Genomic DNA, 57671 nt, shown 5'->3' with positions numbered 1-57671 from the left:
TTATGGTATTACGAAGTGGGCTTCGATATATTCAATGAACTTGGGGCCGGCAGCCATTACGATCATAATAAAGACACCACCTTCCGCCGTAAAAATTATATCGGCATCGCCAGCAAGCGTTACGGAACCTTGACCTTCGGCCAGCAAAACAGCGTTTTATACAGCGTCATCGGCGCCAAAACCGACGTCTGGGATAATGATATGCACGGTCAAGCGTCGAACAACGGCGTCAACGGCAATTATGATGGCTCCTATCGCGGTAAAAAGCTGCTCAAATATGTCAAGGACGCAGGACCGGTCACCCTGAGCGCCAGCTGGGACGCGCCGGTGGATGATTATTATGTCGAAAGCGACAATGTCCGTTACCAGCGCCAAACCGGAGGCGCCGGCGGCATCGATTACCATGTCGCCAAGGATTTGACGTTGAGCGCTGCCTACAGCTATACCCGGGCCAATATCGTTAGCCGCGTTCCGGTGGGGAGCGGCGCAAATACGGCCGGTTATAATCAGGAAGTGACGGCTATCGGGGCGCAATGGAAACCGGGTAACTGGACTCTGGCGGCCACGGCCGGCTATTACCATGATTTTATCCCGCGGCATACGGCAAGAGTGCCGGCGGCCTATTTTGAAGGGCAGGCGCGGGGTTGGGAGTACATGGCGGCTTATCGGTGGCCGGTGGCCAGCCGGGTCATTACCGCCATCAAACCATACCTGGCCGGCGACGGCATGCGCTGGGATCATTTCCAGACCAATCACACCGACCTGGGGATTGCCGCGGAACTGCCCCATGGTTTCCAAATCGATTACGAACGCACCTTCAGCAATACCTCCGATAACCAGCCGGACGAAAACTGGGTCCGTCTCTGGTATCGGTTTTGATAAAACAGTCTCAATTCATCGTGATAAATACTTATGCATTCAGAGGCCGCTTTCCCAGTTGCTTCACTATATGAAGCAATTTTAGCCGTGATTTTATGACTACTCTCACGCAACGCAGACGTGCGGTGGCTTCCCGGCCCCGCCTGCCTACACTGCTGGTTATTCAAACAACTCGGCTATCCGGGCCTTCCAGTGTTCCTCTGGGTACCGTCGTCATGCGACGTTTCGATCAGGAGATAAAATGACAAATTCCATCACTCACCGGACGGCGCCTTACCCGGCTGAGTCAGTAAAAACAAAAAGACAGCGGACGTTTAAAATCATGATGTCGGCGGGCATCGGCCACTTTATCGAATGGTTCGATTTTGGCCTTTACGGCACCCTCGCGGCCATCATCGGCAGCAACTTCTTTGCCAGCAGCGACCCAACGGTGGCGCTGCTGAAATCCTTCGCCGTGTTCGGTTCCGGTTTTTTGATGCGCCCGCTGGGGGGATTTTTCTTTGGCTCCATGGGGGACCGGCTGGGACGCCGCAAGGTCTTGGTGACGGTGATTGTCATCACGTCCTTTTCCACCTTTGCCATGGGCATTCTTCCCACGTATCCGAACGTCGGGCTACTCGCACCCGTGCTGCTGGTATTGATCCGGCTGGTGCAGGGATTCGCCGCGGGCGGCGAGAGTTCCGGCGTTATTACCTATCTTGCGGAAAGCGCGCAACCCCATCGCCGGGCCAGCCTGACCTGCTGGAGCGAAAACTTCAGTTTTATGGCGTTTGTCTGCGGTTCCGGACTGGTACTGGCCCTGACCCACCTGCTGGGGGAGCCGGCGATGAACGACTGGGGCTGGCGTATTCCTTTCCTGCTGGCCGCGCCGTTGGGGCTTGGCGGCCTCTATATGCGCCGCAATATGGAAGACTCCGCTGAATTCAATCTGCTGCAAAAAGCGGGAAAACTGGAACACTCACCGCTGCGCACCACGCTTACCACCTCCACCCGCGCACTGCTGTTCTGTGTGGGTTTCGTGGTGGTAAAGGCGGTGAGCAGCTGGGTATTGCAATCTTTTATGCCCAGCTACCTCTCCACCTATTTGCATTATTCCCATACCGATTCCTATCTGATCACCACCCTCGGCCTGCTCAGCGTCGCTATCGTAATGCCGCTGGCGGGCTATCTTTCCGACCGGTGGGGGCGCCGGCCGCTGATGCTTTTCGGGTGCGGCGGTTTTATTTTGCTGACCTACCCGGCGATGATGGTGATGGAACAGGGTTCGGTTGCCGTCTCCGTTGCCGCCATGAGCATGCTGGGCATGCTGGTGGCCCTGTTTAACGGCGGCTGCGGCGCGGCCATGGCGGAGCTTTTCCCTACCTCTTTGCGCTACGGCGGCATCGCCATCGCCTACAACATGACGGTGGCGGTCTTTGGCGGCGTTACGCCTCTTATCTCGGGGAGCCTGATTGCCGCCACCGGCAACCCGTTGTCGCCTGCGTTTTACGTCATGCTGACCGCGCTTATCTCTTTTGTCGCCGTGTGGTTGGCCAAAGAGACCGCGGGCAAAAAACTGGATTAACCCGAAAAACCGGAGTGGATATGAAGATCGTCGACGTACAGTGTTTCCCGTTAAAAATCAAACCGAAGGAGATTTATCTCGGCGGAGATCCGGATGAAGGCGCCGAGGATTATTACTATCGTCCTGAATACCGCTGCGTCTATTCACGCAAAATGGAAACCTGCCTGGTGAAGATAACCTGCGATGACGGCCATGTGGGGTGGGGCGAAGCGCTGGCCCCGGTAGTGCCGCAGGTCGCCGCGCAGTTGATAACGCACCTGTTCAAACCGCTGCTGCTCGGCGCCAGTCCGTTTAGCGGCAATGTGCTGAACGCGCGGATGTACAACTCGATGCGCGACCGCGGGCATACCGCCGGCTACCACATTGATGCGCTGGCGGCGGTGGATATCGCGCTGTGGGATCTTAAGGGGCATATTCTGGGGCAGCCTGTGCACCAGTTGCTGGGGGGCGCCTTTCGCGAGCGGGTTCCCTGTTATGTTTCCGGTCTGCCGCGCCCCACCGTCGAAGCCCGCTGCGAGCTGGCGCGGGAATGGCAGGGTAAAAACTTTAACGCGGTAAAACTGGCGCTCGGCTACGGCGTCGCCGAGGACCTGGATAATGTCCGCGCCATCCGGGAAGCGCTGGGGCCGCAGGCCGCCATTTTTATCGACGCGCACTGGAACTACAGCGTTCACGAGGCGGCAAGGCTGGCGGAAGGCCTCAAAGCCTATGACGTCGGTTTTCTTGAAGCGCCGCTGCTGCCGGAGGACGTGGCGGGCCACCGGGAGCTGCGCCGGAAAAGCGCGGTGCCGGTGGCGCTTGGCGAAACGGAACGTACCCGCTATCAGTTCCGTCCCTATCTCGAGCAGCGCGCTGTGGACATTCTGCAGCCGGATGTCGGGCGCACCGGCATTACCGAACTGATGCGCATCGCCTCCCTTGCCGAAACCTGGAACCTGCTGGTGGCGCCGCATCTGAGCGTCGGCCTGGGTCCCTGCATCGCCGCCTCCATTCACGCGGCGGCCGCGCTGCCCAACCTCTTTATGCTTGAGTTCCAGCCGCCGGTATTTGAGGTGGCCAACAGCCTGCTGCGCCAACCGCTGGTCTGTGCCGCCGGCCATTATGCGCTTCCCTCGGGGCCGGGCCTGGGTATTGAAATCAATGAAGAAAGCGTACGTGAAAATCACTGGAGTGACGCATGTTAAAAGGTAATGTTCCTATTTTGGCAACCGCTTTTGATAACCAGGGGGCTGTCGATCTTCCCGCCATCGGTAATCTTGTGCGGTTTTTACTTGAGCAGGGGATCGACGGTCTGGCGTTATTCGGCAATGCCTCGGAAGGCTACGCGCTGACGTGGCAGGAGAAAGAAGCGATTTTCATGAGCGTGAAGGCTATCACCGGCTCACTGCCGCTGGTGGTCGCCACCGGCGGCGCGGCGTCGCCGGTGGCAATAGAAGAGATTAAACGGGTGCAGGGGTGGGGGGCGGATGTGACGATGATCAATCCGCCGTCGGTGGTCAAACCCGGTCCGGAAGAGATCTACCGCTTCTATTGCGACATCTGTCAACAGTGCGATATCGACATCATGATTCAGGACGCGCCGCAAATGACCGGCGTCAGCTTTCCGGTTCCCACGCTGGTGCGGCTGTGTGAGGATTTTCCGCAAATTCGCTACATCAAAGTCGAGCAGCCCCCCACCACGCTGAAAATCAGCCAGCTTAAGGCGGCGATCGGGGACAGGGTCGGGCTTTTCGGCGGTCTCAATGCCGGCTTTTTATATGAGGAGCTCGCGCGGGGCGTTGTCGGCACCATGCCCGCCTGTGAATTTCCCGAGGTGATAAATGCCATTTTGCTGGCCTGGGAACATGACAAAGAGGCGGCGCGAGCGCTGTTTTACCGCTATTTACCCTTCCTGCGCTATGGCGTTCAACCAGGATTAGGCGTGGCGGTTCATAAAGAGATATTGCATCGCTCCGGGCTTTTTGCCACCGCTATCGTGCGCTCCCCGGCCAAGAGGCTCGATGAAATCACGCGTCTGGAGCTTCAGGAGATTACCGACCATCTGCCGCTGGCGATTCTGGCGCGGGCGCAATGAACTACATTGCCGTCGACTGGGGAACCAGTAATTTTCGCGCCATGCGCGTCAAACAGGGCAGGGTGGTGCGCACCGTGCAGTCTGAAAAAGGCGTCGCCCGCTGCCCGCGCGCGCAACTGGGGGAGGTGTTGCGCACAGAGTTAGCGCGGCTGGGGGATGATTATAACGAGCACTTGCCGGTGATCCTGTGCGGCATGATCGGCAGCAATATCGGCATCAAAGACGCCGGTTATCTCCCGCTGCCGGTCAGCTTTCACGATCTCTTCGGCCGTGGGGTGCCGCTGGAACAGGTGTTGCCCAATCCCGCTACCGTGCGCCCGGGCATCTGCAGCCGGGAGGAACATGAAATCTGCCGCGGCGAGGAGATGCAGCTGGCGGGCGCCTTAACGGTTAGCGAAGCGCGGGTGTTTGCCGCCGTGGGCACCCACAGCAAATGGATAACCGTTGATCCGGAACAGAAAAAAATCGTCGGCCTGCGCACGCTGATGACCGGTGAACTGTACCACCTGGTGCTGAATCATTCGGTGGTGGGCAAAGGACTCGGCGAGCAGGCGTTTTCTGATGACATTTTCCAGCAGGGGGTGGAAACCGCCATCACCATTGCACAGGGGGACACCACGCTGCTCAGCGAACTGTTCCGTTGCCGGGGACGCTATATCCTTGGGGAATTCGACGCCGCCTTTGCCGCGGCCTGGCTTTCCGGCCTGCTGGTGGGGCATGAAGTCTTGACCGGCCACCCGCGGGACGAAAGCGTTTGCTTTATCGGCTCCGCTCTCCTGCTGGAGCGCTACCGGCGGGCGTGCCGAATACTTCATCTTCCCTGCACCACCCTCGCGGCTGAAGAGGCGATTATTTACGGATTGAACGAGGTATTCGACGATGCTGTTTAATGGAAAAGTTATCGCCATTTTGCGGGGCATAAGCCCGTCTGACGCTATCGATCATGTCACCGGCCTGCTGGATAACGGCATCACCGATGTGGAAATCCCGGCCAATTCGCCGGACTGGGCGCAAAGTATCCGGGATATCAAACGGCACTTCGGGCTTCAGGTGAATCTGGGTGCGGGCACCATCGTCACCGCCGCGCTGGTGGAGGCCTGCGCGCAGGCCGGCGCTGATTATGTCCTCACGCCAAACCTTGACGAAAAAGTTGTCCTGGCCTGCGGGCGGCACGGACTGAAAACCTGTATAGGCGTTTACACCAGTACCGAGATTTTTGCCGCCGGCGCGCTTGGCGTCAATGCGCTGAAAATATTTCCGGCGGCGGCGCTGCCGGCGAATTGGCCGCAGCTTATCAAGGGGCCGCTTTCCCACGCCATACCGTTTTGCGCGGTGGGGGGCATTGATGAGAATAATATGGCGGACTATCTGCGTTATTACGATAGCGTGGGTATCGGATCGGCGCTTTACCGGCCCGGCCAGCCGCCGTCACTGACCCGCCGGCGCGCCGCGGCGCTGATGGGATGACATTCGGCGCTCCGCGCCTGAAATGTCAAACCGGCGGCGCTTATCCGCCGCTGATTTTATGCGCCGCCGAAACCAGGAACTTTTTCAGCGTTTCCAATTCCAGCCGTTCGCCGCTCAGGTTTGACAGCGCTATCGCCGCCTGCATTCCCGGAATGGCGCAGGCCATACGGTACTCCTGCGGCGGATAGCGCTTCACGATGACCTGATGGCGCCGGGCGCTGTCGATATCCTCTTTGATCAGATGAAAATCGTGTATGCCAATCAGGCTGACGATTTCTTCATCGCTGCGTCCGGCAAGAAGTTTAATGCCGATAATCGAATCGGTAACCGGGACCGAATCATAATTCCCTATGGCCCGGGCCACGCTTTTCCCCTGTCGGGTATGGATCAAATAGACGACATCCCTGCCGCTCAACACGCCGATGACAATGGAAACCGGTTTGTTGCCCACTTCCTCGAGTATTTCGAGGACGGCTTTGTAAAAGGCGGAATTATGAATGGCATGGGCGGAAAAACGGTGCACGCCAAGGCCTAGGGAGTACTTTCGCTTTTCATTGCGATGTACCATCTCCAGCGCCAGCAGCGTTTGCATGATGCGGGTAACTTTTGCCGAATCAAGCGATAATTGGCGGCCAATCTCACGGATACCTGTGGGTTCACTCACGGTGGCCAGCAGGTTCATACAGCGAAACGCATCATATACCGAATGTAGTAGCATCTTACTCCCCGTCCGGGAACAGCCATGTGGCCCACACCGTTATTCTATAGCGGGAAGCGGTTGATTTCTCCCTATAAAGCGATTTGCAAGTCCCGTCGACGCCGGCGATCCGCATCACGACCGCCAGAACCCGGCTAGATGGACCATTCGGTCCTCGTCATCCCACCGGGCATAGCTGTTGCCGCTCCCGTTGCGGGAACATGACTTCGCCTTCGTGCGGACATCCACGCCCTTCACCCTTGCAGCAGTTCCGTGACGACGAAGCGCCACTGGCTTGAGCGAAGAAAGACGTGCGAAGTGGGCAGCCTGATCAGTGCGCAAGGAATGTGCGCAGTTGGGCGTGCATCCAGGGGTAGAATTCCTCTGCTTTTGTGTTCAGCCTGGATTTCAGGTCGCGCGTCAAATCGTCGGCCAGCACCTCAAGCGCGCCCGTGGTGACGCCTTCATAGGCCTGGCTAACAACGCTGGCCGGGCTGCTTTTCGGGACATCGTAGCCGGCGGCCATCGGCGTGTCGATCATGCCGACCATGAGGCCCACGACCTGGGTTCCTTGTCCTTCCAGCTCAAACCTGAGCGCGTTGGTCGCCGACCAGAAAGCAGCCTTCGACGCCGCATAGGCAGTCGGCATGCTGATCCAGGCCGCAGAAGAGAGAATGTTCAGCAACGTTCCGCCGCCATTGGCGGCGAGGATGGGAGCAAACGCGTTCGCGACGCGCAACGAACCGAAGAAGTTGGTTTCGAATATACGGCGGAGCTCGTCTTCCGGGCCGGAAATGGAATCGGATAACGGCGCGATGGCCGCGTTGTTGATCAGCAGATCGACGTCGGGGGCCATCGCGACAGCGCGGATGACCGCTTCGGCGCTGGTAATATCGAGGGGCAGCGGCTGCACATTGGCATCATTCCAACTTTTGGGCGTACGTGCCGCGGCATAGACCTTCCTGGCCCCGCGCTTGAGGGCCTGCGTCACGAACTCATGGCCAAGGCCGCCATTAGCGCCGGTCACGAGCACGGTCCGTCCGCTCAGAGACAATTCTAACTTGTCAGACAATGTGGTCATGTGTTCTACTCCGGAATTATGTGGGGATTGCCCCCCTATATACGGGGAGTGTCCCCACTTTGTCAAGGCGGGATTTAATGGCTACTCAACAACGGCCGATGCGCGCCGATGCCCGGCGGAACCGCGACGCAATCTTGGCGGCGGCGCGGGAAATCTTCGAAACGGAAGGCGTGCTCGCCTCCCTCGACGCCATCGCTCTTCGCGCTGGGGTTGGGAACGCGACGCTCTATCGAAATTTTCCCACCAGGGAAGATCTTCTTGCGGCGGTTATGGAGGCAAGCATTGACAGTGCCCGGGCGCAAGCACAAGCGCTCGGCCGCGAGCGTTCGCCCCGCGATGCGCTCGCTGAATGGCTGGTGTGGCTGACGTGGCGGCTGCGGATCTGGCATGACCTGCCTCAATGTATCGCTACCGCTCGCGGTTCATCGGACGCGTCGATGAATCCGGCCATTTCCTCCCTCGTGGATCAAACAAATAACCTGCTTGGCCGGGCACGGGAAGCCGGTGCCGCCATTGATGCGGTTAATGGCAGCGAGGTTTTTGAATTGGTGACGGCATTATCCTGGGCGGTAGACAGATTCGGCGACGATGAGCCCGCCGCGCGCAGGCGCGTGGAGATCGCGACAGCAGGGCTTTTCAAACCGCTCTCGAAAAGTCGCTCTTCAGTTTCTTATCCGGACTAACTGAGATATTTCAACGTTGCCGCGGGCGCCAGCCGGAGAATATCGCAAAGATCCGGTTATTTCTGATAGTCATCGCGCACGTTGATAACCCTGCGAAGATGCGCCACATCCTACAATACGTGATAAAGAATTTCACGTTCTCTCATATTTCACTATCTAGGGAGGCCCTATGCTCGATCATATCTTTTTATCGGTGAGCGACACAGACCGATCCGTTGCGTTTTACACGGCGGCGCTGGCGCCGCTCGGTATCACAGCCCGCGTGGACTATGACGGGAGAGACGGGCCGCCGGGACATCCTGACCTCAAGGGGTTTGGCGCCAACGGCCGAATTTTTTTCTGGCTGCGGCAGGGCGCGGCGGCGAGCGGCGCTGTACACGTTGGTTTCGTTGCCGATAGTACAGCCATGGTTGACGAGGCCTATGCCGCAGCGATAAAAGCGGGGGCCTCTGACAACGGCGTGCCTGGCGCGCGTCTTTATTATGATCCGCGCTATTATGCCGCCGGTGTTATCGACCCCGACGGCTATACCCTGGAATTCGTCTATAAAAGCTGGCAGCACAACCCATCATGAAAACATTACTTATGCGCCGATAAGTATCACTCTTGCCTGATGGCGGGTATAGACATGCTTAGCATGATAAATCCGTCATCCACACGGCGATATCCTTCCATTGAGGAATGTCAGCGTTCGCGCCATTAGCTAAATAAGCACAAAGTGACGAGGATTTGCTGGATGAAATTGCCATTATTAGACTGATTACAGCATTCACTATAGGGGGAGTTCCGCACACTTATAGTCGAGTGCGGTTAAAAAAGCGCCGGATGCTATTTGCTGACGCTGCGGTAGCTTCCGATGGTCATGGTGAAGTCCTCAAACAAGGAGTAAATCTTATATGCCAGAAAGTAAGCCAACATCGCGGCCTATGTTGCGGCGCTCGCTTATCAAAATCGGTAAACACCTTTTACGCTGGAATGGACGTTTTCAGACCCGTCATTCGCTTATCTCCACTACCCCGCACATCAGTAATAAAGAATTTGATTGGACGGCACGTCTCGAGAATGCCTGGCCCGAAATCCGGGCTGAGCTTGATCATCTGCTTGAGCATCCTGAAGACATACCCTCCTTCCACCAAATCTCCCCGGACCAGAAGCGAATCTCCAAGGGAGATAACTGGAAAACCTTTGGCATGTATGTATTTGGAAAGCGCATCGAGCAGAATTGCCGGCTATGTCCACGGACGGCGGAGGTGATCAGCACTATCCCAGGTATGTATACGGCGATGTTCTCTATACTAAAGCCCCATTATCACATTGTCCCGCACAAAGGCCCGACGCGTGCCGTGGTCCGTGCTCACCTGGGTGTTAAGGTGCCAAAAAATTGGCAAAATGTGTGGATCAGAGTGCACGACCAGGTTCTGCATTGGCAAGAGGGAAAAGTCCTGCTGTTTGATGACTCCTATGAGCATGAGGTGCTTAATGATACCGATGAAATGCGCGCGGTATTATTTTTAGATGTCATCCGGCCAATGGATCGGATTGGAACACTTTTTAACCGTGTCCTTTTTGCTTTGATGAAGGCAAGCCCTTATGTGAAACAACCCATCAAGAATTTGTCAGCATGGAACCGTAAAGATCATTCAGGGCTTACGTAAAGACGGGTCGGCGCCTTTCGCGCCGGCAAAAAGTCAGAGTCGGCTTTTTCCTCTTGTTGGAAAGAGGCGGAATTCACCTTGAACTGCAAATGTAGTGCCCGCTTCAGCGCACCCGCCTGCCAGCGCGCGGGCGCGCTTTTATTGATTGAAAGCCGATTAATTGAATACCATGCCGCCATCAATGATCAGCGCTTGGCCGGTCATATAGTCGGAGTCGGGCCCCGCCAGATAGGATACGCAGGCCGCCACGTCTTCCGGCTCGGATATCCGGCCCAGCGTGACCGTTTTTGCCCACTGCTGCAGACCCCATTCAAGCGACTGCTTGTTTTCATCAGCGACTTTTTTGGCAATATTTTCCATCATCGGAGTACGCACAATACCCGGACAATAGGCATTGACGGTCACGCCGAGTTTAGCCAGATCACGGGCGGCCGTTTGGGTAATGCCCCGGACGGCGAACTTGGTGGCGCCATAGACCGCCAGGTCAGGGTTGCCCACCTGTCCGGCCTGGGATGAGGCATTGATTATCTTGCCGACGATGTCGCCGGTTTTGGCGGGTTTTCTGGCTTTGAAGTGTTTAAGCGCGGCCTGGATACCCCAGTACACGCCGCCCACATTAACGTCAAAAACCTTATGGTAGATTTCCGGCGTAATATCTTCAAGGGGAGTGGTCGGGCCTAAACCGGCATTGTTGATCATGACATCAAGCCGGCCGAACTTTGCCACCACCTGGTCGACGGCGGATATGACCTCTTCTCGCTTTGACACATCCACCGACACGGCCAAGGCTTTGCCGCCGGCCGCCTCAATCAACGCCACCGTCTCCTTCGCTGTAACGGTGTTAAAGTCCAGGCTGCCGATAGCAAAGCCATCCTTAGCCAAGCGCAGCGCAATGGCCCTGCCAATACCCTGACCGGCCCCGGTCACAACCGCGACTTTCTTGTTCGCATCAACCACTCTATGCTCCTTGATTTTTGATTTGCAGGTGAAGCCGTTTTGCCAACGGTTCCAGATTATTCTCTGTTAGTCATAGCAGAAAAAGCGACCTTTGATGGGGATAAGTCATTATCAGACACATAACAGTTGGGCTTATTGCACTTAATTACAGGCGGAAAAACCGTTGCTCGATACAGGTAAGCGCTTTTACAGACCCGGCGTGCACCCAAGACCCACGAATTTCACCGAACTGGCCGGATACTGCGGACTTTTAGCCTAAGCATTGCTTCAGAGCGGGGAGGGTGATCAAAGAATTGACTGTACGCACTGCGCTACTTTGCGGGCTTGGACTTTTCAGCGTTGGCAACATAGCGACCACGATAGCGCCTTCACTATGGGTGTTATTGACGGCACGGCTGATTGCCGGTGTTGGCGCCGGCGTGTTTTCACCCCTGGCATCATCCAGCGCCGCTAATCTCGTTGATGCCAGCCGGCGCGGCCGGGCTTTATCTATGGTGCTGGCTGGATTGAGCATGGGTACCGCCTTGGGCGTCCCTCTTGGCTTATTGATTGCAGACCGGTTCGGTTGGCGTTGGACCATTGGATTTATCGTGGTGTTGGGGCTTATCTCCGCCATTGGCGTATCAATCCATTGCGCCAGATTCCCGACGCCCCGCTCAATTGCCTGGCATGAACGCGTTATGGCCTTACGGACACCTTTCACCCTTTCCACGCTGGCCGTTACACTATGGACTGGTATCGCTTCCCTGGGTCTTTATACCTATATGGCCAAAGTCACAATGGCCAATGGATTAAGCTTGTCCCTAAATACCCTCATTTGGATGTGGGGACTGGGAGGAATGACCGGCGCCCTCCTTAATTGGACGGCTTCTTGATATTTGCTTGCCACCCATAAAAGCGACGCTGATTTTATTAGTCGCGCTGGGCATTGGATTTTGTCTATTCGGGTTTATGCCTTTGCCAATGGTCATGTTGGGCGCTTTCTCGTGGGGATTGGCCGGCTGGGCCAGCATCGCTCCTCAACAGCATGCCCTGGTAACGCATTCCCCCAAACATGCCGTTGCGCTAATCGCCTGGAATTCATCGGCTAACTATCTGGGCGGAGCCATCGGTGCCGCGGCAGGATCGGTTGCATTAATGGCGCATCTACCCGCGCATTGGCTGCCTATTGGCGCGTTATTGGCGGTAGTCATAGCGATAACCGTCCATATAGGTAAGACACTGAAACTCGAAAAGGACGCTAAGGGTTTTACCGAAAGAAATAATTAACGCTCAAGCTCGGATGCAAGCACGGCATCAAGCAGGCCGGGAAACTTCAAATCCAGCAGATCGCGGCGAAGGCTTATCCAGCAGTTGCGCCCCTCCGGGCGTGTCGTGGTGACACCTGCCTCACGTAGGATACGGGTGTGGTGCGTAATCGTCGATTTTGGTATACCCGGACCAAGTTCCAAACTATTAACCATACCCCGGATCGCCAAGATGTGGACCATGGCAAGCCTAACAGGATCGCTCAAAGCAAATAGCACGCGGGGCAGACTTACATCTTTTGGTTCAGGGTGAATGTATGAGCGAACCATGAGTACTCAACTTTTCTTAAAAGGTTAATATTAGTTCAAGTTTATTCGAACAATCAATAGAATTTAACGTGACAGACACGAGAGCCTCCCCGCGCCTTATCCGGCTGACAGCAAATGTGTATCGGATCATAGAGGCAAAAACTAATTAATGGAATAAAGCCTTTATTCTTTACAAAATTTAAATTTATCTTAAGATAATTATTATAGGATTATTTCTGCCCCCTGGGTAATGTTCTCGCAGCTAATAGATAAAAACCATAATTTTTTATAATCAATGAGATTATTAAAATGTCTAAATACTTAAGCAAGGTTTTATGTTTATTGATGCTGATAGCCTCCGCCGAGACTCATGAAAGTGAAATAAACTTATATTCCGCCAACACCGGTTCGTTTGTTTATCATCTGACGGGTAACTATGGTCAATATAATGAGTTTTTTGACAATAAATTCATTTCTGTTGAACGTAAATTCTCTGAAGATTCAAAATACAGTGTGCTACTTGGGACATTAAACAATAGTTTCGGCGACCGCTGTATCGCAATAGGCGTGAGAAGGGACTGGATAACAGGCGACTCAGGCTGGTCTTTTAAAGGGATATATGGTTACACGGGTGAATTCTTTTTTGACGCGTTCAGTCACTGTGGTGATCACGGTTCGTATAATGATTTCAGGAAAGCGACCGGAATAGGATGGTCACCCTATATTTATCATGCAATTCAATACAACTTTACAGATTTTTTCGCGATTGAAAGCGGGATAATACTTCCTTCAGTTTTTGTCGTGAGCGTGCACTGGAGCTTCAGATAAATTTTACCAGCACAGGATATTATCATGTCGGATGTACTTCGTTTAGCTCTTATCGGAGATTACCGTGCCGATGCCTAGCTCATCCAGCCATTCTTCCCGCCATTAGGCTTGCCGCCGCTCACCTTAACGTTAAAGTAAAATGTAATGGAACACCACTCCTGAACTAGGCGTACTTGCCGATATCAAACAGCACGAAGAGGTGGTATTCACGCCGGGTTCCTGTATTGCCAAGGCCTAAAATCGGCTGAACGCGGATGAAGCCTTCGGCGTAAATCCTGACTTCTGACGTTCATTAGTCGAATCCACCGGGTAGGCTGGCCGATGAAGAAGATTGTCGCAACAGGTATCGTAAATTTTACGTGCCGAAAGCTCAGTGGAAATGGTTAATGAGATTTGAACCAATAAAATAGCAAATTTGGTTATTATTTTCATGTCTTAAAAGATTTTTAAATTTCAAATAAGCAGATGACGGCTATAAGAAATCAAAAAAGATAATGGCTGCTTATATTTCCCAAAAAACCAAATAAGTCAATATTAAGTATCAACAATACTTTTTTATGTTAATTCAATATAAGGATATAAATGATGACATCGAAGTTTGGAAAGACCTCTGAGGTGAAAGCGGGAAATCAAGAAAAAGACGCTTTATTTTCCGAAAACAGAAGGAACCTTCTAAAAGAAATTACTGGTATAGCGGCAATAGGGGTGTTGGCATCGGCACCCATTCCCGTATCGGCCAGTGAGGCGAATAGCCGCGCCCCCTTGCCTGCCCGTCAGCCGGGAGTTCATGATTACGATGTGATCATTGCTAATGGCTTGGTTATTTTAGAACAGGGTGAAACGCTTACTGATGTCGCTATAAAAAACGGCAAAATAGCCGCAATCGGCTCGTCATTAAGAGGAGCTCAACAGGTGATTGATGCAACGGGTCTGGTGGTAAGCCCGGGAATGGTGGATGCGCACGTCCATATCAATGAACCGGGGGGCGGCATCCGCAACGACTGGGAAGGGTATGTCACCGGAACCAGGGCATGCGCCAAAGGCGGCGTCACCACCATCATAGAGATGCCGTTGAATCAATTGCCCGCCACAGTAGATAAAAAAACGCTGGAAATCAAATATGCCGCGGGTGAAGGAAAATTAGTCATTGATGTAGCGTCCCATGGTGGCTTGGTTCCTTATAATGTAGAAAACAATGGAATCAAAGAGCAGAGCGACGGTGGGGTTGTTGGATACAAATGCTTTATGGCAACGTGCGGCGATCCTTCCATTAAAGGTGATTTTCTTAACGTTGATGATTATTCCCTTTATGAAGGCATGCGACAAATAGCCAAAACAGGCAAGGTTTTGATGATTCATGCTGAGAACGCCGCTATAACAGACCGTTTAGAGCAAATAGCCTATAAAAAAGGTCACGTATCGTTAAAATCCTATGTAGCCACTCGTCCGGTTTTTGCTGAAGTTGAAGCCATCCGACGCGCGGTTTTATTTGCGAAGATAACCGGCTGCCCAATAAATTTTTGCCATGTATCGAGCCCCGAAGCTGTGGAAGAGGTGATAAAAGCGCGCGGGGAAGGGGTTAACATTACCTGTGAAACCTGTAATCAGTATTTGTATTTTGTCACGGATGAGTTGGATGAGATAGGCCCGTTGGCAAAATGCTCACCGCCCATTCGCGATAAAATAGCGCAGGATGGCTTATGGCGGCATGTGCTGGCCGGCAATATAAACTTTATTACGTCTGATCATTCACCTTGTCCGGCAAAACTGAAAAACAAAAAGAATGCGTTTGACGCCTGGGGCGGCATTGCCGGAGTACAAAATGACGTTGATATTTTTTTTGATGAAAGCGTACAGAAACGGGGTATGCCGTTGAAACAGTTTGCCAGACTCATCGCATCAAATCCTGCCGACCGCTTTGCTTTGCATACAAAAGGCAGAATTGCGATTGGCAAAGATGCCGACTTTACCTTTATCAAGCCGAACTCGCCCTATACCCTTAGAGCTGAGGATTTGGAATACAAAAATAAAATCAGCGCTTATGTCGGCCGGAAAATCGGCGCCCGGATTGTCCGGACCGTTTTACGGGGCGAAACGGTTTACAGCCAGGAAGACGGCCTAACCGGCTCCTTTCCTGGCCGATATATCAAAGTGTGACCAGGGGAAGCCCGGATATCAGGTTAAGGCTGCAAAAGGATCGCTGCCGGGTGCGATTGTCCAATACTTCAACATAAATGATGGAATCGACCCAGGCCGGAGCCTGCGTCTTTTCCATCTTTAATGGGCGATGGGGAGACGATAAAAAAGCCGGGGGCAGTGGATTAACCAAACAAGCGTACGGCCAGGCGCTACCACCTTTGCTGACCGATTATTGATGCTGCAACAGGGGCTTGGTTAACGCTTTGTTAAGAAAAGGGTTGTTTTATAGAATTTGAAGGGGATCACATTACACCATTTATTCATTGGTAATTGTCTTGAGGTATAATTATTGTTTGAAGGTAAATTAATTATTTGTACTTTTAGCCTTGATATTAGCGGCTGGGAAGCTTTTGCTTGATTATAAATAGACATAATAAAAATTAATAAATAAATTCATATATACTAAATAAAATCTAATGGAATTAAGTTAGGTAAATAACAGTTGCCATTCAGTAGACTGAATCGATGGGTATTGTCATTTGAAATATGTTTATAAGGGCGATTTCGGCCCATGAGTTTTCTCGCTTTATTAGCATAATAGCCAATTTAATTAGAAACCGTAATCTGTAGCGAACCTAATAATCTTCGCGGCGCTATTTTTTTACGTTTTCTCGCCGGATAGACGTTTTACGGACGCAGGGGTCGATGCAATGTTTACGAGGTGCTAATAATGGAATTAAATCGCTCAGGTTTTACCGACCAATTCAAAATAAAAGACTTCTCATTAAGCAACCCACAGCTGATTGAGGATCCATACCCGTACTACGACAAGATTCGTCGGGAAGAACCCATACACTACTCGACGATGTATGGCGGATCCTGGCTGCTATTCAGCTACGCTGACGTCAAGGCTCTGTTAACGGATCCCAGACTGACCAATGATCGGTCCGCATTGCCGTTATTGGCGTTGCCCGAAGAAGAACGGTCACAGTTTGCCGACATGATTCCGGTTCTCAGCAAGTGGTTGGCATTCTTTGATGGACATGACCATGTAGAGCGCCGGCAACGATTGGACTGGTCGTGTCCAACGCTGCTCAGCAAAAGTTCCTTGTCCGGCCTCATCCACACTGTTGCCGAGGATCTCATGGACGCCTGGCAGGAGAAAGACTGCGTTGATCTGATAGCCGATTTTGCCCGTCCGTTACCCGCAATGGTGATCACGCGGCTGCTTGGCGGGGCTGACGGAGATCATGAGCAACTGGCGAGTTGGTCCGATGACATAGCGTACCTGTTTGGCGCAAGCGATCTGACTGTAGATGATGTACAACGCGGCCAGAAAAGCGTCCACGCATTCGGGCGATATTTGCGCGGGCTTGCCGGCGACGCGATAAAGTCCCGCCGTGACGATTTGATACTTAACCGTTTAATGAGCGATAACGGCAAGGGATTCCAGTTCGATATGGAATCAGCCACCGCGCAGTGTATGCTGCTGATGTTCGCGGGGCTGGAGCCCACGAGGTATCTGATCGGCAATGCCGTCTGGGCGCTGCATCAGCATCCGGCCCAACGACACGCGCTGGCGGCGGATCTGGAGCAGTTGCCGCTGGCGATAGAGGAGTTCCTCCGATACGGTACGCCCGTGCAGTACATTGGTCGCAGGGCGGCCACGACATTCACCTACAGGGATTACCGAATCGAGGAGGGGCAACTGGTGCTGCCCTATGTCGGTTCCGCGAACCGGGATCCGATGGTTTTTGATCATCCCGAAACCCTTGATTTACGCCGCACACCCAACCGGCATCTTTCCTTTGGCATCGGTCCGCATGCCTGTATCGGCGCGACGCTGGTGCGCCAACAGACTCAAATTGCGCTTTCCCTCCTGCTCACGCGCTACCCTTCCTTCGACGTGAGCCGGCAAACCGAACCCGTCTGGAATACGAATCTGGGATTCCATGGCCCCACTTCGCTGATGATCAACACAGGAAAAAGAGGATAAGCCTATGAACTGGAAGCGCAGCAACGTCGCCGGATTTGCCGGCGCCAACCTGGCCACCATCGACTTCGGCGGTCAGGGAGGAGGGATTCTCCTTATCCACGGAATGATGGGCAGGGCAACGACCTGGTCAACAACGGCAGGGTGGCTGACCGAACATGGAAAAGTGATCGGATACGATGCCCGCGGCCACGGCTTAAGCGACGCGCCCGAAGGGCCCTACGACCGCAACGCCCATGTCGAGGACGCCGCCGCAGTGATTAATGCGTATGGCCTCGCTCCCGCCGTGGTCATCGGCCATTCGATGGGCGCGCTCACCGCGTGGCAGCTCGCAGGCAAGCATCCTGAACTGGTCCGTTCCGTGGTTATCGGCGACATGGCCGCCGTGGTGCCCGACGTTCAGGTACGCTGGCAGACATGGCTGGACGAGTGGCCGGTCCCATTCGACAGTATTGCGGCTATCCGCGACTATTTCGGCGGGGACTATTTTGGTAAATACATGATTGGCGCGCATTCCGAACGAGTACACCCGGCTGAAGGAGACTATTTTGTCGAGGTGTTCGCTGAGCGGCGGGATGGTTATTGGCCTCTTGCGGGTACGCGCAATGTACTTGCCTGCCGCGAACACTGGAACAACCGCGATCATACCCCTGAACTGAGCCAGGTTCACTGCCCGGCGCTTGTGGTCGCCGGGGAGCACAGTTATTTCCCCGCCGAGGCTTCACGCCGCATGGCAGATGTGCTTCCGGCAGGTGAATTCGTATTGGTGTCGGACGCAGGACATGTGCTGCACTTCGACAACCCCCAGGCTTGGCGCGCCGCAGTCGAGCCGTTCGTCCGCAAGACCATCGGACAACGGCCATGAAGTCACAATCATGGCAGGACGCCCTAGGGGAGTTGCATGCCGCCGTCGGAAGTCTTCTCGTCGGCGAGCACATTCCCTACCAGCAACTGTGGTCCCGTGCGCCAGACGTCACCATGATGGGCGCCTACGGCGGCCTCTACACGGGCTACGAAGCGGTCTGCGCGGCGATAATCCGCGCAGCCGCCAACTACCGGGGATGGCAGCCTGACTATCAGGAGGAGCCCATCGCAGCCATCAACGACGGGATGCTCGGATACGTCATTTTGCGGGAATGCGTAACCAACATGAAAGATTCGACGGTAAGATGCCGGCGCGTCACGGTTCTGTATCGCCGGGAGCAAGACCAATGGCGGATTTTCCACCATCACTCGGACCCTTTGCACCAGGTTGTGTAGTCAGCGCTGCGCGCCCCACATCCTGAACGGATGCCATCCGGCTAAAGGGTGTTCATCTCAGAAAAGGTCATCCAATGAAATTATCAGGCTAAATTGCTGTTGTCACGGGGCGTCCAAAGGTATCGGCGCGGGTATCGCCAGAGCCTTAGGCAATGCGGGCGCTACCGTTATCGTAAACTATGCGTCAAGCAAGGATGACGCCGACGAGGTTGTTCCCCTAATTCAATCGAAGGGCGGTATTTCAGATGATTGAAGATCTCACAAAGGAAGCATTTCACCGGCGGCAGTCCTTCATGACGGATGACATTTTAATCACTGCAGCGACCTCCTGGGGATGGGGCCAGGCGGCATAAAGCCCCTCTTGATAGTTTGCTTAAAATCAATGATAAATAAGCGTGTTGTACTGTATCATCCAACGGAAGTGGCATCCATCTATAGATGTCCAAACCTGATGTGTAAACATTGGCAGCTTCTCAAGTATGCCATAATAAAGATATCTCTATATCAGTGAATATGCAGGTGATTATGGTTTTTTCTTTTATTAAAAAAACGGTTGCGTTAGCCTCAGCAGACAGAATCGCACAAGCCGCGTCCTCACAGGAAGCATTCGATAATGGAAAAGGTACGGCGTTCTCAGTACCAGAAATTATTGAGTTATATTTTCATAAATACGGTAGTACACAGAAAAAGTTCGATTACCACTCCTCGCCGAAACTTTATATTGGCTACGTCAAGATTCCAGGTAAAGACGAATTTTTGTCGGTGATTTTAATACAACCGAAAGGCTCAATAGCCGTAAGTTTTCATCCAGATGCTCTTTATTCCAATGATTTATTCGGGCTGATGGCCAAAAAAGCATTTGCCGATAAAATTGCCGCCGGTTTAATCCAATCGCTTAATCAACCGGGGCCTGGGTTTGAGGAAAAAACCACCTCTCCCCAACCTTCACAGAGATTACCTCTACCATCAACGAAGCAGCAAGCCGTGGATGCAATACCCGTGCAACAAAGGTCCTTTGTTTTAAAAGCGGCGGAAAGCGAGTTTAATCGGCGTGCCACAGGCCTTTTTGACGCTGCAAAAAGTGATGTGGCTAACGAAGATGATGCGATATTAGCTATGGCAGACATTGCGATGCTTCGCGGCCCTATTGCTGTAGCTTCATTGAATGGCGGCTGTACGTTAGAAACGTACGAAAATGCACTGGATAAATTATCACAAATTGAAAAAAAATGGGAACGCTGGTCATTGAAGCTGTAACGTCGGATATGCGTAGTACTTTGAAGACATCAATGTTTTCAGCTCATTGCCAACACTTTTTTATCCCCAGTTTAACGGTCGATTCGCCACAGCGCCTGGCGCAACAATTTTCGGTTTACCACGCAGATAGAGTTCATAATAAAAGCTGTGCATTCCTGTAGCGAAGACACTGGCGCAAAGCGTCTCTAGACACGGTATTGCACACACTTGCGGCCACCGGCTTCTGACATTTTTGGCCGGCCGCGCAAGGCAGTGTCCGACGTTTTCCCCAGGAACAACGCCCGGTATGGGCAAATGATACCCGTGCGATTTAAGCGCGGACAGCCTGCCGGCAGGCTGAGTAAATTAAACGTTATAATAAATTTTAGTGGGTTGCGTTTATGCTGCCCATAAAATATCGGTTTCTTTTCGAGGTTATTTTGTGTTAAGAAAGTCAGGTAACTAACTTTTGCAAAAACTCATGTACGTTAACCACTTAGTCTGCAGATAATCGAAAAGACCAAGGTTAATGAGTTTTTATTACTGATCTGACAACTAAAGGTTGTTGGTTGATTATAAGGGAAAAAAATGCCAATGATATTCGGTGAGTTATCTGGTGCTCCATCATGGGTGCCTGCTCTATTGCTCGTCACTCTCTCATTCGCACTGGGCTTCCTGGCCCGATTTATACTTCTCAGGTTCATCCGCTACTGGCAGAGCCGTGACAGAAAGCTATTTAAATCACTTGAAAAGCATCTTCGTGGTTCAATGTTTCTTTTCATTCCCTTACTGTTAATAAATGTAGGGGTTAATTATATTAGCATTCAGCCGGACTCCCTTGTTTTCATTACAACAACCGTTAATATATTCATTATATTGTCATTTTGCTCCGTTTTGATTCGATTGACGAATGTTGCGCAGGATATGCTTTTTATACGCTATGACATTAATCTTTCGAATAATCTTCGTGCCCGTAAAATTCGCACTCAGATAATATATGTAAAAAAGGTCGCTATCGTACTACTGGTGTCATTCTGTCTTTCTCTGATTCTACTCAGTTTCCCTGGAGTCCGAAAATTCGGCACTACCATCCTGGCCGGTGCTGGGGTTGCCGGAATAATAATTGGGTTTGCCCTTCAGAAGTCGCTTGTCAACCTGTTTGCCGGCATTCAGATAGCCTTCACGCAACCTATAAAAATTGATGATGCGGTAGTCGTTGAAAATGAATGGGGCTGGATTGAGGAGATAAACCTGACTTATGTTGTTGTGCGTATCTGGGACCTGCGCCGACTGGTCCTGCCCATTACATACTTTACAGAAAATGCCTTCCAGAACTGGACGCGTAATAATGCACAAATATTAGGCTCTGTTTTTCTTTACCTTGATTATTCCATGCCATTAGATCCTCTCCGTAAGCATTTTGAAAAAGTACTCAGTGAAACAAAGCTTTGGGATCAACAGACTCAGGTGCTCCAGGTTACCGATACTAATGACAAAACCATGACCGTCAGATTATTGATGACTGCGCAGAATTCCCCCATTGCCTGGGATTTACGCTGCCACGTGCGGGAAAAAATGATTGAGTTTATTCAGCAAAATTATCCGCAGAGCCTTCCTCACGTGAGGGCTACACTGACCGATTCCGGTGTTTGATCGTTCGAGAGGTCAGTGGTTAATCGCTCTCATTTTTTTCTGGGGTTATACAGTGGAACGTACAGATACCGCCCTTTTACTGAAAACCATTTAATGGCGTTTAAACACCCCAGAACATGAGATTGATAGCATTTTTAATTTCATCGGCGAAAGAGCCATTCTGTGCGATAAATCTGGCGACTTCCTCCATCCCTTCGCGGGTTCTCTTTCTTACATTCCCCAGCCTTTATGCGACGAGCTGCCTTGCCTATATTTATCGAGTCGATTCCTGCAGCGAGGGTAGACGGTATAGAGAGCACCCATGCCGGCAGCAAACAGCCCTGCAGTAATACCCAGCGCAAGACCTTTGGCATTGGTAGTGGTCGCTTGCTGGGGATGAACTGGAAGCGTGCATGGCATGTCGCTCCCCTTGCTTTGTTGAATCAATCCAGCTTAGGGGCAGCAGGGAAGTCCACTGGAATTTTCGTGGTGGAGTGCAAATAATTGCTCACGGTTTTGTCGCCAATAATGACGATGGCATCCACCAGGTTTTCCTTAGTCCAGCCTGCGGCAAAGAATGCTTCAACCAAAGCTTGATCAACGTGGCCACGGCTTTGCGTGATGCGTTTGGCCAAGCGGGCTAGCGCATCAAGCTTGGGGTCGAAACCGGCGTGGCCATGACGGATTTCGATGATTTGCTCATCGGTTAAGCCATTCATTTTTCCTAGCATGGTGTGGGCGGCCAGGCAATATTCACATTCGTTCACTTGGCTGACGACCAGGTTGATGACCTCGCGAGCCTTGCCGGAGACGCTGCTCTTCGCGTTTTGCAATGCCAGATAGGTGGCGAGCGCCGTCTTAGAGTGGGCAAACGTGGCGAAGAGGTTGGGGACCATGCCAAGGCTTTTTTTGAGATTGTCAAAAATAGCCTGGTTGGTTGCGTTGACTTCTTCGCGGGTGGGTACGTTGATGGTGGTCATGGCGTTCTCCTGTCGATGATTGAAAGCGGGTGTGAAAGTTTGATTGTGTTTACTGCGCGGTGTAGCCGCCATCCACTGCGATGGATTGTCCGGTGATGTAGGGCGCCTTGGCGGAAGCGATGAAAACAATCGTCTCGGCTACCTCATCCGCCGTCGCCGCGCGTTTGGCTGGAATGCTTCCGAGAAATCCGGTCTTGGCGGTTTCGTTGCGTCCGACAAAACGGTCGAGCATGTCGGTTGCCACCGGCCCCGGCGCTACTGCGTTGACGCGCACGCCGAAGGCTGCGCCTTCCAACGCCGAGCTCTTGGTTAACCCCTCGACGGCAAATTTGCTGGCGGCGTAGACGGAGGCGCCGGCCATGCCGACCTGGCCCGCTATTGAGGACAGATTGACGATGGAGCCATGTCCTTGGGCCTGCATTGCGCGCATTTCATGCTTAATCGACAATAGCGTGCCCAGCACGTTCGTCGAAAACGTGGCGAGGAAATTGTCCACGCTTTGTTCGGTGATCGGGCCCTGCATGCCTTCGGTACCCGCGTTGTTGACGGCAATGTCGATCTTGCCGAACAGGCTGACCGTCTTTTCGACAAGGTCTCTGACTTCCGTCTCGTTGGCGACATCCGCTTTGACGAATTCAGCCTTGCCGCCAAGCAAGCGAAGTTCAATGGCCAGCGCTGCGCCAACCTCCTCGCGCCGTCCGCTGACGACCACATCGGCGCCGAGCCTGGCGAAAGCGAAGGCGGTTGCCCGGCCGATGCCGGTAAGAGCGCCGGTGATAAGGACTGTGGTTTGGTTCATGTGTATTCCTGGTTGGATGAAGGATGGCTCTACTTTGACTGATTCCCTTTGGTTGATATAGACTGGTTTTGGTCATATAAATTAGTAGAAAATGGAATAAATGGAGCGGGTGTGGACAAGCTTTCTGCAATGGGCACTTTTGTGAGAGTGGTCGAATCCGGCAGTTTTTCCGCCGTGGCGAACGAATTGCGGGCTACCCAAAGCGCCGTGAGCAAGCAGGTGGCCGCCCTGGAGAAGGCATTGGGGGCCAAACTGCTTGTCAGGACGACGCGGTCCCTTGCCCTCACCGAAGAGGGCGAGCGCTATTTCGAGCAGGCCCGAAGGTTGGTCGCCGAAATTGCGGAGGCGGAAGCGGGCCTGATCAAAGGAGAAGGGCAACTACGCGGCTGGATTCGGGTGGCGGCCTCGGTGGGTTTTGGCCGTTTAAAGCTGATGCCGTTGGTGAAGTCGTTCATGGCGGCGCATCCCGATGTCAAAATCGATCTGCGGCTGAATGATGGTTTTATCGACTTGGTTGAGCAGGGGATTGATGTTTCGGTTCGGATCGGCGACTTGCCAGACAGCGGGCTGATTGCCCGGCGCATCGGCACCTCCCATCGTATGCTGCTTGCGCATCGCGACTACCTGCGAACCCTTCCCAAAGGCGTTCGGGTTCCGGTCAATCCGGAAGACCTGCAAGCGCACGAATGCATTGTTTACACAGGAATGTCCAACAGCGATTTGTGGACATTTACAGCGGGAGCAGGCGCGTTGGAGACGAAAGGGACCATCAAGAGTATTCATGTCGAGGGGCATATCCAGACCAACAGCAGCGAGGTACTCCGATTTGCCGTGACCACAGGGATGGGTATTGGCTTTTCGCCCACCTGGCTGTTCGACGCAGAGCTGGCTTGTGGAGAAATCGTGCGGCTCATGCCGGACTGGGAGTCGCCCCAATCGCCAATTCATGCTGTGAGCCCGCCCGAACGCAAGCATTCGGCCAAGGTCAGGGCATTTGTCGAGCATCTATCCGCGGCGCTGACTTGAGCTGTATCTCATTGAAAACACCTCTGGACAGATAATGACCGGAGGTGTTTTGCATGAAAAATAGAAAAAGCGTGAACGTTATTGACCCATTGCGTCTTTTTTCATCGTATCTTTCTTCATGTGATCTTTAGACATACCGTTTTGTGACATTTTATCTTGAGACATTTTATCTTTTGACATGCAGTCCTTGCCCATGCCGTCCTTTTTCATACAGTCTTTGGCGGTGTGGCCCATGCTGTCTTTTTTCATCATGGTATCAGCGGCATAGGTGGTGCTTGCGGCACCCATCATCAGCGCGGCCGACATCATCATTACGGTTAGCTTTTTCATCGTATTTCCTTTTCCGGGTTTTATTGAGATAAAACGGCATATCGCCTTGTGTATAAAGCGTATTCGTCGGCGGTAATCAGCTGCCGCCAAACCAGTTGTAGCCCTGAGCTTCCTTAGCGGCCACGCAGCATGGCAATCAGGGTTCTCGGCACCAGCGCCACCATCACCAAATGCAGCGCCACAAATCCCACCAGAGCAGCCATCGCCACAAAGTGCACATAGCGCGCGGCGTCATAACCGCCGAGCAACTCCCTCAACCGCGGGAATTGCACCGACTTCCATACCACCAGGCCTGAAATGGCCAGCAGAATGCCGGCGAAATGCCATTGGAGCGCGCCGCCCAGCCAGCCGCCGAGGGTGAACCGTCACCGGTTTGGGATCCTGTTTACTACCCATAGATAAATTGGGCTGCAGCATCATGATTTTTCCTGCCTTCCGCCGGGTGATGTGGCGAGTATTGAGCGGATTTGTTCCCCAAGACCTCACGCAAAGTTAAATAAAATGTGATAACTCCGGATGAGTTGCTTGTGTAGACTCAGACGGTATGGAGAAGCCACGCGTGAAGATGAACACATGGACAAAACGAAAAAGATCCTGATCGTCGAAGATGACGGCGATATCGCTGACTTACTCAGTCTGCATCTGCGTGATGAAGGTTATGACATTACCCACGCCGGCGACGGCAATCTGGGCGCAACGCTGCTGGAAAAAGGCGGCTGGGACGCATTAATCCTCGACCTGATGCTGCCGGGCGTCGATGGTTTGGAGATCTGCCGCCGCGCCCGCAATATGACGCGCTATACGCCGATCGTTATTATCAGCGCGCGCTCCAGCGAAGTGCACCGGGTGCTCGGCCTGGAGCTGGGCGCCGATGACTATCTGGCGAAACCTTTCTCGGTGCTGGAACTGGTGGCGCGGGTCAAGGCGCTTTTCCGCCGCCAGGAAGCCATGAGCCGCAATGTGAAACTGGATGCCGGCACCTTGAGTTTTTCCGGTCTGACAATTGATCCGATTGCCCGTGAAGTGCTGCTCAATCAGCAGCCCGTTGAGCTGACGCCGCGGGAGTTTGACCTGTTGTACTTCTTTGCTAAAAATCCCGGCAAAGTGTTTTCGCGCCTCAGCCTGTTAAATCAGGTGTGGGGCTATGAGCACGAAGGGTATGAACATACGGTGAACACCCATATCAATCGGCTGCGCATCAAGATAGAAGCTAATCCGGCTGAGCCGGAGCGGATCCTGACGGTGTGGGGCAAGGGGTATAAATTCGCGTCCTTCGCTGAAGGCATGCAAGGGTAAATCATGAAAAATCTCACGCTGGCGCAACGATTGACACTGGTATTCATGCTGTTGCTGATCGCCTGCTGCTCGCTTTCCGGTTATATGCAGGTGCGTTCCAGTAATCAGTACGGCCAATCGGTTATTCAGCGGCTGTCGGCCAATCTGGCCACGCAGATTGCGGCCAATAATCCGCTGCTCAGCCAGGAGGGGTTGAATCCGCAAGCGGTGCACCGGTTATTTGATCAACTGATGGCGGTCAACCCGAGCGTTGAAGTCTATTTGCTGGATAAAGACGGCAATATCATCGGCAACGCGGCCCCGGCAGGAAAACTGCAACGGCAGAAGATTGACTTGGCTCCCATTAACGCCCTGCTGCACGGCGCGAGGATGCCGGTTTATGGCGATAATCCGCGCGAGCCGCAAAACCGCCAGGTCTTTAGCGCCGCGCCGTTGCAGGTGAACGGCGTGACCAAAGGTTATGTGTATATCGTACTGCTCGGCGACGCATATACCGCGCTGAGCAGCGATGCCCAATACCAATCGGCGATTTATATGGCGCTGCGCTCCATGGGATTGGTGGCGCTATTTGGTCTGCTGGCTGGCGCGCTGGCATTCCGCTGGGTGACGCGCCCGGTGCGCAAACTGACGGCGCAAATAGCCTTGCTGGACAATGGCGGGATGGCGGCCATTCAAACGCTGGCGAAAAACGGTGCGCCATCCGGTGCTCCGCGCGATGAAGTGACGCAATTACAGCAGGCTTTTGTCGCGCTGGCAAAGCGTATTGACCGGCAATGGCAAAGCCTGATGGTGCAGGATCAACAGCGGCGCGAATTTATCGCGAATATTTCCCATGACCTGCGCACGCCGCTGACGTCGCTGCATGGCTATCTGGAAACGCTGTCGGTGAAATCGGACCATCTGAGCGATGAGGACAGGCAGCGCTATCTGAACATTGCGCTGACGCAGAGTAAAAAGGTCGGACGGCTGGCCCAGGAGCTGTTCGAACTGGCCCGGCTGGAATATGGCGTGGTAAAACCGCAAAAAGAGTCGTTTTCCCTGTGCGAACTGGTGCAGGACGTCTTTCAAAAATTCGAACTGGCCACCGAGACGCGCGGACAAAAGCTGCAGGCCGACATCACGCCCGGCATCCCGCTGGTTAACGCGGATTTGGGGATGATTGAAAGAGTGCTGACCAATCTCCTGGATAATGCCATACGCCATACGCCGGAAGGCGGCACCATCGGGATCAGATTGTGGAAAAACGAAGGGCAGGTGATGGTGCGTCTTAAAGACAGCGGCCCGGGAATCGCTCCGGAGCTTAAAGAGAATCTGTTTGTCCGTCCGTCGATCCTCAGCGCCGATAAACACCGGGCCGGCGGGCTCGGCCTTATGATCGTCCGCCGTATTCTGCAACTGCACGGCAGCGATATCACGCTCATTGAAGAGCCTGAACGCGGGGCGTGTTTCCAGTTCTCGGTGCCGGTGTAAACGCCGGATGATAAGCAGCAACCGTAGGGGCGGATTTACTTTTCGCCGGGAGCGGCCGCTGTGAGGTCGCGCGTGGTCGTAATTTCATCATCGGCAACCTTATCAACCGACATTGCCATCGCGGCCTCCTGCCGTTGTAATGTACGGGCAAGCAGGGCTGAATATAAGGGTTTCCCGCCCAAAAGCTGTGCAACTATCGTGGCGCCCAAACAGGTAATAATCATCGGCAAAATGAGCTGATAGTTATCCGTCATTTCCAACACCAATACGATCCCGGTAAGGGGTGCCCGCACCGACGCGGCGAAGAGCGCCCCCATGCCGGCTATGGCAAAGGTTCCGACCTCGAGGCCATAATAGGGGAACCAATGGAGGCTTGCCATACCGAATACGGTACCCAATACGGTTCCCAAGGCCAGCATGGGCGCAAAAATCCCCCCGGGAGCCCCTGAGCCGAAACAGAGTAGGGTAGTCACCATTCGGACAATAAAAATCAATACCAACATACCCAGGGTATAGTTTCCTGCCGCGACGATAGGTATCAGCGCAAAACCACCGCCGATAGCGGCCTGCTGAACGAGTAGAAGGAGCCCGCATCCTCCCCCCAGAATGCCGCCGATGAGCAGGAATTTGCGTAAGTTGCCGCCATGTAATCGGGCGAACAGGTCCTGGCTGCGAAACACCATTATATTGAATGACATTCCAACCAGACCAAATACCATCCCCTGAAGCAGATACAACCAAAGCGTATCCATGGGCGCAGAGGCCAATCTGCCAATATCGATTACTGAATGCTCGCCATTAAAGAAGCGAAACACCATAGTCGACATGATGACGCCAATAAAGACGGCTTTAATTGAAATCAGGTTATAGCGGAACTGCGGACGCATTTCTTCAATAATAAACAGGATACCCGCCAGCGGGGCATTAAACGCCGCTGAAAGCCCCGCCGCCGCCCCCGTTGCCAGAAGGGTATGCCGTGCTTCGGCGCCGCGCAGGTGAAAGATATCCACTATCATGCGTCCGACATTCCCCCCCATTTGTACCGTGGGTCCTTCTCGCCCCAACACCATCCCGGCGCCCAGCGTCCCCATACCGCCGATAAATTTTACCGGGATCACCCGCCACCAACGTACCGGCCGCAGTTCCTCCAGCGCGCCTTCGATCTCCGGTATGCCCGAACCGCTGGCTTCCGGCGCAAAACGCCGAACAAGATAATAGCCCAGCATCGCCAGCAAGGCGGAGATAATAAAGGACAGGGGCCAGACAAGGATCCAGCTATCGGCGACATGCGCCAACGCGGATAGACGCCGTTGCTGCACCCAATCCACTGCTTTCTCAAAAGCCACACCTATCAGGCCGGCAATAATACCTACCAGCGCTGCCAAGATTAGGATTATCACCGGCGTTTTATCACGCTGTATAAATTGGCGAATGACGTCCCTGCGTCGCTGTAAGGTAAGTACTGTGGGCGATTTTGGCTGCAGCGGCTTCATAGGCTTTTATCATCAAAATTTAAAAATAAAGCGCATAGTTTAACGCATTTATCCGGATATAGTGCCATCAAATGGATACAAGATGTTAGACTGATGAGAGTATGGTCAAAATGATATATTTTAGTTGAAGAAGTGTTATAAACAAGATTTAATCAGTACGGAATGAGTATTCCGCTTAATAGGTCAGACGCTGTGCCGATAAGACGTCAAGTTCAGTCCTATTCGCAGTTGCATCAGCGCTATGATGGCCTAATTAAATTTGTAGTAAAAATAATATTTTCATAGGTGAAATTAACTTTCAGCAAAATAAACTATGTTGGGTTTACCTTAAACCAGCAATAAGATAAAGTTTATCCTCTATTTTATAATGTGTCTGTTGGTTTTCTATTTATCAACGAGGCTCAGATCGCCTTTTCGCAGGGAATGATTTCTCGCAATAAAGCTGAATTTTTGGCTATGGCGATTATTGCCGGCACAAACTTGCTTTCGATTGCCATACTATAAACATCCTAAGATTAAAGCCCTACATTTTTTGAGATCGTTGGCGGACTTCGGGCCATCCAATACTCTTCCTGTAATGGCTTGCCCGCTTATACAGATAAACAGTAAATTGCATGATCACCAATTCCTGTTTTCATCGGCGAAAGGGCCATCCCGCCTTGTTTCCCTTGGCAAAACCTCTTGCGGCACATCATGGATAACGGTATCGTTAAGCCGCACCTGCAAAATCAGGTGCTGGGATTGGAACCTCTGGTGGTGGGAATAGTTTGTTGCTCACTGGAGGCTGCCTTATGGCTACACCCCTCACCCAGACACATCCGTTACTTTCCATCCCCTTCAGCGCCGCCACGGATTTCACCGAACTGGCCGGAAACTGCGAGCTTTGTGCCGAGACATTGCTTGAGAGCGACGATCCGGCGCTGCGGATGGCGAAACGGTCATCATCGCCAAAGCGGGTATACCCTATGTTCAATTGGTGCCCATTTTGCAAAGGGACAGAAATCCTGGTGGCTATGAAAATAGAATCACAATGGATGACAGTTTCAATGATGCTGACGCAGATATTCAACGGATGTTTGAGGTCGGTGAATGAAGCGATTGCTTTACGTCAGCGACGCGCTGCAGGTCGTGACCTGGTATCAATATTGGGATGACGCCAAATGTCCTGCAAGCGTCCAGGTCAACTCCAGGTAAAATGCTATAAGGAAAAGATGATAAAAATAGCTTAATTAAAAAATAGTCAATCTTATCATTTTATACTAATAAAATATTTCTTCTGATGTAAATTATTTTATATATTACCTAAAAATAAAGTTTACTTTATTAATTATCATTTTTCTTGGTTAAGTTTATATTGAAATTTTGTGATGAGTTGTATCTGTAACTCGGGTGGCCCTCGGGTTATATTTAATATAAATTCATGATTTTATCTCCATCATTTCTAGCATTCTTAAATATCAAGAAGGATCCACGATGAATTTTTCAGTAGAGCCGATCGGTATACAGCCTGGGTCTTCTCATCACAGTATAAAAAATACTCGCAGTCTACATCACCATCTGACATACGCATCATCAACACATAATACATTACCACAGTATAAGGAGCCATTAAATGGACATGATCTCTACACTCTCGCAGCAGAGTATAACAAAGAAAAAAGCCAACGCATTAAATATCATTTAAATAATAAACCCAACCTTAAACCCCCTAACAATAATGTCAGAAAATTAATTTATGGCCTGCTTGGTTTGTCCAACATTGGCGATCATCAGCACAGAGCAACAATAAGAGATACCCATAGCGTTTTTTCATTACTTCCCATCCCCCCCAAAAAAATAATACCATTCGTCAAGAAAAGACCTCCTACTTTTCTCCGGTCATTGACTATCCCGATGATAGGGCAGCCGTTCCCATAAGTGGACCAATTAGATCAAAACGCGAGGCCACTCCAGCGTCGCACCATAGCAGGACGGATTGGCAATATCGCTTGGCTCTATTTTTAAACAAAAATGCGGCGGCGGGAATTGACCCTGCCACTGTTGTGGATCAACAGCTGGCCATCGAGATATTCAACGCCATCGAACTAAAACCCCATTTATTTCCCGATATTGCCCGTTTAGCTCTTTATGGCAGTCAACTTTATGGTGAACGGTGGGGGGATAACCTGAGTCCCTTACAGCACACAGGACTTATCGGCCAGGCGCTGTGTAAGCTTATCTACCACGAAGACAATATTGTATTGCGTATAGCTAAGATATTTGACGGTAACCGTCATATTACTCAGCAAGCCTTTGCCGCATTAGTGCAATTCTGGCCCTATTCCAGTTTGGATGAAAAGGACAAATGGCTGTGGCAAAAAACGTTTGAAGCACCGGAAATTCCGTCTCTTTATTTAAAAAATCTGTATAGCGTGCAAACTGTTCAGGAAGGGATGCAGGAAATCCAGCCTGCCATAATTGACCTGGATAAATTGTGGATCGGCAGTCTAACCTGGGCGTTATTGCAATTTGGCGCCCGCACCATGGTTCTGGAAGATCCGGAACATCTAAAATCCGCCAGCCTGCAATCCGTCATTGAATTAGGTCTCGGCCTGGTCAGTATGTTCAGGCAAGGCGTGCTCTCCTCCGGCGTGGAGCCGACGATGTATCTGGGATTATTGCTCTATTATCTTCGTGCCCGCCCCGAGCTGAGCCTGAACGAGGTTCTGGCGGCAGACACGCTGGATCCCGCGTTTGATCTGTTAAAGACCGAGCTGGAAACGCGGCATCAGGTTGCGCAGCGTCTTTATGACGGTTTTGTTTATTATCAGGTGGGTTTTCAAAAACCGTCATGGCGCTCACGCAAAGTGGCGGCCGAGGAATTGTTAAAACAGCATTGCGCATACGCGCACTCCCCCCTGCGAGATGATGATGACCCGGGGAACGGGGAGACCGCTTCACAGCATGCAGATCAGGTCAGGCGCTTGATGGTTTCCCCCGCCGGCCAGCATTGCGAAGCGACAGGCACGCCTATCCCTGACCTGGATGGTTTTTATCGTCACGAAGTGGATCGTTTTGCCGAAAAAATCCGCTCACTGGACATGGCGCTCTTGGCGGCGGCATTTTTGCCCAGCGATGTGCAGGATGAAAATATTCAATCCGAAGAGGTGCGGTTTTTGCAAAGGGCCCAGATTGATTGGGTCGCCCCCCGGTTGATGCAACATCGGCGCATACCGGATATGTTTTATTCCAATAAGCCGATACATTATTTCGGCAAGCCGGATACGTTTTTTTTTCAAGCCAAGCAGCACAAAGACCGCAAACTGTTTGCCTTGCGTACCACCTCGCAGGGCTATTTGCTGCGTAAGATCCCCCTGGAAGATAAGCATCTCAGCGATCTGATGCCGTATATGGCGGATTGGCCTTTCCCCGCCTTAGTCCCTCAGCATGAATTTTCACTGCTGCCGGTAAACGGCACCGACGTTATAAAGCGGTCAAATGAAACGTTAGATCTTTTCCTGGAGCGTTACGCTGAGGCCCATTTTCAGGCCTATCGGCTCAGTATTCATGATGCGGGCTACCAGACGGTAGAGTCGTCGTTACGACATGTAGTGACCACGGTGTCGGGTTATATCATTCCATTCTATGGCTGCGTCCGTGCGCTACATACCGGGGAACACCGGTCCGCCTTTTTGGAATGCCTGGTGGATGGCGCCATGGTGGGGATGCCCCTGGTCTTTACCGGCATGAAGGCCGGGTTAGGTCTGTTCAGGGAAGCGGGGGTAGGCATTGGCCGGACCCTGAGCGGTCCTATGTTCAGCGCTTCAGAGCAAGAAGTTTTCAGGAATGTCGTGCCGGCCACGGTACAAATTGCCGGTGGTATTGCGGCCACGCGGGCTCAATCCAAGCAGTTTATGGAGGCTATGGGCTTAGGCTTGTTGAAAAGCGCCGATCCCGGTATCAGCACGCTGCAATCAATAAGCATGCTCACTAAAGGGCTGTATTTAGCCGTTCTCGGCAGAACAACGGCCGGGGTGGTAGCCTGGCAACGAAATCTCGCCAGCGTCGCTGAAGGCGTCACAAATCTGGTGGCCGCCGATGTCCTTGATTTTCAAATTGCGTATAACCACCAAGGTGATACTCCCTTGACGGCCACCATACAGGGCACGACTTACCCGGTGCTTAAGATACACAACAGCAGTCTGGTGGCGGTTGAAACCGGAGAACGTACCTTGGGCGGTCAATTGTTATTTGCCCAGTTGGATTTGCGAAGCCGGCTAGGCATTTACAAAAAACATTTCTGCCTGGATATTGGCAGTCCTCAATGCAATCTCACTCCCTACAGCCAGCCGGATTACAGGATTGAAAAAAATGCCGAACTTCCCCTTATAATAGATGTGCATTTTTTTTGGCTGCTCACCAGCAGCTCGCCCATTCACTTGGTGGTGGTGCACCCACTGTCTATGCTGGACTTCGCTGACGAAAAATGGATGCTGTTTGAAATAAACGCCAGGCGATGGGCTTTTTCCCGGGACAACGGCACCTTGATACCGGCGGACAATATTGACGATTGGCAGGAGCAGTCACATCACCGTGGTGAAACAGTTTCCATGATTGAACCCGGGGATAATGATCGTACATTGAGTCTTCGCTTAACGCCTGTGCGGCGCCGGAAAAAGCGGGAAAGCAACACGCATGCCACGGTAATGGACTGGCAGCGGTTGTTGGCCAATTACACGGTAGCTGAAGAGGGCACAACTGGCTTTAATGCCCTTATCCACGATGAATGCCACCTCAATGTACAAATAGGCGAATGGCGTTATCTGCTTTGGCCGGAAAAAAACGCTGCCACTTTCTTGTTACGTCATCCTACTCAGAAGAATGCGGCGGCATTCCGGCTGGCGTACCGGGTCGACAACGGCGACTTTGTTTTTACCTCGCCGGTGGAGCCTCTGCATGCCCACCGGCTGGGAGAATTTTTACGCGCCAAGATCAGCAACAACCGCCTGGCAACTCAGGAACCGTATATAAACATCCTTTTGCCGCCGCTGGTAAACGGGGCATTCAGTTACGGTAATAAAATGTTCCTCAAGTTTGGCGAGCGGATGTTGACCATCGCGCTGTTTAACGGCCTTTATCATACCTTGTCCACTGATGATGCGGCGGAGGGAAAAAACAAAAAATACTGGACTCTGCGCTATGAATTGTTCACGGGCAGCTTTGATATTATCAATGTGGATAATCATCCCCCCCAACCCCGATTGGGGTTTAGGCGGGCCGCCTTCGCGGTTCGAAAAACTCGCCGCGCGGGCCTTTTCCAAAAGCACTTTTCCGACCCTTGCATCGCTTTGTCGCGTGGGAAACCCAACGCAGGACGCCGCGCCAGCTTCAACGGGCGCAATTCACACCCGATTACGTCAGGTGGCGCTGCTGTTGCGACTGGACCCACCGCGGCGAACCGAAATCCTGCACGCTTCCAGCGCCTTGCTCCGCGCGTTTGAAATGGATCTCTCCCTGCCGGCAGAGTGGATTGTGAATTTCCAGCCCCTTGCGTTATGGGCAACCCTAGTCAACACCGTGCAGCGTGTGACGGCAACCCATACGCCATGGGCGTGTCGGCAATTGGCGCAGATTGAGGGTCTCTCATGGCCGTTGCCGGGGCCAAAACTGTTTGGGTTAGGTCCCGATCTTCGATTATTTATTATTAGCGATGAGGTCTCACACGAGGGGGCACGCCAACAAAAATATGCCATAAAACTTTTCCCCGATCGGATGGAGGCGGAGCCGTTGTTGATGGAAGAAGGGTTGAGCCGTTGGCTTCCGGAGTTTGGCGACACGCCACCGACGTTAGTGACAAAGTTTGCCTTGGCGGAAGGCCAGCAACCGATGTTTTGGATCGATGAGAGTCACCAAATATGGGCACAGACGCCGGACGGTGTCAAAACGCGATTATATCGCCAATCAGCCAACCATCCTGTTGATGACATCATCGTTTCTCCCGACGGCGATATCGTGGTACTGGTCGTTGAACGCACGGCGCACCGTCTTCGCGCGCTGTATTATCATTTGCCGCCGATGGGCAGTGAGGACGCGGGGAAGGAGAGGGAACATTTTGAAGAAGCCCAGATAGCAGGGGAATTTGTCCCCGGTCGGGCATCCTGGGTGACGAACCAAGGCGAGTTATATGTGCCTTGGGTGAATCATTGGTCTTTTTTAGAGGAAGACCATCCCCGCTGGGTAACACCTGAAGGCTTCCAGCCGGACTTCGTCTCCCCTGACCAGCGTTTTCTCGGTTACGTTAAGCGCAATGATGTAATGCATGACCATGAAATCCTGCTGTTGGATACCACCAATGGTAAAAACCTGTTATTGCACCGCAGTCAGCCTGTAGGGATAAAAAGCTACGGACTGGGTAAGATCGTGAGCGTTGCCTTCTCCGCCCTGAATGCGCTGGCGGCCGTTGGATTTGCCGATGGTTATATTGAAATCTATCGCATAGGAACGGGCGAGAATACTACAGGTGTTTTATCCCTTGGCCACGGGCGCCTGCCGATGGGCCAATACGTCCTGGCGGACAGTCAACATCCGAAACCGAAACAGATGATGATGAAATTTACCAAAGCCTTTGACCGGCTGTTGGTTTTTCATGACGTGGGAGATTTTCGTGCCGACGATAACGGAAATGGAACCTATGCAGTCTCTGAAATATACCTCGCAAATCTCTAGAGGGTTTGAGGTTCGATGGAACGAAAACACGTGTTTGAACTTTGACCTTTATGATTTGCAGTGCTAACGATAAAAATAGTCAACTTAATGTTGCGCGGAGGTCGTGCCAGATTTTCTGTACGCCTCTCTCAGCCCTACAGTCTCTAACAGAGATTGTCAGCACGATCCCCTGCGGCGTACAGTGTTATCGCCGTGGGGAAGGACATAGCTGTAGTCGGCAGTAGTGTTTTATCGGCACTCGCGCGCCGCCAATCAACTCTGGCGTAAAACATCGTGATGAAGTTGGTTATTCTGAACGTATGCTGCCGGCATTAAGCACACTTATGCAGCGGGCTGGCGAAAGCATAGAAATATCCCGACCGAAACCGGCGCCGTCCCGCTGATGAACGACCCGGGAATGGGCGCAGGTGCCGGGACTGACATTGGAAGAGAGACAAAAATAAGGGGTTAACATCCCCCAAAGTCCATTGCCGTCACTTTTTTAACCCGAGTTTACCGGTCGCGGTGCTTGGCCAACTTATGTTCGTCGCAGCAACGTGATCCGTGCGGTGAGGAGACTTCGGCGGGGGTTGTTCGAATTTTATATAGGAATTGCACTTAGAATCCAAGTTCCACATTAAATTTTTATCAAGAGGGTTACCCGTTAAAACTAATTCTTGTACCCGACTGGTTAAAGAATCCGGGATATCTTTGAATTTATTAAAACTCAGATCGATCTTAACCAGAGTTTCGTGGCAAGGAGAGGGTAGGCCGGTTAACTTATTGTGGCTGGCATTGAGGGTTTTTACCAATGGGGGCAATATAGGCAAGCAGGAAAGGCCAAGCCGGGATAAATCCAGCTCTTCCAGCCAATGATGCCGGCAATGTATTAGTCTGCTCAAGGCGATGTGCCGATTCCTTTTTTCTTCCCCCCAGGCTTCTTCCGCCCAACGTTCCCATTCACCTTCATAATCGCAGGTCCATTCATTGTTCCTGATATAGTCGCCACCGGTGAAATCTTGCTTTGGCAAGCAGGTGAAGTATTCTGATAGTCGCATGATTATTTCTCCTCCTAAGCGTTTAAGTAATTAATACAATCCACAGACATTGCAATAATTCAATAGTTTATATTGCTTATTTTAATTTATCAAAATAGAATAGTTTCATTAAGCATGTTGAATAAAAGCGTTTCTTTTGTTGTTTATCATTAGCCGTAAATGAAAATCAAAAAAAGTTCCTATTCACAACGTGCTGACTATATACATCTTTATTTTTATATTATTACTCAGCTATAAGATAATGTAAATTTAATATCGATGGGGGGATCCATCGCATTGTCACCACCATAATAAGGTCTGATAAAATAATGATCATACCTTTTCATTTTAGCATATTCTTCTCTGAAGTGATTTTCGGAAATTCGTTCAAGTTTATTCTTGATTACGAGGTATTCGTCATTCGCAAAATCGTATATTTTTTGCGTCTTAGGATCTTTATAACTGATGCCGGTGATCAGTGCTTCTTCGAGAGGTGAATAGGCACCCACACAGATTTTTTTTGATGTTTCATCGACAGATTCAAACCAGACAGGATAGGTTTTATAATAGAGATGCAATAATTCATGATAAAGAGCTATGGCGGGATTTCGATAACGCCAAGGCTCAGTCATAATCGTTTTGCCGTCGCCGATGATAAAATTACCGGGGTCAAACGCGATAGCCCCGCCGGCACTGTTTCTGGCGTAAAACCGACCGTCCGCAACCCGCTCTATGGCGCTCATGGTCGGGGGTTGTATGGTAAAAGGTTGCTCTTGCAACGCCAGGAGAAGTTTGCGTCCCAGCCAGGTCTGCTTAATTTCGTTTAATACCCCTATGACGGATTTAATAAACACATCATTGCCCATGATGGCGATTTTTGATGCTGTTGTCTCGTCAATTTCTAAATTATAAAGTACAGTTTTCTGGTTAACACTATAAAGCGGCAGAGGCGTGGTAGATAAACCATCCAAGGCTAATGCGAACTTTTCAACACTGTTTTTTACCGAAGGTTTAATGATAAATACTAAAATATCTTTATAAAATTTTGGAATTTCATTGAAAAATGCAATAAGATTCTCCTCTTTCTCTTTTATATCATTTTTCAATAGCAGCCTAATATTTTTCACCCATGCCTCTTGAATAGTTATTGCATCTACCGTGGCAAGATCTATATTTTCATTATTGAAAACATATTTTTGAATAAATTTCAAGGCGAGCCGAGTAATTCGATGCATTGAACCAGCATCAGACATTTTGTGCCCTCGAAATGCCAAGCACATACGGCGAGCACCTTTAACCATCCGGTTTTTGTCCAAATCCTGCTCGGCATCAGTAAGTAGGGTATTGATGCGCCTACGCATATCGTCGAACCATTTTTGCAGTCCTTTTTTATAGAAATTTTGGCGCGGATCTTGCTGGATAAATCGGCCATCTTTGTAGCGTATAGCTATGCCATGTTTCATCAGTTGGTTGCGCGGTGGCTGGATGTGATAAAAATTGAAATAATCTTGCCACGCGTAAATGTTCGCATAAAATCCATTTACACACAGATAACCCTCCTGATCTCGGATCCATTGCACTCCCCGTTCGTCGGGAGCGGATAACATCTCTTCGCTGATATCCGGATCAACCATATTGAACGTCATGACAGCCAGCAAGGACGGATCGATTTCTTCCGCAGTGGGGGGTTGCAATTGCCAGCGCCCGTCATCAAACGCCAGGCCATATTGAACATCCGGCTTGTTTTCGTCAATCAGGGTATATTTTATCCCATGCCCCTTTACGCTGCTTAATTTGACGGCGACCTTTTCGCCGTTCATCTCGATGTAATGCCGGTATACCGGTTGCCAAAAGGCCGCGTTTTTGTCCACCACTTCATAAATCGGCACGTGGCCATAATAGTCGGAATCGATATATTTCTTTAACACGCCTTCTTCGTGAGCGGCCAGCCGGATTTTGCATTGGTTTATAATCGCTTCTGTTGAAAGCAAGGACGAAACAGGCCATGGCGTTATGCTCAACCCGGCACTAGCTTCGGCGGGCTGGACGGTCTTCTGAGCAGGGCTTACCACCGGCTCTGCAACGGCCTCGGGGGAGCGCTCAGCCGCACTGGACGCCGGGCGCATAAGCGGCGATGCTTCCCGCTCGCCGACCCCCGTTCCCCCTCGCGTCGCCATCGGCGCATTGACGTCGACCTCCACCTCGCCAGAATTGGCTAACGGCGTCCGGCTTTGCGGGGTTTTCTCCCTGGGGCGCGCGGGACGTGATTTCACCCGCTCGGCGGGGCGGGCGATTTCCACCGCCTCGACGATCTGGGCCGGTTGTATGACGGGGCTGTGCGCCTTGCCGGGCTTCACCTTGACGTCCGGCAGGGCAATGTCCTCACGGGCTGGCACCGCGGCAGGCAAGGGGGAGCGCTCAGCCTCAATGGGCACCGGGTGGATGGGCGGTCGCGTTTCCCGTTCGCCAGGAACCGTTTTCTCGGGGGTAACCCTAGGCGCATGGACGTCGTCCTGCACTACTACCTCCCCAGGTTTGGCTAACGGCGTCCGGCTTTGCGGGGTTTTCTCCCTGGGGCGCGCGGGACGCGATTTCACCCGTTCGGCGGGGCGGGCGATTTCCACCGCCTCGACGACCTGGGCCGGTTTCATGATGGGGCGGTCCGCCGTGTCGGGCTTCACCTCGACCTCCGGCGCGGAGATTTCCTCTGGGGCCGGCGCCACGACGGGCGGGAAGATGTGCTCGTTCGGCGCTACGGCAGGCAATTCGGCGATATCGTCAGCGAAGGTCAGCGCAGGCATACTCTCAGCCGCTCGGGCCGGCTGAACGTTATCCTGCTCTTTTGGCTTAGGCGTAGAGACGCGGTTTGCTCCTTGATTGGGCTGCGCTGGCGGCGGTAAAGGTGATCCAACCACTGCCGGAATGGCGTCCACGGCATCCGCTTCTTGGCGCGCAGCGCGGTTGATGCCCACGGCCGTCAACATGGCTAGGCTGCCGCTTGCTGCCGCATCACCGCTGATTTTTAACGTGGCGCTGCCCCCTGCCGTTGCGGCGCTACCGGTTGCCACTGCCGTGCCGCCGCCCAACACGCCGAGACCACCGCTGGCTACCGCGGCGGCGCCTTCTATCACGGCAGCCCCGCCAGTGGCCAGTGCGGTGCCCCCGCCCACGGTGGCGCCTTGAACGGTTTTTTTCATCAACTGCGAAGCTAATTCAGATACTTGGGAAAGCAGGTAGGACGCTGGTCCCGCCAGGGAGCCATCAATATTTTCTGCCGCCGGCAGGACGGGTGCCGTATTATCGTTTTCGGGCAACGGCGCCGGGGGAAGACTGTCCGGCACCACGTTAGGGGCGACAATCTCTTCCGGGTCTTGGACTAAGGCAGGTTCACCAACTTTTTCTACCATAGTCGGAGCAGGGACATTACCGCTCTCCACCGGCTGTGCTTGGAGGATTGTCTCATCGGGCTCAATAAAATCTTCCAGCACCGGGGGTTCCGGTACGTTGCCGTCCGGCTCTGATATCACCTCCTTAGCCTGTGGTTTTTGCGATTTTGACGCTATTTGCTCCTGCACGGCGGTCAACTGAACTTCTGCTCGCTCATCGATCCGGCCTGCATAATATTGCTCTGGGTCCACTTCATTATTAGTCAGCCATTTTTTATTTAACGATTTTTTTAAAGTGCTAGCGCTGGGAAATTTTTTCGCACGATGCTTCTTGTCAAAGGGATTTTTGGTTTTGGGGAAAGGTTTGCGCGGCGGTATTTTCAACACGTTTTCAGGTTGCGTCGCGTTACCCCATGCCGCCGCATTGGGAATAAGAGGGAAGGGCGACAACGTTGAAAATGCCGGAGGTAATGGGGGCGACACCGACGTCGGGTTCTGAAGATTTGGACTTGCAAACAATGGCGCACCGTTCTTCAGGCGAAGGGTGTGGTCCGGTAAAAAAAGGACATTGAGCGGTGCCTTTGGGTAATTATCAATCGGTAATATGTCATTAGGCTCCTCATTGGGTAAATAATTATCAGTCAGAAAAGGTAATGGGGGCGGATAAGCGAACGTATCTTTAGTAAATTGATTTTTAATTTCATTGCCTGCTCTTAAACTATTTTCCAGCTGTGGTGCCAGCGTATGCGTCAAATACAGCCCGGCCACCGCCGCTTGCGTCACGGTGTTGACGTGCAGTGTCTGGTCTGGGGGGAGGCCCTGCGCGCCGGCATTCAGGTTGTAGAGGTCTTGTGCCAGTTGGTAAAGTTCACGGCCCTGGGTGCGGAAATCCTCTTCACGCACCCGGTCCTCAGATTTAGGAAGATTGCGCGCCCGGGTAATTGGCAACATAAATAGGGATAACACCGGGGAATAAATTAATACGTCAGTTATTATATCCTGTACAGATGAGATAATTTTTCCCACAGTATGGCTCCCTAAAAATTAAACGTAAAATGATTATTAAATGATAAAAATAAAAATTAATTCTTTATAGGATTTTAGTTCTATTCCTTGAGAATTATTTAAAATTGAAGCGACCAAATTATTTAGGCTATACCAAAAAATATTAACAGGGCATTCACCGACTGGGAAGAAAGAAATTAGTCAGAATGTCAAACAATTATTACTGTTCGCTATGCTCGACACGTAAGTCTCCGACACTGACAATCGGTAATCTCCCCGTTTTCAACGGGATCTTTAAGTAGAATTATGCCACCAATGCGAGCTTCTGCATGGGCGTTATGCCGCCTAGCCCCATATGGGGACGTTCATGGTTATAGGTCCAAAACCACCGCGTTGCGAAATCTTGTACTTCGGCAATATAACTAAACACATATTGATTTAGCCAGTCATGACGTACCGTGCGGTTAAATCGCTCTATATAGGCATTTTGCTGGGGCTTGCCCGGCTGGATATAAAGCAAGGTTATTTGATGTTTAATCGTCCATTTTTGCAGTTGGATACTCAGGTATTCCGGGCCGTTGTCGCACCGTATACAGGCCGGCTTTCCGCGCCATTCGATGAGCTGTTCAAGTGAACGAATAACGCGTTCTGACGTCAGGGAAAAATCAACATCCAGGACCAGGCCTTCCCGATTAAAATCGTCTATCACATTGAATGTGCGGAAACTTCTGCCATCACTTAATTGATCATGCATATAATCCATTGACCAGGTATGGTTGGCCTTGTCAGGCACAACTAACGGGGCCGGATGAGGCCGGAGAATCCTTTGTTTTGGCTTGATCCGCAAATTCAATTTGAGTTCGCAATAAATCCGATAAATACGTTTATGATTCCAATGAAAGCCTTTGACGTTACGCAGAAATAAATAACACAGCCCAAATCCCCAACTACGGTGTCGTGCCGTTAAATCGGTAAGCCAATTGGCTATTTGCACATTTTCATCACGCAATTTAGTGCAATAACGGTAGCCACTTTCGCTGAGGCCAAAAATGGAACAGGCCAGGCGGATAGAGATACCTTTAACGCTGACTGCGTGCCGCGCCATCTCGCGTCGCCGGGATGGCGTTACCACTTTTTTTGCATGGCCTCCTGGATGATCTCGGATTTTAAACGCTCTTCGGCATACATCTTTTTGAGCCGTCGATTTTCATCTTCCAGTTCTTTCAGGCGGGCCATCATTGAGGCATCCATACCGCCAAAGCGTGAGCGCCACTTATAAAAACTGGCATTACTCATACCATGCTCGCGGCAAAGCTCAGAAACTAGTGTACCTGCCTCAGCTTGCTTCAAAATGGTCATGATCTGGCTGTCGCTAAAACGTGATTTTTTCATCCGAATCTCCTCGATTCATGTTACGAGAAAATTCTACTTATGAGTACCCCAGTTTTTCGGGGGGATTACCGTGAGGTGTATTGGTGAGGTAGAGGCATGAATGAGCAAGACTGGCATCCCGCCGATATTATCGCGGCGCTGAAAAAAAGAGGGATGTCGCTGGCGGCGGTCTCACGTAAAGCCGGGTTGGCTTCCGCCCCCCTGGCAAATACCCTGACAAAACACTGGCCCAAAGGAGAAAAGCTGATCGCCGAAGAACTGGGCATGATGCCGGCGGAAATCTGGCCATCCCAATACTGCAAGTTAGAGAGTCAATAAAGTAAAATGCCCTGCTTTTATCGGCGAAAGTGGGTAAAGGTAGGGCAAACTAATCAATAAAATCCACCATAATACCTGTTTTGACTGGCCGCTTTTTTTATTACATAATAGCTTAGCTAAGTTAGCTAACTTGATAATGGAGGTAGTCATGACAGTTCAGGCCAACATGCATGAAGCAAAATCATGTCTCTCGCAGCTTGCAGATAAAGCGGTGGATGGCGAAACGGTCATCATCGCCAAAGCGGGTATACCCTATGTTCAATTGGTGCCCATTTTGCAAAGGGACAGAAATCCTGGTGGCTATGAAAATAGAATCACAATGAATGACAGTTTCAATGATGCTGACGTAGATATTCAACGGATGTTTGAGGTCGGTGAATGAAGCGTTTTCTTATCGATACACATGTTTTCATTTGGTGGTTGGCTAATGATCCGTCATTAGGCCCAACCACCCGAATTGCTATTTCCCGTGGTGGCAACATCGTTTATGTCAGCGCAGTGACAACGTGGGAAATTTCTATCAAGCGCTCCATTGGCAAACTGGAGTTTGACGTGGATATTGATGAGGCAATGGAAAAAAATAACTTTCTTGCACTGTCAATTACTCATGCTCATGCTGAGCAAGCAGGAGATCTACCACGGCATCATGGTGACCCCTTCGACAGAATGCTGATTGCTCAATCGCAGATGGAAGGGCTTACGCTCATTTCAGCAGATACGGCTTTTAGCCCTTACGGTATTCGCCTTATGAATGCACGTACCTGAGTAAATCCAATCCATTGCTTGAGAGCGACGATCCGGCGCTGCGAATGGCGCTCTGCGGGCGGTTTTCCGCCGGTATTACGCTGCTGAAGTCCACGCTGAACGATCCCGTATTACATTATCTGGCCGAAAGCCTTACCGCTGATATCCTCCCTCTGTCTCCTTTGGTTTTGATCCCGATTCTGAACTGCTCTGCGATTACAGTCTTGTCGTGGCGGAGCTTTGACCGGCGGGTCGCTGTCGCGGGAAAGGGAGAGGACGCTCACTCTTATCTTGCAAGCTCTCATAAACATCTTCACGACGATCGACAGAACGACATTGACCACGCCGCTGTCATCTTGTTTTATTTGATAAACAAGCCGGTAACCATCTGACCGCAGTTTGATTTTGTAGCAAAAGTCGATGCCTAAAAGCTGGTTCTTGAGAGACGTTAAAGCTTCATTTGATTCTGTGCGTTTTTTTAAGCTGTTTTTTGAATTTTTCTCTAACATTGCCGCCCAGTGCATCCCAATCTTTTTTTGCCGATTTTTTAAACTTAAGTCTTGTCTTGAATTCCTTTTCTGACAATTACAAATCCTCCCAGTTGACCTCGACTTCTTCCTCATTGAGGCGAGAGCGGACGATACGTGCAAGCTGGCGATCTTCAATGATTTCAAGCATTTTCTCGTACAATGATGCCGGAACACAATAAAATGCCGGTTTACTGTGATTCAGAATCGCCACAGGCCGACCCTCGCCGGACTTAACGGTAGCCGTAGGGTTTTTTTTCAGTTCCGAAATTGATGCTGAGCGATCGGCATAAATAGCAGTAGCCATAAATAAGACCTCAAAAATGACCATAATTGTGGTCTTATCATAAGCTCTGTCTCAAATTTGAGCAACCAAGAATTGCGTGGTGAGAGCCTCTTGGATAAGGCGACTAATCGAACTGCCTTCGATGGAGAGTCCAGACGTCAGAAAGCAAAAAACCAGCCGTTAAGCTGGTTTCTCTAAAACTGTTTTTTGAAAAATGGTGCCCGGACTCGGGGTCATTCAGTTATCTATTAAGTTGAATTCCATAATAAATTTTATTCCCGCCGGTTGTCAAGACCCGCAGATTGACCCGTATTTTTGCTTGTAGATCATAAGCGTGGGTAGACAATTTGGAAATAAGTTTGGTTCGTTCCTTCGGTTCGATTCCCCATGCTTTTAGTAAATCGTAATGACATCAGCGTTACGTGTGCTGGATAGTTAATATCCAGAGGACAACCAGGGGGAGTTAATTATGCCAGTGACGAACAACATTTCTGACAAGTGTGAGGCGTTGAATTTACGCATCAAGCCTGCCGAGCGCGATCTTATCGACCGTGCGGCGAAGGCTAAAGGGAAAAACCGTAGTGATTTTGTGCTGGAGGCCGCGCACGGTGCGGCAAAGGAAGCGCTGATTGAGCAACGTATTATTATGGCGGACCCAGAGACCTATCAGAAATTTCTTGTCCGTCTGGATCGAGACCCTACACCCAACGCAGCGCTGCGTAAAACCATGCAAACGCCCGCACCGTGGGAACAGAAAAAGTGATTTTAGCCCCTGAGCCTCTTCACGCCGGGCCCGTCTTATCCTCAAACTGTTGCGGCGTGGATTCTATGTACAACTGGCTAAGGCAGCGGGCGATAAAAAATCAGCTAATCGGTGCATCCAGAACGTTCGTTTGCTGAGACGGCTCGAAGGTGATGGCGTATTACTATTACTCGTTGGCGTCGAGTACTGTGATGACCAATGCCGCGCCTGGACGCTTTCGCTGCAATATGCCCGATCGGTTTTTTTATGGAAAAATAAAAAAATAGTCCCCGTCAGAACAAGGACTGGCTTAATTTAACGCCTCAAAGTATTAACTGCACCGAGTCCACCTCTTGTAGGGGTGCATTCTGCCGGCAATAATCCTTCTGGGTTAGTCCATGCATATATCTCGCAGCTGATAATAATAATTGTTATCACAATTCATGGCAATCGGCACCTAGCAAAAACTCTGACTTAGGGGCACTACACATGCACCGAATTGTGCGCGTTGTTCAATGAGCGCTTCTGTGCCGATATCCAGTCCGACATGATGAAAGCCGTCTGTCTATGGTTCGATCTCAAAAACCCACTGCACTGAATGATGTGAAGAAGGACATCGTCCTGCGAACTGGAAATCCGTATACTCCGAAATATATGATGAGGATGTCTATATATCCTGATGGAAATTTCTAAGCTGAACATATGGATGTTCAAGCAGCTTTTGTGTGGGAAGCGGAAAAAGTCCGCCGATGATCTCAAAAAGTGTATGGCTTTAACATTGTGATATCTAGACATTCATCTGCCGAAGATGAGGCATTTGTCATTGAGAAAAATTTTGATTTTTACGCAACAGATACATCTATTTTTATGGCTATTAAAAGAGCATTCGAATCACGCATGAAACATAGAGCCTCTTATAGCCAAGCATTTGCGACACTACAGGCAACTCCTAACTTTTCAACCTTATTTACAGACATGACTGCTTTAATTAATTATGTTGGAAATAACTCAATACAACTCCGGAGAATGGCGAGAATTGAAGAGAGAGGGCTTTACCTTTCACCCCTTTTTACAAGCTGTGCAAAATGTCAACAACAGGCGTGCCTGGGGATTGAACTTCGACACACAGAGTGGTAAACTTATTCCCTCTGTTCGTACAATTAAGACTATCATCAATGTTTTATTAGATCACAGATTAACGAGCGAAATAACTGATTTAATTTATGACGCACCTGATGCAACGCAAGTTTGATTTGAGAAGTTACTCCACCTAATATCCCTTTGATTTTAATTACAATATTGTCAAAATATATCTAACTTGTTGATTTCATGAATAATAAATATAAATGGAAAGGGAGAATCTCTCCCTTTCTTATTATATGTATTTTTTTATGATCTTCATCTCAATTTCACTAAGTCTATTTTCAACTTCATACATTCTATTTTTCAATGTATTTTTGACATCCTGATAACTTTCGCAATCATGAAAGATGTTTGATATCTTAGCGACAATTTCTTTTGGCAAGCCTGCATCACGAAGTATTATTTCATGATTTTCGTTTGTACCATATTCTAGTACTGCTACTATATAATCCAGACTGATATTTTTTTTGTTTTTTTCTTCTGTGACAAAGTTGAATATTTTTTCAAAAGCCTTTATATATCTAGGCCAGATAAACTCGAAATATTTTGTTATCAAATCAAAAGTAAGTCTGATTCTTGAGTTTTCTTTATCACTTAGGAATTTTAATGTACTAGAGTTCAAAAGAGTTTGGAAGGTGGGTTGTTTGTATATATAAAATTTTGTAAGATCTAATAATATTTTTTTACCCATATCATTAGCAAAACGCCTGCCTTTGTTATTTTCAGTGAATAAAAAATCATAAATGACTGATAATATTGACTCTAGTTTATCTAATGTTGGTCTTTGTGTCGCGTAATGATATTTTGAGAAGTTTACGTCATTTCTTAAATGATGTATTAATGATATTTGCCCGAATAAGTTAACGAATTTATTCTCTTTCAATAATGACAATGGTATATTTTTTCCTTTCAACTCTATGAGGAAGTTATTATAATTCTCTCTCTGCTCAGGGGTAATATCATTCTCGTTCAGTTGAACTAAAGTTTCCATATCTGGTTTATTACTATCTATGAATTCAATTTCTACATTAGTTATTTCATTTTCATTTTTATCTACATGTTCCATGTAGAATACTCGGCCAAGGAAATGTTGCATAAATCTCCCAGCTCTACCCTCTATGTTTCTTCTATCTAAATTTCCGAGTATCGCACCGTCACCTATTTTTAGATCATATAATACAACATTTTTTGCAGTAGAATTGACACCCTCAGTTAATGAAGTCGTGCAAAAAAGGTAATGTACACCACCGTGTTCTGAATTAAATTCATCTATTATTAAATCTTGGATATGTCTTGGCATGGCTCCGTGATGAAATGCTACACCTTTTCTCAAACAATCAATCAAAGACCAGCTTTTAGAAATATTTTGTTCTAGGTACTCTAATAATTTTTCATTAAAGGAAATATTTTCAAGCTCATCTTTGAATTTTTCAGCAAGTCTCTCAACATATTGTTTTTGATAACGATAGATTAAATACTTTCCGTCAATACTCTCGTTTAATGTTAACCTGAGAAGGTTTTTATATTTATCTCCAACAATACGAAATTTGTTCCCTTCTACTTCATGGATTCCCCTACATCCTTCATGGTCAAGTTCGTAATAATCTTTTTGGACAATCTCTAAATCGTACTTTAGCATTGATATATTATATTTTTCTCTATATCGCTTACTAAAATCATTAATATATGGACCAATCAGATATAGGTCAGCTCCACTGTTAGTAAGCCTATATAAAATATCTGCGAAAACCCTAAATCTATCATCATTAAGTTTATAGTCGGCTTTATAAATTTCGTCCATAACAAAAAAATCAACTTTTAGTAAAGGATTTTCTTGTATCAAAACATTCATCCGTTCAGGAGTTAATATCATTATGTATTTTTTATTATCGGATATTTTTATCTTTGATGATTTAGAAACAATATATTTATTTTCAAACACTTGTTTAAAATCATTGTATGCTTCTGACAAAAGGGAGACTGTGGGCATAATTATCACGACCGATTTATAATCATTGTGTGATATTATCTCTCTAATTATTCTGGTTTTACCGAAAGATGTAGGTGCACTGACAATCAATCTTTTTGTCTTTTTAAACTGATTGAATATTTCTTTCTGAGGCTTGGTTAAAGTTGTATCCGATTTGGAGCTTGTGTAAAAGTTTCTAAGAAAAATATCTTGAGGAGATATGTCTGGCTCATAATTGATTTTGCTTTTTTCCAGCATATCGTCATACATAAAAATCCTAGATTTCACAATGCAGTCGTGGAGTAATTGCTGAACTAATGCATCCTCTATTTTTTTATCTGCAATATGGCATATCAATTTTACACATTGGTTATAATTATTGTTATCATCTAGCAATCTGTAAATGCTTATTAATGCGTCTTCAAGGAAACTAAGATTAAAACTATTACGTATCTTGAATGACTGGATAACTTCCTTTGCCAATTTTTCTATTTGCTCTGTCATAATTTCCTCAGAATTTCATGACTGTTTCAACCATTTCAATTTTAGCTTTTAGATCTGAAACATTTTCAAGAGGGAAAAGAAAAAAAACAATGCGAATATTATTTTCTTTTGGCCAGGGTTTTGTATATATATTATTGAAATGAGCCTGCAATTCCTGACTAATCTTTGCTAAGAATGGTTCTTCATTAATTTTTATTGAGCGATCCCCACTACATTCAGAAATATAAGCACTATCATATGTAAGTAAAACTGGAACCGCTATATCAACAGAGTCCAAACTTTTTCCACCATCAACATAGCTTTTTAATAAATAATAACTATCTGGATCTAACGATTTATTGATTTCTATTTCGCCACCAAGTAATTTAAGCTCACTTGAAATTCTTTTTTTATCAGTTATATGTTCTGTTAATGAATTCAATGCAGAGGATATAGCACCGCTGATACTTTGATGAAATTTAGCTTCTCCTAACCACAAAGTTACTTTTTGGCCTTCAATTGAAAAATGAGCGCAATCAAACCCTTTAATTTGCTCTCGTGTTGTTGACCTCAACCTGGCTTTAGTAACGAATTTAGGTACATCATAGAAAATACTTAAAATAAGGTAGAGGAGTAATTCTCCATAGTCTCCCTTTGCTTGACGTCGAGCGTCAGAGATACGGGTAAAACTTCTCTTGTTAATTTCTGATATTTCAAGTTCTTTTAACTCACTTTCAGTTAAGGAAAAATAAGGGACTACATCTCTTATAAGTCCAACTAAGTCATCTTGCCTATAGATGCCATCATAGTAGTCGAGCGTAAATGTATTATCCTCGATCCCACACCCATCTATTTTAACTTCAAATTTAAATATCTGATTTGTAGTTCTTATTTTTAACATCGGGTCCATAATCTACTCCTTGAGGAGTGAAGGTTCTAATTTGTAAATTACAGGATTCGGGTATTTAAGGTTGCTTAAAACTTTAAGAAAAAGGGGTGATCTTTCGTGACAAGGTAGTTTTTTGATAGGGAATTAAAATTACATATTTTATTTTTAAATCTGTCATTGCAACTCTGCATGATCTCTACGAAGTAAAACGATTGTTCTTTTTTTGTATTATGAGTGTTATTTTGATGTTCGTGTTTTGTTATTTTCGTGCTGATGCTTCGATAATCGATAAATATACTAGTAACACTGCTAAACAAGAAAATAGCAATGTTAGCTTCAAGCTCTGACACGTTTGGCTTCTTGCCAAAATAATTTAATGTATCTAAATTAAACCAAGAAAAGCTCCCCATACTCATTTCCTATTCACCTATCCGGCAATGGATGATATTTAGTCTGAATAAGTAACATATTGTAATTCTTATGTAATTACAAGCAAATACAATTCACTCCGTAGCAACGTCATCTATTTACAATGGTAATGCATAGTATTTAGTTCTTTAGAAACACTCTCAACTTTTAGTTAACATCATGTTTAATATGGTTTTTTGATAATTCACTATTCCAAAACCGACATTTTTTAGTCCATTTCTCCGCTACGGAATAAGGGGCGCTACGCTCATGTAGGCAGGGACTGTTTTTCTCCTGTGTGCTTTTTGTTTCCATATGTGCTTCCGGTTAATCGTTCCCCCGACCTTACCCCCATATTGAGTAGCAGTGTGTTCTGGAGTCAAATCACCTGAGGCCTGGAGATTTGACATGAAAAAGCGTTATCCCGCGGCGCACAACGTGGCATCTATGCACGTCTGGTACAGACCCGTACACTCAGCACTGGAGAGTCAAAAAGAGATAAGAGATTGTCCAGTTGTACTTCGACTGAGAAGCTAATCACGGAATTGACAATCAGTAGTCAGCAGTATGGCGGTCTGTGTAATAAAGAGTAACAATCGTAGCGGTAAGCTTTCAGTAGCCGCAATAATTTTTGTAGGTCATTAAATTAATTTTGGAGAAACAAATGACTGATAAAAAAGTGATTTTCATCGCTTTCGCAATAGAGGATGAGCGACAAAGAGACTTTCTTAAAGGGCAATCCCTTAGCCCACGTGCTCCATATGAGTTCATCGATATGTCTGTAAAGGAGCCATATGATGAAGAATGGAAGGTACGTGTCCGTACGCGAATAAAACGCTCTAATGGAGTTATAGTCCTAGTGAGTAAAAACTCTTTAACTTCCAGCGGGCAAAAATGGGAGATTTCCTGTGCTAAAGAGGAGAAGAAGCCTATTCGTGGCATTTACGCTTACACTGATGATAGGACTGAATTAGCAGGCATTATTACTTATACGTGGAGCGATATCAATATTAGCACTTTCATAGATTCTTTGTGAGGTTAAGCATGCGTAAGGCTCTGATTGTAGGAATTGACTATTACCAGTATATCAATGGCCTTAGTGGTTGTGTAAACGATGCTCACTCTGTAAAAAACGTGCTTGAAAGGCATGCTGATGGGAAAGTGAATTTCGTGACCCCTCGTTTGATTACTGGTACAGGGCCTCACGACATCATTACCAAACATAAGCTCAAAGAAGCTGTCCGTGAATTGTTTAGTGGTGATGCAGATATAGCCTTGTTTTATTTTGCTGGGCACGGATATATCGAAGATATCGGGGGCTTTCTCAGTGCAGGTGATTGCAGTGAGGGAGATGATGGATTGGCGTTATCAGAAGTTATGACACTTGCAAATCGCTCCAATGCAAAGAATAAAATAATTATTCTCGATAGTTGTCATAGTGGTGTTGCTGGAAACGCTGCGAACATTGCTGAGTACGCTGAGATAAAGGATGGCATGACCATTTTGACCGCTTCGACGGCCGAACAATATGCTATGGAGGTACAAGGTGGCGGTGCAGGGGTATTCACAACTCTTTTTGTTGATGCTTTAGGGGGAGCAGCAGCAAATTTAGTTGGAGATGTTACGCCTGGTAGTGTTTATGCGCATATCGATCAGTCCCTTGGTCCCTGGGCTCAGCGCCCGGTCTTTAAGACTAATGTGAAAACCTTCGTTTCGCTTAGAAAAGCCGAACCGCCTATCGCGTTAGAAGATTTACAGGCGTTGATAAATCATTTCCCCTCTGCAGATTACGATTTTAGATTAGATCCTTCGTTTGAGCCTGAGCGCTTTGAAGAACAGCTCAGAGATGATTCAATCCCTAAACCCGACCCATTAAAGGTTGCCATTTTTGCAATACTCCAGCGTTATGTGAAAGTAAATTTAGTTCGGCCTGTAGGTGCTCCTCATATGTGGCACGCTGCTATGCAAAGTAAATCTTGTCAACTTACGGTATTGGGACAACATTACTGGCGCCTTGTTAAAGATGAACTAATATAGGTCAAAAAATGACACCTAAAATTTCCGACGTTTTAAAAAAGGAGCTCCTTGAAAAACTGGCGGCGATAGAGCATGAACGCTGGGCACATTGGCAAAAGCATTTACATAGTAAATGTTATCGTAATAAGGATGGATCTTTAACGATCCCTTCAGACCTGGTTGAGCATTGGGAAAAGCAGATAGATACACCTTATAATGCTCTTAGTGATCAAGAACAAGATAGTGATAGAGAGCAAGTGAGTAAAATACTACCGATATTAGTGGAGTTTATCAAAAAAATCTGAAACTTAATTGTAGTCCCCCCGGTTTTTAGTACCACTGCCAATGAGGATCTCCGACCAGTTTTTGCCTTGCGTAGATAACTGGCGGCATATCGCCGAGTGAGCTGTGTGGACGCACCTCGTTATATTCTGTACGCCAGCTCTCTATTAAAAACCGCACTTCGGATAGCGTCCGGAGCAGATAAATATCAAGTACTTCTGTTCGCAGGGTTTTGTTGAACCGCTCGATAAATCCGTTTTGCATTGGCCTGCCAGGCTGAATAAAGTCCAGCATGACACCGTTATCCTCTGCCCATTCAGCCAAGGCAACAGCGGTAAGTTCGGGTCCGTTGTCACTTCGAATATAAGCCGGATAACCTCTCTCGCTGCTGAGTCGGTCCAGGATACGGACGACACGATGAGCCGGTATATGTAGATCAACTTCGATTCCAGTGCTTCCCGATTAAAATCATCGACCACATTGAACAGGCGGAACCTTCGCCCATCTACCAAGGCATCACTCATAAAATCTACTGACCAGAAGTGGTTCATGTTATGCGGAATAACCAAAGGCTGGGGATGACGGTTGGGCAATCGTTTTTTTCACTTACGCCTGAGGTTTAACTTCAACAATCGATATATTCGGTAAACCCGTTTTGCATTCCAGCTCTGTCCGAACTGACGTAACTTATTGAACATCAGACCAAAGCCATAGGCCGGATACTGTTGCGCCAGGTTTTGTAATGCCTCTATCACCGGCAGGTCCCGCGCGGTGTTATGGCGGTAATGCAAAAGACTTCGACTGATTCCAATAATCCGACACCCGCGACGCTCACTGGCGTGATGTTCCTTCATGACATAACGCACCAACTCGCGTTTCTCAGGTGCCGTTAAAGTTTTTTGCTACGACATCCTTAAGGATTTCATGATCCAAGCTCAGGGAGGCATACATCTGCTTAAGTCGGTGATTTTCTTCTTCAAGCTCTTTCACCCGCTTGATATCAGAGGATTTCATCCCGCCGTATTTGGATTTCCAGTTATAGTAGCTGGCTTCTGAAACACCGTTTTCGCGACAGACATCCTTCACATGCCGGCCACTTTCAACTTCTTTCAGGACTCGCAAGATCTGAGTTTCAGTGAAACGCGCTTTCTTCATGATGAGCCTCCCGTTGGTTGCATTTTAACCAGAGAACTCCATCAAGCGGTAAGACTAAATTCAGGGGGGACTACACATGGTTTTTGGTTCATGTCGGCAAATGACAAGTGATTCTTGACCGGGGGGGATCAGTTTGTATTTTTCTTCGCTAACTAACTGATAAACAATATTGAACTTAAGTTCTCAACGAGCTCTTATCATCGGAAATTTCTTGCGGTTCATTGCCGTTAACGGTATCTTTTAGCTGCGCCTGCAAATTCAGGCGTCGGGATTGGCATCCTGGCTAACCATACTTGGGACATAGGGCGCGTCTGCGTCTTTTTTTATGTCATGCGTCCGGCTCTGAAAGCGATAATTCATCGCTTTACCATTCTATGGTGGGCTGGGCGGGGGCACCGCAAGGTGCGCCGGTGTCCAGTATGGCCGGTAATGCCAAACCCGCTCAGTCTACCACCCGCGAAATTGGCATTTCAGGTGTGGTAGTTTAGAAAATACATACTGGAGGCTGCCTTATGTCTATGGCTACTATCCCCACTCAAACCCACGCGTTACTTTCCATCCCTGTCGATTCAACCACCGATTTCACCGTTCTGGCAGGCCATTGTGAAAACCTGGCCGACGCTTTGTTGCATAGAGACGAACCCGCGTCACGTCAGGCGCTCTGCAGGCGTCTTGCTTATTGTTTGGGGCAGTTGCGTCCTACGTTGGATGACGAGATCCCGCCTCATTTGATTGAAAGCCTGACCGTGGATGAGCTGCCGACGAACTCGCCTCGCTTTGAGCCGGATGCCGATTTGCTCTGCGGGTATACCCATGCGCTGGCGCGGTTGTTGACGGAACGGACGTTATCGGCGGAGATGGAGCCCATACTAACCGGGTTGTTGTTCGATTTAGTGAGTTATTTCGCTGATGAATTGCGGGCGCCGCGCTGGATATGTACCGTTGATGGGGTAAAATTTATAGAGGAATTAGATATGGTTAAGGAAAACTGAATGCCTTGAAGCAAAAAACCCGCCTTTAGGGCGGGTTTTCTCACAATGGTGCCCGGACTCGGAATCGAACCAAGGACACGGGGATTTTCAATCCCTGTGTCGAGTTGTTAGATTTCATAAGTGATTGTGGTATATATGTAAATTCGCATCCTGAGATAATTATCAGGTGCCTAAATGCATGTTATACCAGTGATTTCTACCAAGGGTGGGGAAGGTAAATCCACTCAAGCCGCTAATCTTGCCGGCTTTCTAGCCGATGCAGGTTTAAAAGTCCTTCTTATCGATGGAGACTATGCTCAGCCAACTGCGAGTAGCATTTTCTCTCTTTCCTATGAAGCCCCCAAAGGTTTGTATGAATTGCTCATGCAGACTGCAGATCTAAACCAACCTTCGAGTCTCATATCCCACAGCGTTATCAGCGGGTTAGATATCATTATTTCAAACGACCCTCACGCTCAGCTTCCGACTGCCATGCTTCACGCTCCGGATGGTCGTTTACGCTTACGTAACGTTCTTCAGCACCCTCTTTTCCAGTCATACGATGTCATCATCGTCGATTCTCAGGGTGCCCGTTCAATCATGTTGGAACTGATTGTTCTGGCAGCAACGCGAACGGCCGTGGGTGTCGTAAAACCCGTACTTCCTGATGTAAGGGAATTCATTCGCGGGACCATCAATATGATGGAAAACTTGCTGCCTTTTTCAGCCCTAGGTCTGAAACTCCCAGAAATACGCATCCTCATTAACTGTATGAAGTACACCCGCCTTGCTCGTGATACTTACCAGCAACTTGAAGAGATCATCAATGATGGCCGGTATAGCGCGCACAGCGAACAAATCAAAGTCTCGCTGCTCAGCACCTTCATTTATGACCTCGAAATTTATGTTGAAGGTCACGCAGCTGGTCAGCCAGCCCATCGCCTGGAAAAGAAAACCGGCCGAGTAAGCGACTCTGCGTTCGCCACGATGTTCAACCTTGCAAGCGAACTTTTCCCTGAATGGAAACCGCAGTTCGACCGCATCGCCTTGAAAGAAATGGAGGCGAAACATGGCTGAATCCAACATGGAAGCCTTGAAAGGGCTTGTTTCTGTTGAAGCGGAGCAGGGCGTGCTGGGTGGTTTAATGCTCGATAACGATCGTTGGGATGACGTTGCACTTGTCCTTACCGCAGATGATTTTTTCAGTAGGACGCATCAGACATATTTTCGTGAAATGAAGCGCCTGATTGATGCTGGCAAACCAATTGATCTTATCACCCTGACAGACACGCTTGATCAGCAAAAAACGCTGGAGACAGTGGGAGGGTTTGGTTACGCAGCAACGCTCAGTAAAAACACGCCAAGCGCGGCCAATATTGTCGCGTACAGCGAAATTGTTGCGCGTTATAGCAGAGCGCGACAGCTTGCTGCTTTGGGTAACGATCTGAGTCGGGATGTCGCTGCTCCCCGTGCAGATATCTCTTGCATCCTCGAGCAGGCTGAAAAACGGATCATTGATATCGCTGAAAAAGCAGAGCCTGAAAAAGGTACCTCCGTAATCGAAGGGTTAGAGCGACTTATCAGCGATTTGGAAATGCGTAATCAGTCGGGTAACGGGATTACCGGCACACCGACAGGCTATGACGATCTTGATACCCGCACATGCGGGCTTCAGGACAGTGATCTTGTGTTACTGGCGGCACGCCCATCGATGGGAAAAACGGCTTTGGCAATGGGTATGGTGACGGGCGCTCTTGAGCAACAAAAGGAAAGTGTCGTTCAGGTTTACAGTCTCGAGCAGCCGACTGAACAGCTTCTTATGCGTATGATTTCTTCATTGGGCAATGTGGAGCTTCAACGCCTCAAAAGCGGGCTACTGGAGGATGAAGATTGGGCTCGCATAAGTCATGTTGCTGGCCTAATCGCCAATGACTGGCGGTATAGGCTCATCATTGACGATACCAGCTATTTGACGCCGTCGATGCTTCGAATTCGCGCTCGTCGCAGCGCGCGTAAGTACGGTAAACCTTCGTTGATCATGATCGATTACTTACAACTGATGCGGTGTCCTGATCAGGAGAACCGTACGCAGGAAATTGCCGAAATCTCACGTTCTCTTAAGGCGCTGGCGAAAGAAATGAAGTGCCCGGTTTTGGCTCTCTCCCAGCTCAACCGCTCTCTTGAATCCCGTGCAGACAAACGACCAAACAACGGTGATCTCCGTGACTCCGGCGCGCTCGAGCAGGATGCTGACGTTATCATGTTTATTTATCGCGATGAGGTCTATAACCCCGACACAGAAGACAAAGGGCTGGCTGAAGTGATCATTGGAAAGCAGAGGCAGGGACCTATTGGGATGGTCACACTCCGTTTTGACAGCCGCTTTACCCGCTTTGAGTCCCTTCGAGCTCCTGCCTTACAAGGAGGAGTTTAAAGATGAGCAAGTTCACAAAAATTAATCTTTCTGATGCCATGCTACAGCGCGGTAAATCACCGTCTCAGCTCACTACAGGCGATAACGTTTCACCAGCAGTTCTTCCTCTTAGTGAAATGCCGATGGTGCTTACATTAGATCAGTTGCGTCCAAATCCTGATAATCCGCGCACGTCGCGCAACCCCCGTTTCGATGATATCAAAACCTCTATTCGCTCGCGTGGATTGGACTCTATTCCCAAAGTAACGTGCGATCCGGATGGTGAAGAAGTGTATATCTTCAGCGATGGTGGGAACACCCGTTATCAGATCCTTTGCGAACTTTGGCAGGAGACAGGGGACGATCGTTTCTATCGAATCCAGACCATTGTTAAGCCATGGCCTGGACGTCTCCAGTGCGTGATTGGGCATCTTGCTGAAAACGAAGTTCGCGGTGATCTTACCTACATCGAAAAGGCCTTTGGTATCCATAAAGCCCGGACAATCTGGGAGGAACAGCTCGGCAAGAGTGTAACATTGCGTGAGCTTTCCGATTTGCTTAATCAGCAGGGCTATCCGATACATTTCTCAGGGATTAGCCGGATGGAAGATACCCTGACCTATTTATACCCTTCTATGCCGATTCTTCTTGATTCAGGGCTAAGTCGGTCTCAGGTAACCCCTTTACTTAGTCTGCGTTCGACAGCTGAGAAAACGTGGAAAATAT

Annotated in this window: 53 protein-coding genes and 5 pseudogenes (2 of these 58 cut by a window edge); 41 read left to right on the top strand and 17 right to left on the bottom strand. The window is 49.4% G+C overall.

The annotated features are described in order from the left end of the window. The 6 genes from ACL2XJ_RS03770 to ACL2XJ_RS03745 all read left to right on the top strand — a co-directional run. Positions 1-879: the 3' portion of a porin gene (locus ACL2XJ_RS03770; protein ID WP_413725659.1), read on the top strand. The gene continues 279 nt to the left of window position 1, outside the view; only the last 879 of its 1158 coding nucleotides appear in the window; its start codon lies beyond the left edge, outside the window; the stop codon is at positions 877-879. A gap of 241 nt (positions 880-1120) precedes the next feature. Then, complete coding sequence (locus ACL2XJ_RS03765) at positions 1121-2443, top strand: MFS transporter (RefSeq protein WP_413725658.1); 1323 nt, start codon at positions 1121-1123, stop codon at positions 2441-2443. 20 nt (positions 2444-2463) lie between these two features. Then, positions 2464-3627 (top strand): mandelate racemase/muconate lactonizing enzyme family protein, encoded by a 1164-nt coding sequence (locus ACL2XJ_RS03760; RefSeq protein ID WP_413725657.1) that lies wholly within the window; start codon positions 2464-2466, stop codon positions 3625-3627. Then, positions 3621-4517 carry a dihydrodipicolinate synthase family protein gene (locus tag ACL2XJ_RS03755; protein WP_413725656.1) on the top strand — a complete coding sequence of 299 codons (897 nt, stop codon included), beginning with the start codon at positions 3621-3623 and terminating at the stop codon, positions 4515-4517. Before ACL2XJ_RS03760 ends, ACL2XJ_RS03755 begins: the two co-directional genes overlap by 7 nt. After that, positions 4514-5407, top strand: coding sequence for a 2-dehydro-3-deoxygalactonokinase (locus ACL2XJ_RS03750; protein ID WP_413725655.1), 894 nt, complete (start codon positions 4514-4516; stop codon positions 5405-5407). The genes ACL2XJ_RS03755 and ACL2XJ_RS03750 overlap by 4 nt, the downstream gene beginning before the upstream one ends. Then, on the top strand, positions 5397-5984 hold the full coding sequence (locus ACL2XJ_RS03745; protein WP_413725654.1) for a bifunctional 4-hydroxy-2-oxoglutarate aldolase/2-dehydro-3-deoxy-phosphogluconate aldolase: 588 nt from the start codon (positions 5397-5399) through the stop codon (positions 5982-5984). Before ACL2XJ_RS03750 ends, ACL2XJ_RS03745 begins: the two co-directional genes overlap by 11 nt. 40 nt (positions 5985-6024) lie before the next feature. Here ACL2XJ_RS03745 and ACL2XJ_RS03740 read toward each other — a convergent pair whose 3' ends face one another. Both ACL2XJ_RS03740 and ACL2XJ_RS03735 read right to left on the bottom strand, forming a co-directional pair. Beyond that, positions 6025-6702, bottom strand: a complete 678-nt coding sequence (locus tag ACL2XJ_RS03740; protein ID WP_413725653.1) for a transcriptional regulator — start codon at positions 6700-6702, stop codon at positions 6025-6027. Positions 6703-7012: 310 nt separating this feature from the next. After that, on the bottom strand, positions 7013-7762 hold the full coding sequence (locus ACL2XJ_RS03735; protein WP_413725652.1) for an SDR family oxidoreductase: 750 nt from the start codon (positions 7760-7762) through the stop codon (positions 7013-7015). A 77-nt stretch (positions 7763-7839) separates the two neighbouring features. On the opposite strand from ACL2XJ_RS03735, the gene ACL2XJ_RS03730 reads away from it, so the two are divergent. The 3 genes from ACL2XJ_RS03730 (at position 7840) to ACL2XJ_RS03720 (ending at position 10100) form a co-directional block, all read left to right on the top strand. Beyond that, positions 7840-8445: a TetR/AcrR family transcriptional regulator gene (locus tag ACL2XJ_RS03730; protein ID WP_413725651.1), complete on the top strand. Its 606-nt coding sequence runs from the start codon at positions 7840-7842 to the stop codon at positions 8443-8445. Between the two features lie 169 nt (positions 8446-8614). Next, positions 8615-9019 (top strand): VOC family protein, encoded by a 405-nt coding sequence (locus tag ACL2XJ_RS03725; RefSeq protein WP_413725650.1) that lies wholly within the window; start codon positions 8615-8617, stop codon positions 9017-9019. Positions 9020-9341: 322 nt separating this feature from the next. Beyond that, positions 9342-10100 carry an aspartyl/asparaginyl beta-hydroxylase domain-containing protein gene (locus ACL2XJ_RS03720; RefSeq protein ID WP_413725649.1) on the top strand — a complete coding sequence of 253 codons (759 nt, stop codon included), beginning with the start codon at positions 9342-9344 and terminating at the stop codon, positions 10098-10100. Between the two features lie 156 nt (positions 10101-10256). Here ACL2XJ_RS03720 and ACL2XJ_RS03715 read toward each other — a convergent pair whose 3' ends face one another. Continuing rightward, positions 10257-11057 (bottom strand): (S)-acetoin forming diacetyl reductase, encoded by an 801-nt coding sequence (locus tag ACL2XJ_RS03715; protein WP_132925524.1) that lies wholly within the window; start codon positions 11055-11057, stop codon positions 10257-10259. Positions 11058-11338: 281 nt separating this feature from the next. On the opposite strand from ACL2XJ_RS03715, the gene ACL2XJ_RS03710 reads away from it, so the two are divergent. The 9 genes from ACL2XJ_RS03710 to ACL2XJ_RS03670 all read left to right on the top strand — a co-directional run bounded on the left by ACL2XJ_RS03710 (position 11339) and on the right by ACL2XJ_RS03670 (position 21722). Next, on the top strand, positions 11339-11932 hold the full coding sequence (locus ACL2XJ_RS03710; RefSeq protein WP_413725648.1) for an MFS transporter: 594 nt from the start codon (positions 11339-11341) through the stop codon (positions 11930-11932). A gap of 82 nt (positions 11933-12014) precedes the next feature. Beyond that, positions 12015-12326 carry a hypothetical protein gene (locus ACL2XJ_RS03705; RefSeq protein ID WP_413725647.1) on the top strand — a complete coding sequence of 104 codons (312 nt, stop codon included), beginning with the start codon at positions 12015-12017 and terminating at the stop codon, positions 12324-12326. A 632-nt stretch (positions 12327-12958) separates the two neighbouring features. Further along, entirely contained in the window at positions 12959-13441 is a 483-nt protein-coding gene (locus ACL2XJ_RS03700; RefSeq protein WP_413726844.1) for a hypothetical protein, read from the top strand. Between the two features lie 582 nt (positions 13442-14023). After that, positions 14024-15598: an allantoinase AllB gene (gene allB / locus ACL2XJ_RS03695; protein ID WP_413725646.1), complete on the top strand. Its 1575-nt coding sequence runs from the start codon at positions 14024-14026 to the stop codon at positions 15596-15598. A gap of 712 nt (positions 15599-16310) precedes the next feature. Then, positions 16311-17576 (top strand): cytochrome P450, encoded by a 1266-nt coding sequence (locus tag ACL2XJ_RS03690; RefSeq protein ID WP_413725645.1) that lies wholly within the window; start codon positions 16311-16313, stop codon positions 17574-17576. 4 nt (positions 17577-17580) lie between these two features. After that, entirely contained in the window at positions 17581-18438 is an 858-nt protein-coding gene (locus ACL2XJ_RS03685; protein ID WP_413725644.1) for an alpha/beta fold hydrolase, read from the top strand. Next, on the top strand, positions 18435-18833 hold the full coding sequence (locus tag ACL2XJ_RS03680; RefSeq protein ID WP_413725643.1) for a YybH family protein: 399 nt from the start codon (positions 18435-18437) through the stop codon (positions 18831-18833). The genes ACL2XJ_RS03685 and ACL2XJ_RS03680 overlap by 4 nt, the downstream gene beginning before the upstream one ends. Positions 18834-19295: 462 nt before the next feature. Further along, the gene (locus tag ACL2XJ_RS03675; RefSeq protein WP_413725642.1) at positions 19296-20090 is read left to right on the top strand and encodes a hypothetical protein; all 795 of its coding nucleotides are present in this window, start codon (positions 19296-19298) and stop codon (positions 20088-20090) included. A 567-nt stretch (positions 20091-20657) separates the two neighbouring features. After that, positions 20658-21722 (top strand): mechanosensitive ion channel family protein, encoded by a 1065-nt coding sequence (locus tag ACL2XJ_RS03670; protein WP_413725641.1) that lies wholly within the window; start codon positions 20658-20660, stop codon positions 21720-21722. A gap of 100 nt (positions 21723-21822) precedes the next feature. On the opposite strand, the pseudogene ACL2XJ_RS03665 reads toward ACL2XJ_RS03670, so the two are convergent. The 3 genes and pseudogenes from ACL2XJ_RS03665 to ACL2XJ_RS03655 all read right to left on the bottom strand — a co-directional run. Next, positions 21823-21976, bottom strand: a pseudogene (locus ACL2XJ_RS03665) (type II toxin-antitoxin system CcdA family antitoxin); the annotation flags it as partial. 168 nt (positions 21977-22144) lie between these two features. After that, entirely contained in the window at positions 22145-22681 is a 537-nt protein-coding gene (locus tag ACL2XJ_RS03660; RefSeq protein WP_413725640.1) for a carboxymuconolactone decarboxylase family protein, read from the bottom strand. Between the two features lie 49 nt (positions 22682-22730). Continuing rightward, positions 22731-23480: an SDR family NAD(P)-dependent oxidoreductase gene (locus ACL2XJ_RS03655; RefSeq protein ID WP_413725639.1), complete on the bottom strand. Its 750-nt coding sequence runs from the start codon at positions 23478-23480 to the stop codon at positions 22731-22733. A gap of 111 nt (positions 23481-23591) precedes the next feature. Between ACL2XJ_RS03655 and ACL2XJ_RS03650 the strand changes: the two genes are divergently transcribed. Continuing rightward, positions 23592-24506 (top strand): LysR substrate-binding domain-containing protein, encoded by a 915-nt coding sequence (locus ACL2XJ_RS03650; RefSeq protein ID WP_413725638.1) that lies wholly within the window; start codon positions 23592-23594, stop codon positions 24504-24506. 78 nt (positions 24507-24584) lie between these two features. Here the strand turns inward: ACL2XJ_RS03650 and ACL2XJ_RS03645 are convergent, their stop codons facing one another. Further along, positions 24585-24836, bottom strand: a complete 252-nt coding sequence (locus ACL2XJ_RS03645; protein WP_413725636.1) for a pentapeptide MXKDX repeat protein — start codon at positions 24834-24836, stop codon at positions 24585-24587. A gap of 113 nt (positions 24837-24949) precedes the next feature. Continuing rightward, positions 24950-25195, bottom strand: a pseudogene (locus ACL2XJ_RS03640) (cytochrome b/b6 domain-containing protein); the annotation flags it as partial. A 214-nt stretch (positions 25196-25409) separates the two neighbouring features. Here ACL2XJ_RS03640 and ACL2XJ_RS03635 point away from each other — a divergent pair. Further along, the gene (locus tag ACL2XJ_RS03635; RefSeq protein ID WP_413725635.1) at positions 25410-26132 is read left to right on the top strand and encodes a response regulator transcription factor; all 723 of its coding nucleotides are present in this window, start codon (positions 25410-25412) and stop codon (positions 26130-26132) included. Between the two features lie 3 nt (positions 26133-26135). Beyond that, positions 26136-27602: a sensor histidine kinase gene (locus ACL2XJ_RS03630; RefSeq protein WP_413725634.1), complete on the top strand. Its 1467-nt coding sequence runs from the start codon at positions 26136-26138 to the stop codon at positions 27600-27602. A gap of 35 nt (positions 27603-27637) precedes the next feature. On the opposite strand, the gene clcA is transcribed toward ACL2XJ_RS03630, so the two are convergent. Next, entirely contained in the window at positions 27638-29095 is a 1458-nt protein-coding gene (gene clcA / locus ACL2XJ_RS03625; RefSeq protein ID WP_413725633.1) for a H(+)/Cl(-) exchange transporter ClcA, read from the bottom strand. Between the two features lie 369 nt (positions 29096-29464). On the opposite strand from clcA, the gene ACL2XJ_RS03620 reads away from it, so the two are divergent. The 5 genes from ACL2XJ_RS03620 to ACL2XJ_RS03600 all read left to right on the top strand — a co-directional run bounded on the left by ACL2XJ_RS03620 (position 29465) and on the right by ACL2XJ_RS03600 (position 35800). Continuing rightward, positions 29465-29599: a hypothetical protein gene (locus ACL2XJ_RS03620; RefSeq protein WP_413725632.1), complete on the top strand. Its 135-nt coding sequence runs from the start codon at positions 29465-29467 to the stop codon at positions 29597-29599. Positions 29600-29886: 287 nt separating this feature from the next. Beyond that, a complete protein-coding gene (locus ACL2XJ_RS03615) occupies positions 29887-30249 on the top strand; it encodes a hypothetical protein (RefSeq protein ID WP_413725631.1) in 363 nt (120 codons plus the stop codon). Between the two features lie 319 nt (positions 30250-30568). After that, positions 30569-31012 carry a hypothetical protein gene (locus ACL2XJ_RS03610; protein WP_413725630.1) on the top strand — a complete coding sequence of 148 codons (444 nt, stop codon included), beginning with the start codon at positions 30569-30571 and terminating at the stop codon, positions 31010-31012. Between the two features lie 71 nt (positions 31013-31083). Next, a complete protein-coding gene (locus ACL2XJ_RS03605) occupies positions 31084-34575 on the top strand; it encodes a hypothetical protein (RefSeq protein ID WP_413725629.1) in 3492 nt (1163 codons plus the stop codon). Beyond that, positions 34496-35800: a hypothetical protein gene (locus ACL2XJ_RS03600; protein ID WP_413725628.1), complete on the top strand. Its 1305-nt coding sequence runs from the start codon at positions 34496-34498 to the stop codon at positions 35798-35800. The genes ACL2XJ_RS03605 and ACL2XJ_RS03600 overlap by 80 nt, the downstream gene beginning before the upstream one ends. 473 nt (positions 35801-36273) lie before the next feature. Here the strand turns inward: ACL2XJ_RS03600 and ACL2XJ_RS03595 are convergent, their stop codons facing one another. From ACL2XJ_RS03595 to ACL2XJ_RS03585, 3 genes are all read right to left on the bottom strand, one after another. Next, the gene (locus ACL2XJ_RS03595) at positions 36274-36837 is read right to left on the bottom strand and encodes a hypothetical protein (protein ID WP_413725627.1); all 564 of its coding nucleotides are present in this window, start codon (positions 36835-36837) and stop codon (positions 36274-36276) included. Positions 36838-37064: 227 nt separating this feature from the next. Beyond that, a complete protein-coding gene (locus ACL2XJ_RS03590; RefSeq protein ID WP_413725626.1) occupies positions 37065-41228 on the bottom strand; it encodes a hypothetical protein in 4164 nt (1387 codons plus the stop codon). Between the two features lie 283 nt (positions 41229-41511). Further along, positions 41512-42599 (bottom strand): IS3 family transposase gene (locus tag ACL2XJ_RS03585; protein ID WP_413725625.1). Its coding sequence is split into 2 segments (ribosomal slippage): positions 41512-42347 and positions 42347-42599, totalling 1089 coding nucleotides; the frame shifts between segments, so codons are not numbered across the junction. Between the two features lie 96 nt (positions 42600-42695). Between ACL2XJ_RS03585 and ACL2XJ_RS03580 the strand changes: the two genes are divergently transcribed. From ACL2XJ_RS03580 to ACL2XJ_RS03570, 3 genes are all read left to right on the top strand, one after another. After that, positions 42696-42917, top strand: coding sequence for a helix-turn-helix domain-containing protein (locus ACL2XJ_RS03580; RefSeq protein ID WP_413725624.1), 222 nt, complete (start codon positions 42696-42698; stop codon positions 42915-42917). Positions 42918-43065: 148 nt separating this feature from the next. After that, positions 43066-43299 (top strand): type II toxin-antitoxin system Phd/YefM family antitoxin, encoded by a 234-nt coding sequence (locus ACL2XJ_RS03575; protein ID WP_413725623.1) that lies wholly within the window; start codon positions 43066-43068, stop codon positions 43297-43299. Next, positions 43296-43682 (top strand): type II toxin-antitoxin system VapC family toxin, encoded by a 387-nt coding sequence (locus ACL2XJ_RS03570; protein ID WP_413725622.1) that lies wholly within the window; start codon positions 43296-43298, stop codon positions 43680-43682. The genes ACL2XJ_RS03575 and ACL2XJ_RS03570 overlap by 4 nt, the downstream gene beginning before the upstream one ends. Positions 43683-43792: 110 nt before the next feature. On the opposite strand, the gene ACL2XJ_RS03565 is transcribed toward ACL2XJ_RS03570, so the two are convergent. Together ACL2XJ_RS03565 and ACL2XJ_RS03560 are read right to left on the bottom strand one after the other, a co-directional pair. Then, complete coding sequence (locus ACL2XJ_RS03565) at positions 43793-44170, bottom strand: hypothetical protein (RefSeq protein WP_413725621.1); 378 nt, start codon at positions 44168-44170, stop codon at positions 43793-43795. A 76-nt stretch (positions 44171-44246) separates the two neighbouring features. Next, on the bottom strand, positions 44247-44495 hold the full coding sequence (locus tag ACL2XJ_RS03560) for a type II toxin-antitoxin system Phd/YefM family antitoxin (RefSeq protein WP_132925556.1): 249 nt from the start codon (positions 44493-44495) through the stop codon (positions 44247-44249). Between the two features lie 448 nt (positions 44496-44943). Here ACL2XJ_RS03560 and ACL2XJ_RS03555 point away from each other — a divergent pair, with 448 nt between their 5' ends. From ACL2XJ_RS03555 to ACL2XJ_RS03540, 4 genes and pseudogenes are all read left to right on the top strand, one after another. Then, positions 44944-45237, top strand: a complete 294-nt coding sequence (locus tag ACL2XJ_RS03555) for a DUF1778 domain-containing protein (RefSeq protein WP_413725620.1) — start codon at positions 44944-44946, stop codon at positions 45235-45237. Beyond that, positions 45234-45473, top strand: a pseudogene (locus tag ACL2XJ_RS03550) (GNAT family N-acetyltransferase); the annotation flags it as partial. The gene ACL2XJ_RS03555 and the pseudogene ACL2XJ_RS03550, both read left to right, overlap by 4 nt. Positions 45474-45978: 505 nt before the next feature. Beyond that, positions 45979-46353 carry a Kiwa anti-phage protein KwaB-like domain-containing protein gene (locus tag ACL2XJ_RS03545; RefSeq protein ID WP_413725619.1) on the top strand — a complete coding sequence of 125 codons (375 nt, stop codon included), beginning with the start codon at positions 45979-45981 and terminating at the stop codon, positions 46351-46353. Beyond that, a complete protein-coding gene (locus ACL2XJ_RS03540; protein ID WP_413725618.1) occupies positions 46295-46468 on the top strand; it encodes a Kiwa anti-phage protein KwaB-like domain-containing protein in 174 nt (57 codons plus the stop codon). The genes ACL2XJ_RS03545 and ACL2XJ_RS03540 overlap by 59 nt, the downstream gene beginning before the upstream one ends. 123 nt (positions 46469-46591) lie before the next feature. On the opposite strand, the gene ACL2XJ_RS03535 is transcribed toward ACL2XJ_RS03540, so the two are convergent. Together ACL2XJ_RS03535 and ACL2XJ_RS03530 are read right to left on the bottom strand one after the other, a co-directional pair. Further along, positions 46592-48832: a DEAD/DEAH box helicase gene (locus tag ACL2XJ_RS03535; protein ID WP_413725617.1), complete on the bottom strand. Its 2241-nt coding sequence runs from the start codon at positions 48830-48832 to the stop codon at positions 46592-46594. Between the two features lie 7 nt (positions 48833-48839). Further along, entirely contained in the window at positions 48840-49721 is an 882-nt protein-coding gene (locus ACL2XJ_RS03530; protein ID WP_413725616.1) for a DUF1837 domain-containing protein, read from the bottom strand. A 1051-nt stretch (positions 49722-50772) separates the two neighbouring features. Between ACL2XJ_RS03530 and ACL2XJ_RS03525 the strand changes: the two genes are divergently transcribed. Genes ACL2XJ_RS03525 through ACL2XJ_RS03515 form a run of 3 tightly spaced genes read left to right on the top strand, consistent with a single transcriptional unit; the run spans position 50773 to position 52429 of the window. Continuing rightward, positions 50773-51144 (top strand): TIR domain-containing protein, encoded by a 372-nt coding sequence (locus ACL2XJ_RS03525; RefSeq protein ID WP_413725615.1) that lies wholly within the window; start codon positions 50773-50775, stop codon positions 51142-51144. 8 nt (positions 51145-51152) lie between these two features. Beyond that, on the top strand, positions 51153-52145 hold the full coding sequence (locus ACL2XJ_RS03520; RefSeq protein WP_413725614.1) for a caspase family protein: 993 nt from the start codon (positions 51153-51155) through the stop codon (positions 52143-52145). A gap of 8 nt (positions 52146-52153) precedes the next feature. Next, positions 52154-52429, top strand: a complete 276-nt coding sequence (locus ACL2XJ_RS03515; protein WP_413725613.1) for a hypothetical protein — start codon at positions 52154-52156, stop codon at positions 52427-52429. A gap of 25 nt (positions 52430-52454) precedes the next feature. On the opposite strand, the pseudogene ACL2XJ_RS03510 reads toward ACL2XJ_RS03515, so the two are convergent. Next, positions 52455-53561: pseudogene (locus ACL2XJ_RS03510) on the bottom strand (IS3 family transposase). A gap of 374 nt (positions 53562-53935) precedes the next feature. Between ACL2XJ_RS03510 and ACL2XJ_RS03505 the strand changes: the two are divergent. The 5 genes and pseudogenes from ACL2XJ_RS03505 to ACL2XJ_RS03485 all read left to right on the top strand — a co-directional run. Continuing rightward, entirely contained in the window at positions 53936-54049 is a 114-nt protein-coding gene (locus ACL2XJ_RS03505; RefSeq protein ID WP_165934298.1) for an ash family protein, read from the top strand. A 30-nt stretch (positions 54050-54079) separates the two neighbouring features. Next, on the top strand, positions 54080-54553 hold the full coding sequence (locus ACL2XJ_RS03500) for a hypothetical protein (RefSeq protein WP_413725612.1): 474 nt from the start codon (positions 54080-54082) through the stop codon (positions 54551-54553). Between the two features lie 174 nt (positions 54554-54727). Then, positions 54728-55629 (top strand): annotated as a pseudogene (locus ACL2XJ_RS03495) (ParA family protein). After that, positions 55602-56966 (top strand): SPI-7-type island replicative DNA helicase, encoded by a 1365-nt coding sequence (gene dnaB-PI / locus ACL2XJ_RS03490; protein WP_413725611.1) that lies wholly within the window; start codon positions 55602-55604, stop codon positions 56964-56966. The pseudogene ACL2XJ_RS03495 and the gene dnaB-PI overlap by 28 nt, the downstream one beginning before the upstream one ends. A gap of 2 nt (positions 56967-56968) precedes the next feature. Beyond that, positions 56969-57671, top strand: partial view of a ParB family protein gene (locus ACL2XJ_RS03485; RefSeq protein WP_187514545.1) — the 5' end (the start) only. 1034 nt of this gene lie beyond the right edge of the window; the window shows 703 of its 1737 coding nt (coding positions 1-703); it begins with the start codon at positions 56969-56971; its stop codon lies off the right edge, out of view.

The organism is Sodalis sp. RH16, assembly GCF_047324245.1.
Lineage (GTDB): Bacteria > Pseudomonadota > Gammaproteobacteria > Enterobacterales > Enterobacteriaceae > Acerihabitans > Acerihabitans ligni.
This window is presented reverse-complemented; position numbering and strand designations above follow the sequence as displayed.

Coding starts and splice junctions, on each gene's coding strand:
- ACL2XJ_RS03765 (WP_413725658.1), top strand. CDS start 1,121: ATGACAAATTCCATCACTCACCGGACGGCGCCTTACCCGGCTGAGTCA.
- ACL2XJ_RS03760 (WP_413725657.1), top strand. CDS start 2,464: ATGAAGATCGTCGACGTACAGTGTTTCCCGTTAAAAATCAAACCGAAG.
- ACL2XJ_RS03755 (WP_413725656.1), top strand. CDS start 3,621: ATGTTAAAAGGTAATGTTCCTATTTTGGCAACCGCTTTTGATAACCAG.
- ACL2XJ_RS03750 (WP_413725655.1), top strand. CDS start 4,514: ATGAACTACATTGCCGTCGACTGGGGAACCAGTAATTTTCGCGCCATG.
- ACL2XJ_RS03745 (WP_413725654.1), top strand. CDS start 5,397: ATGCTGTTTAATGGAAAAGTTATCGCCATTTTGCGGGGCATAAGCCCG.
- ACL2XJ_RS03740 (WP_413725653.1), bottom strand. CDS start 6,702: ATGCTACTACATTCGGTATATGATGCGTTTCGCTGTATGAACCTGCTG.
- ACL2XJ_RS03735 (WP_413725652.1), bottom strand. CDS start 7,762: ATGACCACATTGTCTGACAAGTTAGAATTGTCTCTGAGCGGACGGACC.
- ACL2XJ_RS03730 (WP_413725651.1), top strand. CDS start 7,840: ATGGCTACTCAACAACGGCCGATGCGCGCCGATGCCCGGCGGAACCGC.
- ACL2XJ_RS03725 (WP_413725650.1), top strand. CDS start 8,615: ATGCTCGATCATATCTTTTTATCGGTGAGCGACACAGACCGATCCGTT.
- ACL2XJ_RS03720 (WP_413725649.1), top strand. CDS start 9,342: ATGCCAGAAAGTAAGCCAACATCGCGGCCTATGTTGCGGCGCTCGCTT.
- ACL2XJ_RS03700 (WP_413726844.1), top strand. CDS start 12,959: ATGCTGATAGCCTCCGCCGAGACTCATGAAAGTGAAATAAACTTATAT.
- allB (WP_413725646.1), top strand. CDS start 14,024: ATGATGACATCGAAGTTTGGAAAGACCTCTGAGGTGAAAGCGGGAAAT.
- ACL2XJ_RS03690 (WP_413725645.1), top strand. CDS start 16,311: ATGGAATTAAATCGCTCAGGTTTTACCGACCAATTCAAAATAAAAGAC.
- ACL2XJ_RS03685 (WP_413725644.1), top strand. CDS start 17,581: ATGAACTGGAAGCGCAGCAACGTCGCCGGATTTGCCGGCGCCAACCTG.
- ACL2XJ_RS03680 (WP_413725643.1), top strand. CDS start 18,435: ATGAAGTCACAATCATGGCAGGACGCCCTAGGGGAGTTGCATGCCGCC.
- ACL2XJ_RS03670 (WP_413725641.1), top strand. CDS start 20,658: ATGCCAATGATATTCGGTGAGTTATCTGGTGCTCCATCATGGGTGCCT.
- ACL2XJ_RS03660 (WP_413725640.1), bottom strand. CDS start 22,681: ATGACCACCATCAACGTACCCACCCGCGAAGAAGTCAACGCAACCAAC.
- ACL2XJ_RS03655 (WP_413725639.1), bottom strand. CDS start 23,480: ATGAACCAAACCACAGTCCTTATCACCGGCGCTCTTACCGGCATCGGC.
- ACL2XJ_RS03645 (WP_413725636.1), bottom strand. CDS start 24,836: ATGAAAAAGCTAACCGTAATGATGATGTCGGCCGCGCTGATGATGGGT.
- ACL2XJ_RS03635 (WP_413725635.1), top strand. CDS start 25,410: ATGGACAAAACGAAAAAGATCCTGATCGTCGAAGATGACGGCGATATC.
- ACL2XJ_RS03630 (WP_413725634.1), top strand. CDS start 26,136: ATGAAAAATCTCACGCTGGCGCAACGATTGACACTGGTATTCATGCTG.
- clcA (WP_413725633.1), bottom strand. CDS start 29,095: ATGAAGCCGCTGCAGCCAAAATCGCCCACAGTACTTACCTTACAGCGA.
- ACL2XJ_RS03615 (WP_413725631.1), top strand. CDS start 29,887: ATGGCTACACCCCTCACCCAGACACATCCGTTACTTTCCATCCCCTTC.
- ACL2XJ_RS03610 (WP_413725630.1), top strand. CDS start 30,569: ATGAATTTTTCAGTAGAGCCGATCGGTATACAGCCTGGGTCTTCTCAT.
- ACL2XJ_RS03595 (WP_413725627.1), bottom strand. CDS start 36,837: ATGCGACTATCAGAATACTTCACCTGCTTGCCAAAGCAAGATTTCACC.
- ACL2XJ_RS03580 (WP_413725624.1), top strand. CDS start 42,696: ATGAATGAGCAAGACTGGCATCCCGCCGATATTATCGCGGCGCTGAAA.
- ACL2XJ_RS03575 (WP_413725623.1), top strand. CDS start 43,066: ATGACAGTTCAGGCCAACATGCATGAAGCAAAATCATGTCTCTCGCAG.
- ACL2XJ_RS03570 (WP_413725622.1), top strand. CDS start 43,296: ATGAAGCGTTTTCTTATCGATACACATGTTTTCATTTGGTGGTTGGCT.
- ACL2XJ_RS03565 (WP_413725621.1), bottom strand. CDS start 44,170: ATGTTAGAGAAAAATTCAAAAAACAGCTTAAAAAAACGCACAGAATCA.
- ACL2XJ_RS03560 (WP_132925556.1), bottom strand. CDS start 44,495: ATGGCTACTGCTATTTATGCCGATCGCTCAGCATCAATTTCGGAACTG.
- ACL2XJ_RS03555 (WP_413725620.1), top strand. CDS start 44,944: ATGCCAGTGACGAACAACATTTCTGACAAGTGTGAGGCGTTGAATTTA.
- ACL2XJ_RS03535 (WP_413725617.1), bottom strand. CDS start 48,832: ATGACAGAGCAAATAGAAAAATTGGCAAAGGAAGTTATCCAGTCATTC.
- ACL2XJ_RS03530 (WP_413725616.1), bottom strand. CDS start 49,721: ATGGACCCGATGTTAAAAATAAGAACTACAAATCAGATATTTAAATTT.
- ACL2XJ_RS03525 (WP_413725615.1), top strand. CDS start 50,773: ATGACTGATAAAAAAGTGATTTTCATCGCTTTCGCAATAGAGGATGAG.
- ACL2XJ_RS03520 (WP_413725614.1), top strand. CDS start 51,153: ATGCGTAAGGCTCTGATTGTAGGAATTGACTATTACCAGTATATCAAT.
- ACL2XJ_RS03515 (WP_413725613.1), top strand. CDS start 52,154: ATGACACCTAAAATTTCCGACGTTTTAAAAAAGGAGCTCCTTGAAAAA.
- ACL2XJ_RS03505 (WP_165934298.1), top strand. CDS start 53,936: ATGGTGGGCTGGGCGGGGGCACCGCAAGGTGCGCCGGTGTCCAGTATG.
- ACL2XJ_RS03500 (WP_413725612.1), top strand. CDS start 54,080: ATGGCTACTATCCCCACTCAAACCCACGCGTTACTTTCCATCCCTGTC.
- dnaB-PI (WP_413725611.1), top strand. CDS start 55,602: ATGGCTGAATCCAACATGGAAGCCTTGAAAGGGCTTGTTTCTGTTGAA.